We start from the raw sequence: 56,612 nt of genomic DNA, 5'->3' as shown, positions 1-56,612 counted from the left end.
GCGTCCACCCCGGCCGAGACCGAGCTCGCGGAGCTCGTCAAGGAGCGCGTCCAGGCGTCCGGTGTCGCGCCGATCGAGAAGCTGCGCATGGTATCCACCGGCACCGAGGCGACCATGACGGCGATCCGCCTCGCGCGCGGTGCCACCGGTCGCAGCCTCATCGTGAAGTTCGCCGGGCACTACCACGGCCACTCCGACGGCCTGCTCGCCGAGGCGGGATCCGGCGTCGCGACCCTCGCCCTGCCTGGGTCCGCCGGGGTCACCGCCGAGACGGCAGCCCAGACGATCGTCGTCCCCTACAACGACCGGGCGGCACTCCGCGAGGTCTTCGCCGAGCGTGGCCAGGACATCGCCGCGATCATCATGGAGGCGGCCTCCGCCAACATGGGCGTCGTCCCGCCGGCTCCCGGGTTCAACGCGAGCGTCGTGAAGCTCGCGCACGAGTACGGCGCGCTGGTCATCATCGACGAGGTGCTCACCGGGTTCCGCGTCTCCTCCGCCGGTTGGTGGGGGCTCGACAACCGCGGACTCGCCGCCGTCGCGCCGGGCACGGAGCCCGTCCCGGGCGCCGAGGCCTGGGAGGCAGGCAACCACGCCGTCGCGAACTCGACCGGCGCCATCAGCATCCCCGTCGGCGTGTACCAGCCCGACCTCTTCACCTTCGGCAAGGTCATCGGCGGTGGCATGCCCCTCGCCGCGCTGGGTGGGCGCGCCGAGCTCATGGACCTGCTCGCACCGACCGGCCCGGTCTACCAGGCCGGGACGCTCTCGGGGAACCCGGTGGCCCTCGCCGCCGGCATCGAGACGCTGCGCCTCGCCGACCAGGACGTCTACCGTCGGGTCGACGCGGCGGCCGCGATCGTGTCCGAGGCGACCTCGAGCGCGCTCACGGAGGCCGGGGTCGCGCACACCGTGCAACGCGCAGGGAACCTGTTCTCCTTCGCCTTCAGCGAGGCGGCACCGACCGATTACGCCGCGGTCCTGCGCCAGGACGCCTTCCGCTACCCGGCCTTCTTCCACCGCATGCTCGACGCGGGGGTGTCGCTCCCGCCGAGCGTGTACGAGGCCTGGTTCGTCTCCGCGGCGCACGACGACGAGGCGATCGGGCGCATCGTCGACGCCCTGCCCGCGGCGGCACGTGCGGCTGCGGCGGCCATCCGCTGAGTCGGACGGTCGCCCCGCCGCCGACGTCGGACGCTGCACAGGGCATGCGTTACCGCTTTGTGAACTTCCGGCAACGCGAACGTCGGTGGGGGTTGGCAGACTAGAGGCATGGCCTCCTTGCGTCTGCACCCCGACCGACTGGAGATCGAGCTGTCCGCGTACGACAAAGCGCTCTCGCTGCGTCGGAGCAACGTCGTCGTGCCACGGTCGAGCATCCGTTCCGCCACCATCACCGACGACCCGTGGATCTGGGTCCGGGGCATTCGTGCGCCCGGTACGGCGATCCCGTTGACGCTCGCCATCGGCCAGTGGAAGTTCCACGGCGGCATGGACTTCCTGGTCATCAAGGGCACCAAACCGTCGGTCGTCATCGATCTCGAAGACGCGGAGTACTCGCGGCTCATCATCACGACCCGTCGCAGCGCCGAGCTCATCGCGGCCCTCGACCTGCACTAGGACGAGCTGCCCGGCGCACGGCGGTCTCGGCCGGATCCGGACCGTCGGCGAGGACGCGGTGTCCGCGCATCCTGGCGCTGATCAGGGCCGTGCGCAATCATTTGCCTCGAACAGGGCACAAAACGACGTCTGACCGGTATTCTGGGCCCGCTCGAACCTCCGCAGATCCGCCTGTTCGAAAGGACCACAGCCATGTCGACTCCTCCTCCCGGTGAATACCCCGGCCAGCCGCCGCAGGCTCCCCAGGCGCCGCAGCCCCCGAAGGACCAGTACGGCGCGGCTCCCGCGTACTCCGGCGGCGCAGCTCCCTCCGGCGACGCGACCGCCGGCAAGACGCTCGGCATCGTCGGCCTGATCCTCGCGTTCCTCGCCCCGCCGATCGGCCTCATCCTCAGCATCGTCGCCCTGGTGCAGTCGAAGAACGCGGGAGTCAAGAACACGCTGGCGAAGGTCGGCCTCATCCTGTCGATCGTCTTCATCGTCATCGCGATCATCGCGACCATCGCGGGTATCGCGATCGGTGCTGCGGCGTTCAACGAGGCGTGCGCCTCCCTCGGGAGCGGTGTCCACACCGACGGCACGACCACCATCACCTGCCCGTAGCCCGGTGACATCCGGGCGATTGGGGAGTTGTCCCCATCGCCTGTCGGGTATCTAACCCACTACTGTTGGCTCGCGCCCGTGGCGCATCTACCATCCTCGAGAGGAACCATCATGACCAACGCACCCCAGTACAACGCCCCGCAGCAGCCGGGCGGCGCCCTGCCCGCCGACTACCCGGGCAAGACGCTCGGCCTCGTCGGCCTCATCCTCGCGATCGTCGTGCCGCTCGTCGGCCTGATCATCAGCCTCGTCGCGCAGAAGCAGTCGAAGGACGCCGGCTACCCGAACCAGCTCGCGAAGATCGGTGTCATCATCGGCATCATCCTCGTCGTGCTCGGCATCATCGGCGGCATCTTCTACGCCGTCGCGCTCGGCTCGGTCATGTCGACCGCCGGCTACTGAGTCTCAGCAGTCCCGTCGGCAGCGGCCGGTCGCCTTCGGGCACCGGCCGCTGTCGCGTTCCTGGAGCGCTGGGCGGTGTCCCTGTCTCAGGAGTCGGCGGGTGTGTCGCCCGGGTGGGCGCGCGCCGCGCCGCAACTCTCCTGAGTTCGGTAGTGCCGGTTCGGTAGTGTCCCTGTCTCAGGAGTCGGCCGGTGTGTCGCGGGGGTGGGCGTGCGCCGCGCCGCGGTCCTCCTGAGTTGGGGACGGCCGGGCCTGTTCCTTGGGTCCGATCAGGCGCGGACGTCGACGACGATCCGGCCGTGGACCGAGCCTGCGAGGACCCGCTCCGCCGCATCCGTCGCCTCGGTGAGGGAGACCGTCTCGGTCAGGGTGTCGAGCACGTCGAGGTCGAGCGCGGTGGTCACGCGCTCCCAGGCGGCCTGCCGCAGGGGGAGCGGTGCCTCGACGGAGTTCACGCCCGCGAGCGTGACCCCGCGCAGGATGAACGGCATGACCGACGTCGGGAGGTCGGACCCGCCGGCGAGCCCACAGGCGGCGACCGTCCCGCCGTACTCGACCTGCGACAAGACCGTCGCAAGCGTCTGGCCGCCGACGGAGTCGACGGCTCCCGCCCAGCGCTGGCTGCCGAGTGGGCGGCCGGCCTCGGCGAACTCGGCGCGGTCGACGATCGACGTCGCTCCGAGCCGCCGCAGGGCGTCACCCAGCTCGTCGACCCGCCCGGTCGAGGCGGTGACCTCGAAACCGGCGGCGGCCAGCAGTGCGATCGCGACGCTTCCGACCCCGCCGCCGGCTCCGGTGACGAGCACTGGGAGCCCGCCAACACGGACTGCACCGGAGGTCGCGCTGCCATGCTCGAGCGCGAGCACGGCGAGGGCCGCGGTGTACCCGGCGGTGCCGATCGCGGCGGCCTGTGCGCTCGAGACGTGGTCGGGGACGCGGACGAGCGCGTCGGACCGCACCTTCGCACGCTCGGACAGCCCGCCGTACCGGGTCTCGCTCAGGCCGTCGCCGAACAGGGCCACGCGGTCGCCGGCGCTCCAAGCGGGATCACTCGACGCCGCGACGACGCCCACGAGGTCGATGCCTGCGACCATCGGGAACGACCGCACCACGCTCGGCTTCCCGGTGAGGACGAGGGCGTCCTTGTAGTTGATGCTCGAGTACTCGACGTCGACGGTGACGGCGGCGTCGGGCAGCGAGGCGTCGGGGAGGTCGCGGAGGTCGACCGTCCGGGTGGGTTTGCCACCCTCGTGCTCGACCTGCTCGACGAGGTATGCGCGGCCCATGGTGCTCCTGTCTCCGGTGCGGTGACCGGTCGGTGGCTGTCCGTCGAGCCTACGCCTCGCCGGCGAGAGGCTGGCTGGCTTGAGCCAGCGCGCCCGCCGTGCCTAGGTGACGTCGCGGCGCCAGGTCGTGGCGTAGCCGATGAGCGCGACGACGACCCCGATGCCGAGGAGGACGAGTCCGCCCTGCCACCAGGTCAGCGCGTCCTGCTGAGCGGACATCATCGAGTAGAAGCTCGGTCCGACGAGCGCGTCCGTCGCAGCACCCGGCAGGAACCGGCCGATGGACGCGGTGACCTCGGAGAATGAGGAAGCCAGGCGCAGCAGCGGCTCGACGAACTGCGTGAAGGCCAGCACGACGATGATCGCGCCCACCTGGCTCGGCAGCACCGCCCCGAGACCGACGCCGATCGCACCCCACAGGGCCATCGCGAGTACCGCACGGCCGATGAGCGCCCAGGTGTCGGGGTCGGTCAGCATCGGATCGATGCCGCTGATGGCCAGGGCGCCGCCGCCGAGACCGACGGACGCGACCAGCGCGATCACGCCGTACAGCGCGCCGACCCCGGTCAGTGCCAGGACCTTGCCGACGAGGACGTGGCCGCGGTTCGGGTTGGCGAGGAACGTCGGCGTCAGGCTCTGATGCCGGAACTCGCCGGTCGTGGCGAGCGCACCGAGCAGGACGGGGAAGACGTACCCGATGCTCGTCGCGAAGCCGTAGATGAGACCGGGTTGGGTGAGCATCTCGCTCGTCGCCTGCGCCCCGGCCCCGCTGGACTCGGCCGCGCCCGGGATGTTGGCGAAGAGGAGCGCCGCCCCAGCCGCGGCGAACCCGACGTACACGAACAGGATGAGCGCGAGGCCCCACCACACGCGGGTGGTGAACACCTTGAGGAACTCGGAGCGGATGGCTGCCAGTAGTGAGGTCATGCGTGGTCCTCCCCACCGCTGACGAGCGCGAGGAACGAATCCTCGAGCCCTGATCGATGCCGCGACAACGCACTGAGCGGAATGCCGGCGGCGAGCGCGACCCGGCCGATGTCGATCGCCTCCACATCGTGCACGACGAGCCCCGCGCGGGCCTGGTCGAAGGTGTACCCCGCGGCGGTCAGCGCCGTGGCGAGCCGCTCGTGCTCCGGGGAGTTCACGACGACGCGCAGGGTGTCGGCGGCGTCGAGGCTCGCGAGCGTGCCCACGTGCGCAAGCCGTCCCTTAGCGATGATCACGACCTCGTCGACGGACTGCTGCACCTCGCTGAGCAGGTGCGAGCTGATGAGGACGGTCCGACCCTCGGCCGCGAGTGCGGTGAGGAAGCCGCGGATCCACTTGATCCCCTCGGGGTCGAGCCCGTTGATCGGTTCGTCGAGGACGAGCACACCGGGGTCGCCGAGGAGCGCGGTCGCGAGGCCGAGCCGTTGTCGCATGCCGAGTGAGTACCCGGCGACGCGTCGGTCGGCGACCTCGAGCAGCCCGACCTGCGCGAGCACGACGTCCACCCGGCTCGCCGGCAGACGCGCTGCCGAGGCGTGCACGCGCAGATGGTTGCGGGCGGTGCGGCCGGGGACGAAGCTCGCCGCCTCGAGAGCCGCTCCGACGGTCGCTGCTGGGACCGGCAGCTTGGCGTAGGGGACACCGCCGAAGGTCGCCCTCCCCGACGTCGGTTGCACGAGGCCGAGGAGCATGCGCAGGGTCGTCGTCTTCCCGGCGCCGTTCGGGCCGAGGAAGCCGGTGACCTTGCCCGGTTCCACGTGGAACGTCAAGTCGTCGACCGCCTGCACCGCCCCGAAGGATTTCGAGAGTCCATCGAACTCGATCGTCACGCCAGCGGTCATCCGGTGCCTCCCCAGGGGCGCGGCCGGATCCGCGCCTCGTCCTGCAACGCTATCGGGGCCGACACCGGTTGCGCATCGGCCGCTCGGGGGAGATCCCGGTGAAGGTGCCGGTGGCCCCGTCTCAGGAGATGCCCGGCGTGGCGTGGGCGCATCGGGGCGGCGCGCCGCACCTCTCCTGAGACAGGGACGGCGGAGCCGAGGAGGAGGTCGGCTGCTACAGCCCGAGCGAGTCGAGCGACGCGCGGACTGCAGCGGCCGAGTCGGCGAACTGCTGTTCCTCGCGGGGCGACATCGCGACCTCGACCACCGACCGCACGCCCGAGCGGTCGACGATGCTCGGCACCGACAGGGCGACCCCGCTGACGCCGTGGTACCCGTCGAGCACGGTGCTCACCGGCAGGATCGCGTGCTCGTCGCCGAGGATGGCCTCGACGATCCGTGCCCCGGAGAGCCCGATCGCGTAGTTCGTCGCGCCTTTGCCTTCGATGACGCGATAGGCGGCCGTCCGGACGTCGGTCGCGATCTCGTCGAGCTGCTGCTCCGTGAAGCGCGACCCGTCGGGCAACTCCCAGTCGAGGATCGGGACGGGGCCGATGGTCGCCTGCGACCACAGCGGCAGTTCGCTGTCGCCGTGCTCACCGACGATGAGTGCGTGCACCGCCGAGGTCGCGACACCCGCGCGCTCGGCGAGCAACCAGCGCAGCCGGGAGGTGTCGAGGACGGTGCCGGAGGAGAAGACGCGTTCGCGCGGCAGCCCCGTGATCTGCTGGGCGGCGACGGTGAGGACGTCGCACGGGTTCGTGACGAGCATGTAGACGGCGTCCGGTGCCTGCTCGACGAGTTTCGGGAGCAGCTGCTCGAGGATGCGGATGTTCGTGCCAGCGAGGTCGAGTCGGGTCTGGCCGGGTTCCTGCTTCGCGCCGGCCGTGATCACGACGACGTCCGCATCGGCGACGACCGAGATGTCGTCACCGCCCGTGATGCTGCTCGACCCGGTGAATTGCGTCCCATGGGCGAGGTCGAGGACCTCGGCCGAGGCCCGCTTGCCGTCGATGTCGTAGAGCGCCACCCGCCGGGCGCTGCCGCGGATGAGCGAGGCGTAGGCGAGGGATGAACCGACGCTCCCCGCCCCGATGATGGCCAGTTTCGACTTCGTGCGAGCACCCATGGCTCCATCTTGGCAGGGGCGGATGTGCGCGGTCAGGGCGCGGCACGACGGGTGTCGGGTTATCTCGATGTCGAGGTAGTCGCCCTTCGACAGGCTCAGGGACCGGACCGCCGCCCTTCGACACTTCGACAAGCTCAGTGGCCGGACCGCCGCACCCTCCGGTCACTGAGCCGCACCTATCGGTCACTGAGCTTGTCGAAGTGCCTCCGCCAACCACCGGTTCCGCGACTCGATGAGCCGTCGCAGGTGCCGGGTGAGCGCGACGTGTTCGGCCACCACCCCGAGCGGACCGAACGGCGCCGAGAACGTGACGTCGTCGAGCATGATGGTCCGCGCCGTCCCCATCGGGCGCTCGAGCGGTTCGAAGAGGTGGACGTGGCGGAACGTCCGGAACGGACCGGACACCTGTTCATCGGTGAACCGGTGGGGTTCCTGGAACGCGGTGATCCGACTCGTCATCGTCCACGGCACGCCGAAGTGCTTCGCCCGCCAGGTGACGGTCTCACCGAGGCCGATCAGCCCGGAGGTCACGCCGCCGACCGCCCGTTCACCGGTGTCCGCCATCGAGCCGAGGTGGGCGTCGATCGACCGCGAGAGGTCGAAGGCCTGCTGCATCGTCCCGGCGAGCTCGGTGCGGAGGCGGAAGTGGGCGGTCATGACGGTGGCGGCTCAGGCGGGCCGGCCGGTGCGAGCATCGGTGGAGACGTCGGCCCCGGTGTGCACGGCGCATCGCGGGCCGCCGTCCGGCCCGTCCGCGTGCGCCTCGCACACGACCAACTGCGTCTTGCAGGAGCGGTCCGCGCAGTTCTGCAGGTGCTTCGTCGACGCGTCGCAGACGACGCAGTGTCCGATGACGGCCGCATGATCACTGAACTCGAGCGAGCCCCGCTTGTCGAACACGTACAGGGATCCCTCCCACAGGCCGTCGTCGCCGAACTGCTCGCCGTACCGGACGATGCCGCCGTCGAGCTGGTACACCTCGCCGAAGCCGCGAGAGCGCATGAGTCCCGAGAGCACCTCGCAGCGGATGCCGCCCGTGCAGTAGGTGACGACCGGCTTGTCCTTCAGGTGGTCGTACTTGCCGCTGTCGAGTTCGGCGACGAAGTCCCGGGTGGTCGCGACGTCGGGCACGACCGCACCGGCGAACCGCCCGATCTCGGCCTCGAAGGCGTTCCGGCCGTCGAAGAACACGACGTCGTCGCCGCGCTCCGCGACGAGCTCGTGCAGTTCCGTCGGCTGCAGGTGCACCCCGCCGCCGGTGACGCCGTGCTCGTCCACCACGAGCTCACCGGGGGCGCCGAAGGACACGATCTCCTCGCGCACCTTCACGCTGAGCTTCGGGAAGTCGCTGCTCCGACGCCAGGGCGCGGGACGGTGCCTGGCCGTGCGCACGTGGTCGTCCTCGTCGAAGCCCGAGCCGTCGCTCCATTTCACGTCGAGGTCATGGAACGCGGGGTGCTCCTTCGTCTTCCGGACGTAGAGCTTGCAGGCGTCGAGCTCGCCGCCGACGGTGCCGTTGATGCCGTCCTTCGAGATGAGGATGCGACCACGGAGACCGAGTGACTCGCAGAGGTCGCGCTGCCACAGCCGGATCGCCTCCGGGTCCGCCAGGGGAGCGAACGCGTAGTACAGGAGGATCTTCGGGTCAGCCACCGCTCAATCGTACGTGGCGCCGACCGCGGATCGTCGGGCCGGTCCAGCGGACACGGACGTTCCGGCCCCTCGCTTGTCGAAGGGCCACAACCGCCGCCGTCGGCGCAGGCGCCAGGCCTAGGGTGGACGCAGACCTCGAAGGAGATGGCTATGCGCACTGCAGTGATCGTCGACGCGATCCGGACGCCGTCCGGCCGGGGCAAACCGGGCGGTGCGCTGAACGCCGTGCACCCGACGGACCTCCTCGCCGGCACGATCCGTGCGCTCGTGGAGCGGACCGGCATCGATCCCGCGGTCGTCGAGGACGTCTACGCCGGCTGCGTCACCCAGTCCGGCGAGCAGGGGCAGAACATCGCGCGGAACGCGGCGCTCGCCGCAGGCCTCCCGCAGGAGACGCCCGGCACCACCATCGACCGGCAGTGCGGCTCCAGCCAGCAGGCCACCACCTTCGCCGCGCAGAGCGTCATGTCGGCCGGCAACGACGTCGTCATCGCCTGCGGTGTCGAATCGATGAGTCGGGCGCCGATGGGCTCCAACGTGCAGGGGGCAGACCCCTTCGGCCCCGCCCTCCGAGCCCGCTTCCCCGAGGGCCTCGTCGGCCAGGGTGTCTCCGCCGAACTCATCGCCGCCCGCTGGAACCTCAGCCGCGAGGAGCTCGACGCCTTCGCCGCCCGCTCCCACGAGCGCGCCGCCGCGACCTGGGCGTCCGGCGGGTTCGACGGCGAGGTCGTCGCCGTCACCCTCCCCGACGGTTCCGTCGTCACGACCGACGAGACGGTCCGTGCCGGGACGACCCCCGAGGCGCTCGCCGGACTCCCCGCCGTCTTCCGCGACGAGCGGCTCGCGGCGCGCTTCCCCGAGATCGCCTGGCGGATCACCCCGGGGAACGCCTCACCGCTCACCGACGGCGCCTCCGCCGCGCTCATCATGAGCGAGGTCCGGGCGCTCGAGCTGGGGCTGACGCCGCGTGCGCGCTTCGTCTCCTTCGCCGCGGTCGGGAGCGACCCGATCGAGATGCTCACCGGCATCCTCCCCGCCACCCGCCGCATCCTGGAGCGCAGCGGGCTCGACATCGACGACATCGACGCGTTCGAGGTCAACGAGGCGTTCGCGTCCGTCCCGCTCGCGTGGCAACGCGAGTTCGGGGTGGACGACGACCGGCTCAATCCGCGGGGTGGGGCGATCGCCCTCGGGCACCCGCTCGGCGCCTCCGGGACGAAGCTCCTCGCCACCCTCCTCGGCCAGCTCGAGGCGACCGGCGGCCGCTACGGGCTGCAGACGATGTGCGAGGGCGGCGGTATGGCCAACGCGACGATCATCGAGCGCCTCTGATGGGCGCGCCCACCACGTGAAGGGAACCACGACATGGATGTGACCGGCAGTTCGGCGATCGTCACCGGCGGCGCCTCGGGACTCGGATTCGCGACCGCGACGCGGCTGGCCGGTGCCGGCGCGCGCGTCGTGCTCGTCGACCTCCCCGGTTCACCCGGGGCGGAGCGGGCCGAGGAGCTCGGCGGGTTCGCGACCTTCGTGCCCGCCGACGTCACCGACGGTGAGCAGGTGCAGGCGGCGGTCGAGGCGGCGGTGTCGCGTGGACCGCTGCGGGTCGTCGTGAACTGCGCCGGCATCGCACCACCGGCGAAGGTGCTCGGCCGCGACGGCCCGGCGGACCTCGGTGCCTTCGAACGCGTCCTGCGCGTCAACGTCCTCGGCACCTTCAACGTCATCCGGCTGACCGCCGACGCGATGCAGCACAACGATCCGGACGGTGATCCCGTCGACGGCGCAGGAGACCGCGGCGTCATCATCAACACCGCGTCCGTCGCCGCCTTCGACGGACAGATCGGCCAGCCCGCCTACGCCGCGTCCAAGGGCGCGGTGCACTCGATGACGCTGCCGATCGCCCGCGAGCTGGCGCGTTTCGGGATCCGGGTCGTGACGATCGCGCCCGGCATCATGGAGACACCCATGCTCGCCGGACTGCCCGAGGCGGCGCAGGAGTCGCTCGGGCACCAGGTGCCGTACCCGGCCCGCCTCGGCCGCCCCGACGAGTACGCCTCGCTCGCGCTGCACATCGTCGAGAACGGCTACCTCAACGGTGAGACGATCCGCCTCGACGGCGCGATCCGGATGGCGCCGAAATGACCGGCTCTCCGATGCCGACGAACCCATCCACCGACCAGGGAGCCACTCCGTGACCAGCGACGACACCATCCTCTTCGAGGTGAGCGACGGCCTCGCGCACCTCACGCTCAACCGGCCCGCGAGCCTCAACGCGATCGACGACCGTGCGGCCAGACGGTGGCGCGACCTCGCCCTCGAGATCGCGGAGCGCGACGACGTCCGGGCGGTCCTGTTCGACGCCAACGGTCCGGCGTTCTGCGCGGGTGGCGACGTCCTCGCGATGTCGCGGATGGGTGACGGCAGCGAGGGATCGACGGGCGCCTTCGTCACCGAGCTCGCCGACATCATCCACGAGGGCCACCGGACGCTGCAGTCGGTCGCGAAGCCGATCGTCGCCGCCGTCCAGGGGGCTGTCGCGGGCGGTGGGCTGGGGTTCATGCTCGTCGCCGACGTGATCATCGCGTCCGACCGGGCGAAGTTCGTCAGCAAGTACGCCGACATCGGCCTGACTCCGGACTGCGGCGTGAGCACCCTGCTGCCCGAGGCGGTCGGGATGCGTCGGGCGCTCGAGCTCACCCTCGGCCCGCGGATGCTGAGCGCCGAGGAGGCGCTCGACTGGGGGCTCGTGACCGAGGTGGTCCCCGCCGAGCAGCTCGACGCCCGCGCCCGCGAGGTGGCCGCGTTCTGGTTGGCCGGAGCCACGGCGGCGTTCGGTCAGGCGCGGCGGCTGCTGCGCGAGAGTGTCGGCCGTGGCTACCAGGACGCCCTCGACGACGAAGCCCGCACGATCGGCGCGGCGATCGAGACGCCCGAGTCGGTCGCGCGCGTCGCGGCGTTCGCCGCCGCGTCGGCGAAGCGCGCCGCCGCGTCGACCACCACCACCCCGAAGGAGCCCACCGCATGACCACCCTCGCCGGCAAGACCATCCTCATGTCGGGCGGCAGCCGCGGCATCGGCCTCGCGATCGCCCTGCGTGCGGCCCGCGACGGCGCGAACGTCGCGATCCTCGCCAAGACCGACACCCCCGATCCCCGCCTCGAGGGGACGATCCACACCGCAGCGGACGCGATCCGCGAGGCCGGTGGGCAGGCGCTCCCGATCCTCGGCGACGTCCGCAACGACGACGACATCACGCGGGCCGTGTTCGAGACGGCCGGTGAGTTCGGCGGCATCGACATCGTCGTCAACAACGCGAGCGTCATCAGCCTTGCGCGGACCCTCGACCTCGACGCGAAGCGGTACGACCTCATGCAGGACGTGAACGTGCGTGGGACGTTCATGCTGTCGCGGGCGGCCATCCCGATGCTGAAGGACGCGGAGAACCCGCACATCCTGTCGCTGTCACCGCCGCTCAACCTCGACCCGAAGTGGCTCGGCGCGCACACCGGCTACACACTCGCGAAGTACGGCATGTCGATGGTGACGCTCGGTCTCGCTGCCGAGTTCGGACGCGACGGCATCGCCGCGAACACGCTCTGGCCGAAGACGACGATCAAGACGGCGGCGGTCGGCAACATCCTCGGCGGCGAGGCCCTCCTGGCGAAGAGTCGCACCCCGGAGATCTACGCCGACGCGGCCTACGAGGTCCTGACGGCGTCGGCGCGTGAGCTCACGGGTCGGTCGCTCATCGTGGAGGACGTCCTCGCGGAGGCCGGGGTCACCGACCTCGCGAAGTACTCACCGGGCGTCGACGAGTCTGAGCTCTACCCCGACATCTTCCTGTAGCGGACGGCTCGCCCTGTCCGCTGACGGCAGAACGCGGGCTCCCCGAGCCTGGCCGAGCCGCGCCTACAGTGAGAGCACGCGGTCACGGAGCCCGCGCCCGCAGCCGGAAGGAGTCGCCATGTTGTACCGCGAAGCCCTCGGCGCGGCCCTGCGCACGCGTCGGCTGGCACAGGGGCGCACCCTGCAGGACGTGGCGACCGCCGCAGCCGTGTCGACGCCCTACCTGTCGGAGATCGAGCGCGGACGCAAGGACGCCTCCTCCGAGGTGGTCGTGACCATCGCCGACGCGCTCCGCACCCGCCTCGACGCGCTCATGTTCGACATCGCGGACCGCTTCGAGACCGCGGCGGCTCCGGTCGTCGTCGAGCTGCCCCTCGCCGAGGACGCGCTCGCCGACGCGACGATCACCCCGCTGCGCCCTGCGGCCGACCCGCAGCTGCTCGCCGCCTGACCCCGACCGTCGGCGATCGTCCGGACACGCTGGTTCGTCCCGTTCGCTGACGGCCAGCCGCTCGCTCGGCCCGCCGCTCGCTCCGTCAGCCGCGGGCGAGTGCCTCGAAGGTCTCGTGAAGGAGCGGCTCGGCCGTCTCCCACGTCGTGTCCGCGTCCCAGGCACCGAGGTCGGTGACCTCGGTGTGGCGGCCGGCCTGGTGCTTCGGCTCGGGATCGCCCGGGAGCCGCAGTCGCTGGGTGAACCCTCCGGTCGTCCGGTCGAAGTCGAGCACGTGGAAGGCGACGTTCCGGTTCCAGTCCTCGGACGGCCACGAGATGAAGTTCACGCGCACCCGCTCCGCGGACAGCGGCCCTTCGGCGACGTAACTGCCGGGGTGGTCCTCGCCCGGCGACAGGATGCGGTACGCACCGTTCGAGCAGTAGAGCAGCAGGGCCGGCACGAACGGCTTCTCCGCGAACAGTTCGGTGTAGTGGAGCGCCTCGGCTCGGACCACGTCGCCGAACAGGTGCAAGGTCTGTGGTGCCCCAGGGGTGTGCATCGGCACGGTCGTCTCCTTCGGTTCGTCAGCGGTCGGTATGCGTGTCACTCTGGCCGCGGCCGCCGTATGCGCGGTGTGCGCGGGCTGGGTGGATGCGGAGAACGAGGCTGGTATTCCACGGTGCCAGGAGAACAGCGCGACAGCAGGACCATTCCACGTGAAATGTCCTGTTCCCGGGCGGTTCTCCTGCTGCGGCGCCACGGACCCGCGGGCGTAGGCTGGAGGACGCGACGCCCCGCAGCACACTCGGACGGGCCGCACCCGAAAGGAACACCCGTGATCCAGCACCACTTGCGCGTCCACCGCAGTGACGAGAACCTCGCCCGCGAAGGACAGCTCGCCTGGCAGCTCGCCCGCGTCGCGACCGATCCGGTGGAGGTGACGCCCGAGGCCGTCGACATGATCATCAACCGGGTGATCGACAACGCCGCCGTCGCAGCCGCCTCGCTCACGCGCCGACCCGTCTCCTCGGCTCGCGCCCAGGCGCTCAGCCACCCCGTCAGCACCGGCGGCGACGGTGCCACGGTGTTCGGGCCCGACCTCGCCCGCCGCGTCTCCCCGGAATGGGCGGCCTGGGCCAACGGCGTCGCCGTGCGCGAGCTCGACTTCCACGACACCTTCCTCGCCGCCGAGTACTCGCACCCGGGCGACAACATCCCGCCCATCGTCGCGGTGGCGCAGCACGTCGGCTGCACGGGCGCCGACCTCGTCCGCGGGATCGCGACCGGCTACGAGATCCAGATCGACCTCGCGAAGGCGATCAGCCTGCACCGACACAAGATCGACCACGTCGCACACCTCGGCCCGAGCGCCGCGGCCGGCATCGGCACGATGCTCGGCCTCGATCAGGCCACCATCCACCAGGCGATCGGCCAGGCACTCCACACCACGACGGCCACCCGCCAGTCGCGCAAGGGCGAGATCTCCACCTGGAAGGCGCACGCTCCCGCGTTCGCCGGCAAGATGGCGGTCGAGGCCGTCGACCGGGCGATGCGCGGCGAGACCAGCCCGTCGCCGATCTACGAGGGCGAGGACGGCGTGGTCGCCTGGCTGCTCGACGGCCCCGACGCCTCGTACGACGTCCCGTTGCCCGGCGCCGGTGAGCCGAAGCTCGCAATCCTCGACTCCTTCACGAAGGAGCACTCGGCGGAGTACCAGGCGCAGGCGTGGATCGACCTCGCCCGCAAGCTGCACCACGAGCACCCGGAGCTTTTTGCCCTTCGACAGGCTCAGGGACCGCAGGTGGACCGCATCGTCCTCCACACCTCGCACCACACGCACTACGTCATCGGCTCCGGCGCGAACGACCCGCAGAAGTACGACCCGACGGCGTCGCGCGAGACGCTCGACCACTCCATCCCCTACATCGTCGCGGTGGCGCTGCAGGACGGCGCGTGGCACCACGTCGACTCCTATCGTCCCGAGCGCGCCACCCGCGCCGACACCGTCGAGCTGTGGCACCGGATCTCGACGGCGGAGGACGCTGAGTGGACGCGCCGCTACCACTCGCTGGACCCGGCGGAACAGGCGTTCGGCGGGCGCATCGAGATCACGCTCACGGACGGGTCGACCATCGTCGACGAGATCGCCGTCGCCGACGCCCACCCGCTCGGCGCCCGGCCGTTCGCGCGCGCCGACTACGTCCACAAGTTCCGCACGCTCGCCGCCGACGTCCTCGACCCGGAGGAGATCGAGCGTTTCCTCGCGCTCGCCGAACGTCTCCCGGAACTCGACGCCGACGAGGTCAAGCAGCTGAGCATCCAGGCCGCCTCCGGGGTCCTCGCCTCGGCACCCCACCCGAACGGCCTGTTCTGATGCCGGCCGACCTCCAGAAGGGACTGCGCTGATGCTGTACAGCGAGACCACGCCGGCCGAGAAGCGCCGGCTGTTCCGCGAGCGACTCGCCACCGGTGAGCTGCTGCGCTTCCCGGGCGCGTTCAACCCGCTCTCGGCGAGGCTCATCGAACAGAAGGGCTTCGACGGCGTCTACATCTCCGGCGCGGTGCTCTCCGCCGACCTCGGGCTGCCCGACATCGGACTGACGACCCTCACCGAGGTCGCCGGTCGCGCCAAGCAGATCGCCCGGATGACCGAGCTGCCCGCGATCGTCGACGCCGACACCGGCTTCGGGGAGCCGATGAACGTCGCACGCACCGTCCAGGAGATCGAGGACGCCGGGCTCGCCGGGCTCCACATCGAGGACCAGGTCAACCCGAAGCGCTGCGGCCACCTCGACGGCAAGCAGGTCGTCGACACCTCCACTGCGCTCGGCCGGATCCGTGCCGCCGTGGACGCCCGGCGAGACCCGAACCTGCTCATCATGGCGCGCACCGACATCGCCGCCGTCGACGGGCTCGACGCCGCGATCGACCGGGCCAAGCAGCTCGTCGACGCCGGAGCCGACGCGATCTTCCCCGAGGCGATGCGGTCCCTCGAGGAGTTCGCCGCCGTCCGCGACGCGGTCGACGTGCCGATCCTCGCCAACATGACGGAGTTCGGCAAGAGCGAGCTGTTCACGACTCAGCAGCTCGCCGATGTGGGCGTGAACCTCGTCATCTGGCCGGTGTCGCTCCTCCGCATCGCGATGGGCGCCGCGGGTCGCGCGCTCGACACGCTGAACGACGAGGGCGCGCTCACGAGCAAGCTCGGTGAGATGCAGCACCGTGCCGACCTCTACGAACTGATCGACTACGAGGGCTACAACCGCTTCGACACCTCGGTCTTCAACTTCACCATCGACCGGTAGGTGTCCCCGCGCCGGTGAACACCACCTGGGTCTCCGCTCCCCGAGCTTGTCGAGGGGCGAGCCGGGTGCCAAGCTCGACCGACGCGCGCAGGACGCGCGCAGGCAGTACGCAAAGGAGCAACGCATGACCGAAGCGACCAGCGACATCAAGAAGGGTCTCGCCGGCGTCGTCGTCGACGTGACGAGCGTCTCGAAGGTGAACCCGGAGACGAACTCCCTGCTCTACCGCGGGTATCCGGTCCAGGAGCTCGCCGAGCACTGCAGTTTCGAGCAGGTCGCGTACCTGCTCTGGAACGGTGAACTGCCCACGGACGCCGAACTCGCGGAGTTCACTGCGTTGGAGCGGGGCCAGCGCGCGCTCGACGACAACGTCAAGGCGGCCATCGACCTCCTCCCGACCGAGAGCCACCCGATGGACGCCCTCCGCACGGCCGTCAGTGTGATCGGCGCGAACGACCCGACCGCCGAGACCAACACCCCCGAGGCCAACGCGGTGAAGGCCGCGAGCCTGTACGCGAAGCTGCCCGCGATCGTCGCCTACGACCAGCGCCGCCGCCACGGCCTCGAGCTCGTCCCGCCGCGCGACGACCTCGGCTACAGCGCGAACTTCCTCTTCATGACCTTCGGAGAAGAGGCCGATCCGGTCGTCGTCGAGGCGTTCGACGTCTCGATGATCCTCTACGCGGAGCACTCCTTCAACGCGTCGACGTTCACCGCCCGGGTCATCACCTCGACCCTCAGCGACCTGTACTCGGCGGTCACCGGTGCGATCGGCGCGCTCAAGGGCGCCCTGCACGGTGGGGCGAACGAGGCCGTCATGCACGTCTTCGACGAGATCGGGACGGCTGACCAGGCCAGCGCCTGGCTCGACGCGGCGCTCGCCGAGAAGCGCAAGATCATGGGCTTCGGACACCGGGTCTACAAGAACGGCGACTCGCGCGTGCCGACGATGCTCAAGGCGCTCGAGCGGCTCGCCGAGCACTACGGCAAGCCCGAGATCCTCGAGCTGTACACGACGCTCGAAGCGGACATGGTCGCGCGGAAGAACATCAAGCCGAACCTGGACTACCCCTCGGGCCCGGCGTACAACCTGATCGGGTTCGACACGGTCACGTTCACGCCCCTGTTCGTCGCCGCTCGGATCGTCGGGTGGACGGCGCACATCGCCGAGCAGCTGGCGTCGAACGCGCTCATCCGTCCGCTGTCCGAGTACGTCGGGCCAGACGAGCGGCACGTGCCGACCGACTGAGGACGAGTTCTCCACAGATTCGGCGACAGCCCCCACGGCGATATTCCAGATGAGTAGCCTCGGTCCTCGTGACTGCTCTGATCCGTGCTCCGCGCTCCCTGCTCCTGCGATCCACGCTCTCGGCCCTGGCCGCTGCGACCATCCTGCTCACCGCGGTGGGAGTCCCGGTCCCGGCGTCCGCCGCTCCGCCCGTCGGGTCCATCGCGGACCAGCAGGAGCACGACGACGCACCCGGTGACGCGTTCGGCACCGGGGATGCCCCCGGTGCGTCGGACGCCGTGGCCCCCGCGGCCGGCTCGTCTCGCGTGATCGGCAAGCTCGTCCTGCAGAACCGTTCCAGCGGATCCTCGGCGTACGTCGGGCTCTCCTCGCCGGAGTCGGGTCGCAACGTCCAGCGGCTGTACTCGTCCTCGGTGGGCGGAGCAGCGTCGCTCGCGGGAACGTATTCCCTCCCTGCCGTCGGTGCGGCCGGGCCGATCACCGGCACGGGAACGTCCTCGACGCTCTGCCTGACGCCCGCCGGCGACGGCTCCCGCGCGCTCGTCGCAGCCCGGACGTGCACGGGGTCCCCGTCGCAGGACTTCGAGTGGCGGTACGTCTCGAACAAGTGGGTCGCCGGCTACGCGCTGTACCCGGTGTCGAGTCCGTACTCCTTAGGCGGGACGGACAACGACACCTTCGTCGAGCTCACGATGGACGCGCTCACCGATGTCGTCGTGGAGTCGCAGCTGGCCCCGATCGAGCCGTTCGAACTGCGGACCCCGGCGATCGGCGCCAAGGTGGACACGCCGACCCCCACGTTCAGCGGTATCGGGCAGCCCGGATCGTCCATCTCGATCCGCACCGACGCGCAGGCCCTGCTCGCGAGCACGAACGTCCCCCTGGACTCCACGTCCTGGTCGGTTCCGGCGATCCAGCTCGAGCCCGGCCGCTACACGGGAACCGCGACCCAGAGCGGGACCGGGTCGGATGCCCAGGTGCGTTTCGACTTCACGGTCCCGTCGCCGCTCGCGCCCGGCGCCTCGATCCCCACGCCGACGCTCGCCCCCGGTCAGTCCGTGGAGGTGGCGGCGACGTTCAACGCCGATGCCAGTGGTCAGCGTATCGACGTCTACCACCCGGTGTACACGCGGATCACTGCGGTCGACCACCCGGCCTTCACGCTCGACGCGTTGGGCATCGGGGGTGTCTTGCCGGTCGGCACGACCACGCTGAGGTTCACGCTGCGGGCGAACGACGACGCTCCTGTCGGCGAGGCCACGGGCGGCAAGGTCACCTACGGTTCCTCCCGCATCACGATCGCCGACTTCACGGCGAACATCGTCCGGGCACCGGACGAGCCGATCGCCCCTCTGGTGGTCGAGTCGCCGAGGCGCGGCGAGACGATCACTGAGACGACCCCAGTGTTCCGTGGGACCGGCGAGCCGGGGTCGCGCGTCGAGATCCGTGGCGCGTGGGGCGATGTCCTCGGGGTCGTCGATCAGGTCGACGCGAGCGGTGCTTGGTCGATCACCTGGAACAAGAGCCTCCTGCCGAGCCGGTATGCCGGAGGCACCGTGAAGCAGTTCGTGGACGGGGTGCCGACGCACACCTTCGTGTACGACTTCACGATCGTCCAGCCCCGACTCGTCGTCACCTCGCCGAGAGTCGGCGACACCCTCACCGGCACCAGGCCGGTGTTCACCGGTGCGGCGAACCCGGGGGCGCGGGTGCAGATCACGGGCGCGTGGGGCACCGACCTCGGCTCCGCGATCGCCGACCCACGGACCGGGGAGTGGACCATCACCTGGCCGCGTGACTATCTCCCGGCGCGGTACTTCGGCGGCACCGTGACCGAGACCGTCGCCGGCAAGGTCATCGCCTCGTCCGGGTACGACTTCACCCTCACCCAGTGAGCTGACCATCGAGCCGCCGGCCCGGCGTCACTGCACCGGGCCGGCGGCTCCTGCCTCCCCCTACAGCCTCCGAAGGAGCACCCATGCCCAAGCAACCCACCCTCCTCGCCGCCGCGGGCCTCGTCGTCATCGCCCTCGCCGGATGCACCGACGCGGATGCGACGTCGACGACGAGCGCGTCACCGACGGTCGCCGCCGAGTCCACCACCGGTTCCGAGTACACGATCCCCGACGTCACCGGTGAGTGCGTCGACGGCACGGCGACCATTGTCGACGACAGCTCGAACGTGACCGTCGACGGCGACTGCGAGAACGTCGTCGTGGAGGCCTCCAACAGCATCGTGACCGTGACGGGAGCCGTCGTGAACCTCTCGTTCAACAGCTCCATCACCCTCGTGAACGTCTCGACCGTCGACAACGTCACGTTCGTCGAGGGAGCCAACGGCAACAAGGTCGCGACCTCGTCGGCGCCGGTGGTCACCGACAGTGGGGAGGGCAACAGCGTCGCCGCTGACTGACCGTCGGCGATCCGGTCCAGGTGTGTCGGACGCCACACGTCGCCAGGCGTCCCAGGACCCGGGTGTTGTCGAGTCGGGACAACCATGGTGTACGACGCCGCGCCGGCGGGATACGGTCACATCCGTGCACCTCATCTTCCGCACCATCGCCATGTTCCTGCAGTCCCGCCGTCGAGCCCGCCGAGGCGAGCGCCTCGAGACCTGGGACGTCGGTCGGATCCGGTTGCGCGTGCTGCCGACCGACCTCGACGTCCTCGGCCACATGAACAACGGTGTCTACCTGTCGATCTTCGACCTCGGCCGGTTCGACCTCCTGATCCGGAACGGACTCTGGGATCGCTTCAAGCACCTGGGCTGGTACCCGGTGGTGTCGAGCGAGAGCATCACCTTCCGGAAGTCGCTGCAGCCCTGGCAGCGTTTCGCCGTCGAGACCCGGGTCACGGGCTATGACGACAAGGGTGTGTTCATCGAACACCGGGTGGTCGTGGGCGGGGAGATCTACACCCAGGCCCTCGTGCGAGGTCGGTTCCTCAAGCGCTCGGGCGGCGTGGTGGCGCTCTCGGAGCTCATCGAGCTCACCGGCCCGGCTCCAACCGACCTCCCTGCGTGGCAGGCGCAGTGGGCGAGGGATGTCGCCCTGCCGCCCACGAAGGCGTCGGCTCCGAGCGACTGGTGAACCGGAAGAGTCGGTCGACATACTGGATTAAGCAACTGGAATACTTGTAGGCTGACCGCGTTCGTTCGCGAACGCTCCGCCGGTGCGTCCGGACGGCCCTCCCTCGGGCCGTCTCGGGCGCACCCTTGCGAAAGGTCGCCCATCGCCCATGAAACTCCCCATCCCCATCGCCTTCGTGAGTCTGCTCGGCATGACGGTGAGTCTGCTCACCGGTCCGGCCGCCCGAGCCGCCGGGCCGGCGCTTGACACGACGCCGGCGGTGTCCTCGGTCGAGGGCAGGTTCGTCGGCCAGGCGTTCCCCTCCGGCTCGGACGCCTTCTTCGCGGTCGGTGGCTCGACGGACGTCCTGAACCCGGCCAGAGTGACGCTGCACGCCACGCTCGACCAGGCGCTCGCCGCATCCGGCCGCTGGACGTTCCCGTCGGTGGACGCGTCCGGTCCGGTCACGACCACGGTCGGAGGCGTCACGAGGTGCCTCCAGCCTGATCCCTCGCAGGCCTACCAGTACGTGTACCCGGCGGTCTGCACCGGCTCGACCGCGCAGCAATGGGGCTGGGAGGAGTTCGCGAACGACCGTGTCAGCGGATACGGCCTCGTCTCGAACGGCGGAGCAGGTGGCTTCCTCCGTCAGTTCGACGGCAGGCTGGCCGTGGGCGGCTTCGGCTCGGTCGTGGATGCCGACCGGGTCACCCCGGAGGGACTCGATCCCGTCCCTGTCGCCATCCCGGTCACCCTCGAAGCGCCGACGCCCGGTTCCGTCGTCCGGGAGCCACGTCCCGTGTTCAGCGGGCGAGGCACGCCTGATGCGGTCGTCGAGGTCCTCGATTCGTCCGGCGGACCACTCGCCACGGCGACCGTCACCGCAGCGGGCACCTGGTCTGCCCGTCCGACCCGCGATCTCGCGCCCGGAGCGCAGTCCGGCACGGTTCGTCAACGCTCTGACGACTCGACCGCGAACTGGTCGCTGACCTACCGCGTCGTCACAGCGGTGACGGTCCGAACGCCCGCACTCGATGCCACGGTGGACGATCCGCGTCCGGTGTTCTCCGGTCTCGGAGAACCGGGCGCGCGGGTGACCGTCCTCGAGGACGCGACGGGTGTGACACTGGTCGACGTCGAGGTGGATGACACCGGCGCCTGGAGTCAGCAGTCACTCCGGACGCTCGAGCCGCGCGCGTACACCGCGACCGCGACGCAGGTCTTCGGGGAACAGCGCACCACGGCACCGCTCCGGTTCACCTATCGGGAGCCCGCGCCCGAGCCGGGCCCGGTCGAGGACGTCACCCTGCTCTCGCCCGCCATCGGGGAGACCGTCGAGACCGCAGACCCGGTGTTCAGCGGTCGTGGAGAGCCGGGCGCGACCATCCGGGTGATCGGTGCCTGGGGTACGGAGATCGCTGCAGCCGAGGTCGGAGACGACCATCGTTGGGCGGCACCGATCAACAAGAGCCTGACCCCGGGTCGGTACAGCGGCGGCTCCGTGCGCCAGGAGATCGACGGTGTCGAGCAGTCCCGTGCGCCGTACGACTTCACCGTGGCAGCCCGCGCCGTCGTCGCTCCGCTCGTCGTGGAATCGCCCGCGAACGGTGGTGTCATCTCCTCGTCGGTGCCCGAGTTCAGCGGCACGGCACAGCCTGGCGCGAGGCTCGAGATCTGGAGCGCCTGGGGCGATCTCGTCGGCACCACCGAGGCCGTGGCTGCGAGTGGGCGTTGGACGATCACCTGGAACAAGTCGCTGCTCCCCGCCCGGTACGCCGGTGGCACCGTCCGACAGATCGTCGGCGGTGTCGAGACGCACCGCAGCGCGTACGACTTCACGGTCGCAGCGCCGCTCAGGGTGACGTCGCCGAGGATCGGCGACACCCTCACCGGTACGCGGCCCGTGTTCACCGGCACGGCGACACCGCTGGCCGACATCGAGATCATCGGAGCCTGGGGCACCCGACTCGGGACGACGAAGGCCGATTCCTCGGGCTCGTGGACCGTCGAATGGAGTCGGGACTACCTCCCGGGCCGCTACCAGGGCGGACGCGTCGAGCAACGCGTGAACGGAACGTTCATCGATCAGGCCGGGTATGACTTCCGCCTGGTGCGATAGCGGATCGGCGGCGGTCGGGGCGTCTTCGCGATCCTCGGCCGTCGTCGGCGTCGCCGGATGTCGGTGGTCACCACGTAGGGTGACCACCATGTCCGCCTCTGCATCGTTCGCCGCTCCATCGCTGTCGTCCGTCGAGGCCGCGCTGCAGCCGACCGGACCGGTGTCGCACGTGGCGGAGCCGATGCGGACGGTGTACCGCCCGAGCGGTCCACTCGACGTCCACAGCACCCTGCGCCTCATCGCCCGGGGAGGCGACGGCCCCTGTTACCGCCGCACGCCTGGCGGGGTCTGGCTGACGGCGCGCACCCCACAGGGCGGCGCGACCCTGTACGTCTCGACGGTCCGCGACGGCGAGGTCGAGGCGGCCGCCTGGGGTCCGGGAGCCGAGTGGATGATCGCCGGCGTGCCGGAGCTGCTCGGTCGGGACGATGACTGGTCGGAACTCGACGTGAGCCGGAGCCCGCTGCTCACCGAGGTGTCCCGGCGGAACCCGGGACTGCGGTTGAGCCGCAACCGGCTCGTGTTCGAGATGCTCGTGCCGTCGATCCTCGAGCAGAAGGTGACCGCCCTCGAAGCATGGCGTGCGTGGCGGTTGCTCGTGCGCCGACATGGCGATGCCGCCCCCGGACCCGCACCCGAGGGCATGGTCGTCGCGCCGTCCGCCGAGACCTGGCGGATGATCCCGAGCTGGGAGTGGCACACGGCGGGTGTCGGGCCGCAGCGCTCGGAGACGGTCGTGCGGTCCTCGAGACTCGCCTCCGCGATCGAACGGACGATCGACGAGCACCCCGACGACGCGTCGCGGCGCCTCCAGAGCTTGCCGGGCATCGGCGTGTGGACGGCCGCCGAGGTGACGCTCCGTGCACACGGCGACCCCGACGCCGTGAGCGTCGGCGACTACCACCTCGCGGCCTCGGTGGGGCAGGCGCTCACCGGCGCTCCCGTGGACGACGACGGCATGCTCGAGCTGCTCGCACCCTGGGCTGGTCACCGGCAGCGGGTGCTGCGGCTCATCGGCCGGAGCGGCATCCACAAGCCGCGTCGTGGCCCGAAGATCACCATCCAGGACCACCGCCACCACTGAGCGCGGCAGCGCCTACTGAGGCGTGCGGGTCAGGCGTCCAGGACGGCCATCGCGGCGTTGTGCCCACCGAGTCCGCTGACCGCGCCACCGCGTCGGGCCCCGGCGCCGCAGAGCAGGACGCGTGGGTGCGCCGTCGCGACGCCCCACCGCTCGGCCGCCGTCGTCCGTGGGGCGTCGTCCTCCAGGAACGGCCACGACAGCGGGCCGTGGAAGATGTTCCCGCCCGGCATCGCCAGGGAGCGCTCGAGGTCGAGCGTCGTCCGCGTCTCGATGCAGGGCCGCCCCTCGGCGTCGAGCAGCAGCAGGTCCTCGATGGGTTCCGCGATCACCGAGTCCAACGATCGAAGTACCGCGGCCTGCAGTGCGTCACGGAAGGCGTCGTGGCCGCCGGGGACCGCGTCCGCCGCGACCGCGAGCCGGTGCGGCACATGGAGCCCGAACACGGTGAGCGTCTGCGCCCCCGAGGCCTGCAGCTCCGGCGAGAGGATGCTGGGGTCGCTCAGCGTGTGGCAGTAGATCTCGCAGGGTAGCGGGTCGGGGATCCGGCCGGCCTCCGCCTCGAGGTAGGCGTGCTCCAGCTGCGCCCAGCCCTCGTTGATGTGGAAGGTGCCGCCGAACGCCGCCGACGGATCGACGGCCGGGTCGAGGAGCTCGGGGAGTCTCCGCAGCAACAGGTTCACCTTCACCTGGGCGCCCTCGGGATGCGGAACACCGTCCTCCGGCACTGGCGCCGTGCCGAGGATCGCGTCGGTACCACTCCACTGCGCCGGCGTCCCCCGCGCCGCCGACCACGCGGCGTACGCCGCCGCGACCGCCCGTTGCTCCGCCGCCGGGTCGAGGAGGCGCTCCAGCACCGCCGGAGCCGCACCCGACAGGATCCACTCGCCGCGGACGACGACCCCGGGGCGAGGCCGGAACCGGTCCAGCGTCGACATCGGCTCGGTCGCCTCGAGCTCCGCCTCCGCGGCGAGGTCCACGTAGGCGACGAGCCCGTGCTCCGGCTGGATGGAGGTCACCTCGGCGAGCGTCCGGATCTCGGCGCCGGCCTCCTCGGCCGCGCGGCGCAGCGCGTCCGTGACCGCGCCCATGCCGCCGACCGGGACGTCCCAGTCGCCCGTCCCGCCGCCGATCAGGTGGTAGAGGAAGCAGATGTTCTGCTGCAAGGTCGGGTCGTCGGCGCGGGCGAAGGTGCCGATGAGCGCATCCGTGAAGACGACACCGCGGACGAGGTCGGAACGCGCGGCGTCCTCGATGGCACGGCCGATCGGCTCATCGAACACCGCCGACCAGATCGACGCGACCTCCCCAGCCGGCACCCCGAGGTCCGCGGCGGCGGCGATCGCCGCGTCACGCGCATCGGAACGGCTGCGGAGCGGCTCGAGCACCGTCGGCCAGAGCACCGAGGCCAGGTGACCGATCCGACGGTGCAGTTCGGCGATGCCCGCGGCGTCCTCCGGATGCCCGATCGACGCGAACGACGCGACGGTGGCGTCGTCGTCACGGTTGTCGATCAGGAGACCCGTGCCGGGGTTCGCAGGGTCGGGCGTGTACGAGGAGAAGCGGCGCCGGACGAGCCGGACGTCGAGCCCGAGCTCGTCGATGATCTGCTGGGGCAGCAGGCTGACGAGGTACGAGTACCGGGACAGGCGTGCGTCCACGCCGGGGAACGGACGTTCCGAGACGGCTGCTCCACCCGTATGGTCGAGGCGTTCGAGGAGGAGGACGCGCTTGCCCGCGCGTGCGAGGTAGGCGGCGGCGGTGAGGCCGTTGTGACCGCCGCCGACGATGACGGCGTCGTACTGCTCGACGGAGTGCATGACCACACCCTATTCGCAGGCGCACTTCGACAGGCTCAGTGACCGGGGGTGGGGCTCAGCGATGTGGCGCACCGGTCCCTGAGCTTGTCGAAGGGCGGTGACCGACCGGGGTGCTCAGCCGCCGGGCGTGTACTCGCGAGCCTCAGCTGGGATCACCGGATCGGAGCATAGGCTGAGCAGCATGGCGAACGTTGCGAACGAGGGTCCCACCGAACCGGTCGGACTCGCGGATCGTGCGATCGCCCTCGCGTCGAAATGGGTCGACGAAGGGGCGGAAGCTCCGACCGATCCCGCCGCCGAGCGGCTCGCCGGCGTGCTGCGCGATCCCAATGGTCTCGAATTCACCGTCGGGTTCGTCGACGGCGTCATGCGCCCGGAGGACCCGCTCGTCGCCGGGAACGCCCTCGCCGCCCTCGCCGGTCGGACGCCGCGGTTCCTGCCCTGGTACGAGCAGGCCGCCGTCCGCACAGGCGGTCTGGTCGGTCCGGTGCTGCCCTGGGTCGTCGTCCCTGCCGCGCGCCGCGTCCTCCGGGGCATGGTCGGCCACCTCATCGTCGACAGCCGTCCTCGTGAGCTCGGCAACGCGATCGCGAAGCTGCGCGCCGACGGTTCACGGCTCAATCTGAACCTCCTCGGGGAGGCCGTCCTCGGCGAGGGCGAGGCGGCGAAACGGCTCGCCGGCACCCGTGAGCTCCTGCAGCGCCCCGACGTCGACTACGTGTCCATCAAGGTCTCGTCGATCGCCAGCCAGCTCTCCATGTGGTCGTTCGAGCAGGTCGTCGACCGCATCGTCCGACGCCTCGTGCCGCTCTACGAGGAGGGGCTCGCGACCGGCACCTTCATCAACCTCGACATGGAGGAGTACCGCGACCTCGACCTCACCATCGCGGTCTTCACCCGACTCCTCGACCAGCCGCAGCTGCTGCAATACCAGGCCGGCATCGTCATCCAGGCCTACCTGCCCGACGCCCTCGAGGCGATGATGCAGCTCACCGCCTGGTCGAAGCAGCGCGTGGCCGCCGGTGGCGCGTCCATCAAGGTGCGGCTCGTGAAAGGCGCGAACCTCGCGATGGAGCGGGTCGACGCGGCGATCCACGGCTGGCCGCTCGCGACGACCGGATCGAAGCGCGAGACCGACACCAACTACAAGCGCGTGCTCGACTGGGCGCTCACGCCGGCGCACACGGACGTCGTGCGGGTCGGGGTCGCCGGGCACAACCTCTTCGACATCGCCTACGCGTGGCTCCTCGCGGGCGACCGCGGTGTGCGTGAGCGTGTGGACTTCGAGATGCTGCTGGGGATGGCGACCGGTCAGGTCGAGGCCATCAAGCGGGATGTCGGGACGGTGCTGCTGTACACGCCCGTCGTGAACCCGAAGGAGTTCGACGTCGCGATCTCCTACCTCGTCCGCCGTCTGGAGGAGAACGCCAGCGAGGAGAACTTCATGTCGGCGGTGTTCGAGCTCGCCGAGAAGCCGACCCTGTTCGCGCGCGAGCGACGCCGGTTCCTCGCGTCGGTCGACGCCCTCGGAGAGACCGCCGGGCAGGTGCCGACTCCCAACCGGACGCAGGACCGCGCCGCGGAGGCCCCGGAGGCACCGCTGCCCGACAACGACGGGGACGACCGCTTCCGCGATCCCGCACAGGCACCGGACGCCGGACTCACGCAGCAGGTCCTCGGGCTGGAACGCGGATCGAGCGGCGGTGAGGACCGCTTCCACGCCGATCCGTCCTCGGCGTACGTCGAGACGGCGGTCTTCTCCCGTTCGGAGCGCGGTGGTGTCGTCGACGGCGCCCCGGGCTTCGAGAACGCCGCCGACACCGACCCCTCGCTCGCGGCGAACCGGGCGTGGGGAGCGTCGATCCTGGCGCGCGTCCCGCAGTCGACCCTCGGTGGCGCAGCGGTCGCGGCCGCGGCCATCGACGACCCACGCGTCCTCGAACGCACGATCACGATGGTCCACGCCGCCGGTGAGCGATGGGGAGCCCGCCCTGCCGCCGAACGGGCCGCCGTCCTGCACGCTGCAGCTCGGGTCCTCGCCTCCCGTCGGGCGGACCTCATCGAGGTCATGGCGAGCGAGACCGGCAAGACGATCGCCGAGGCCGATCCCGAGGTGAGCGAGGCCGTCGACTTCGCGCACTACTACGCGGCCAACGCGCCCCTGCTGGAGAGCGTGCACGGCGCGAGCTTCGTCCCCTCCGCGCTCACGGTCGTGACGCCGCCCTGGAACTTCCCCGTCGCCATCCCGGCCGGAGGCGTCCTCGCGGCGCTCGCCGCCGGCAGCGGCGTGATCATCAAGCCCGCTCCACAGGCGAAGCGGTGCGCAGCCGTGGTCGTCGAGGCACTGTGGGACGCCGGGGTGCCGCGCGACCTCCTCGTGCTCGCCGATGTGGCGGAGGGCGACCTCGGACGTCGGCTCGTGTCCCACCCGGCCGTCGACCGGGTGATCCTGACCGGCTCCTTCGAAACGGCGCAGCTGTTCCGTGGATGGCGTGCCGACCTGCCGCTGCTGGCGGAGACGAGCGGGAAGAATGCGATCATCGTCACGCCCAGTGCCGACCTCGACCTCGCCGTCGCCGACATCGTGAAGAGCGCCTTCGGGCACGCCGGGCAGAAGTGCTCGGCCGCGTCGCTCGTGATCCTCGTCGGCTCGGTGGCACGATCCGACCGCTTCCTCCGGCAGCTCGAGGACGCCGTCCGCTCGCTCCGGGTCGGCTGGCCGTCCGATGCGCGGACGCAGATGGGGCCGATCGTCGAGCCGGCGGGGGAGAAGCTCCTCGCCGGGTTCACCGAGCTGCGCCTCGGCGAGAAGTGGCTCGTCGAGCCGAAACTGCTCGACGACTCCTCGGTCAACTTCGGCCAGCCGAGCGAGCGCCTCTGGTCGCCGGGGGTCCGCACCGGTGTCCAGCCGGGCTCGCCCTTCCACGTGACCGAGTACTTCGGGCCGGTCCTCGGTGTCATGCAGGCCGCGAACCTCACCGAGGCGCTCGCCCTGCAGAACGCGACGCCGTACGGCCTGACCGCGGGCCTGCACACCCTCGACCCGGTCGATCTCGGGGAATGGCTCGACACCGTCGAGGCGGGCAACCTGTACGTCAACCGGGGCATCACCGGTGCGATCGTGCAGCGCCAGCCCTTCGGCGGGTGGAAGCGTTCGTCGGTCGGGACCGGCACGAAGGCCGGCGGCCCCAACTACCTGTTCGGGCTCGGCGAGTGGCGACCGGATCCGGGATCGGCGAGCCGCAGCCTGCACCTCCGCGGGCTCGACACCCGCATCGTGAAGCTCATCGAGGCGGCCCAGCCGTCGCTCACCTACGAAGCCTTCGACGTGCTACGACGGTCGGCGCTCAGTGACGCGATCGCGTGGGGGAACGAGTTCGGCGAGGTGAAAGACGTCTCGCAGCTCGGCGTGGAACGGAACCTCCTGCGCTACCGGCCGGTTCCGGTCGCGGTACGCGTCGCGTCGGGGGCCGACCTGGGCGATGCGCTGCGGGTCCTCATCGCCGCGGTGCGGTCGCGGTCGCGGTTCACCGTCAGCCTCGGCGGGCGGCTGCCGCGCGAGGTGCGCGACTGGTTGTCCGAGCTGAGCATCCCCGTCTCGCTGGAGACCGACGAGCAGTGGCTGACCCGGATGGCGGCCCGCGGGTCGATCGACACGGGAGAGCTGGGCCAGGAGCCGCCGGTCGCGACCCGGGTACGGATCGTCGGTCCGCGTCCCGAGACGGTCGCGGAAGCGGAACCCGGAACGGAGGCCTCCGAGCCTGAGCCGCTCGCGAAGCGACTCGCTGAGGCGCTCGGCGGCGATCCCGAGATCGCGATCTGGGGTGGGCCGGTCACCCAGGCCGGACGGGTGGAGCTGCTGCCGTTCCTCCGCGAACAGGCGATCTCGATCACCGCGCACCGGTTCGGCAATCCCGACCCCTGGTCCCAGAGCGTCATCTGAGCCCGGCGGGTCAGGCGCGGAGCGCGGCCTCCACGAGCGCCACGGCGTCCTCCGGCGAGACGCCGAGGTCTCGGATGCGGTCAGCGTAGGCCGCCGCTGCCAGTTGCGCCTGCCGGTCGATCGCGTCGCCGTGCGCTGACACGAACGTCCCCGCGCGTCCCCGGGTCTCGATGACCCCGTCGGTCTCGAGCAGCCGGTACGCCTTGGCGACGGTGTTCGGTGCGATCCCCAGCTCGTCGGCCAGCCCGCGCACCGTCGGGAGCTTCGCCCCGGTCGCCAGTCGTCCGTCGCGGACGGCCTCGATCACCTGCGTCCGCAGCTGCTCGAACACACTGGTCCCCGCCTGAATCGTCCACTCCATCCGCCCATCCTGCCCGCGAACGGTCACGAATGGCGACTTCAAACGAGCCGCACTGTGCGTTGGTGACAGTTCGCGGGCTGGGGGAGGGGTCAGTCGATGTGGCGGTGGATGAGGCGGGTGAGGACGATCGCACTGCGGGTGTGGTCGACGTTGGGGGCGATCCGCACCTTCTCCAGGGCGTCCTCGAGGGCTGGGATGTTCCTGGCCCGCATGTGCACGATGGCGTCGGCGCTCCCGGTGACGGTGCCGGCGTCGACGACCTCCGGGACGCCCGACAGGATCCGCAGCAGCTCGTTGGGGGACACGGTGCCGCGGCAGAAGAGTTCGACGTAGGCTTCTGTCTGCATGCCGTCGACCGTGGGGTCGACCTGGATCGTGAACGACTGGATGACCCCGTCGGCGACGAGGCGGTCGACGCGTCGCTTCACCGCTGAGGCCGACAAGCCCACGACCGTGCCGATGTCGCCGTAGCCGGCGCGTGAGTTCTGTCGGAGCAGGTCGATGATGCCGCGGTCGAGGTTGTCCATGGGACTCAGTGTAAGCGCAATCATTGCGCGAAAAGCTGCCACTTCGCAGCATTCCTGCGCCAAACTCCGTGAAAACGCTGCGAATCGCATGCAATGATGAACGTGGCGTGCCCCCGGGCCCCTGGACCTCGTCCGCCGACCCTCGCTCGTTTGGAGGCCGACGTGTCGTCGACGCTCAACCACCCCACCCCCACCACGCAGGACGCCACGACCGGCACCCGCGTCGCGAACCGCCGCCGGTACCTCATGTGTCGGCCGGACCGCTTCACCGTCAGCTACCGGATCAACCCCTGGATGAACCCGGACGACCCGACCGACACCTCGCTCGCGGTGTCGCAGTGGGAACAGCTGCACCAGGCCTACCTCGATCTCGGCCACCGGATCGAGCTCATCGATCCGCTCGACGGCCTGCCGGACATGGTGTTCGCGGCGAACGGCGGCTTCACGCTCGACGGTATCGCCTACGGGGCGAAGTTCACCTACGAGGAGCGCATCCCCGAGGGGCCGGCCTACATGGACTGGTTCGAGGCGAATGGCTTCCGCGTCGAGCGCCCCGAGTTCGTGAACGAGGGCGAGGGCGACATCATGCTCGTCGGCGACACCATCCTCGCCGGGACCGGCTTCCGCACCGATCCCCGCAGCCACGACGAGGTTCGTCGGATCTTCGACCGCGAGGTCGTGACCCTCAACCTCGTGAACCCGAGTTTCTACCACCTCGACACCGCGATCGCCGTGCTCGACCCGGTGGCTCCCGCCGACGGCTCACCCGCGAACATCGCCTACCTGCCGACCGCGTTCGACGAGGCGAGCAACCGCATCCTCGAGCAGCGCTACCCCGACGCGATCCACGTGAGCACCGAGGACGCAGCCGTCCTCGGCCTCAACTCGATCTCGAACGGTCGCGAGGTCGTCATCGCCGCGCGGGCCGTCGGGTTCGAGCGTCAGCTGCGCGAGCGCGGCTACACGCCGATCGGCGTCGACCTGTCCGAGCTGCTCCTCGGCGGCGGCGGCGTGAAGTGCTGCACGCTCGAGCTGCGCGGGTAGCCCTTCGACAAGCTCAGGGACCGGGTGTCCGCTCAGGGGCCGGACCGGAGCGGTGCGGTCTCAGGGACCCGAGCTCGGTGTCGAGGGGTTGCGGGTGCCAGTGGGGCGGCGTATACCTGCACTGACCGCTTGAACCTGAGGAAGGGCACCCATGGACGCCGGAGAACGACGTGACCACGAACGCGCCAACGCAGGGCGCTCCGGCACCCTGAGCGATGCGACGGGGTTCTGGGTCGTGATCGCCTTCGCCCTGTTCGCCGGTGGCATGTGGGCGTTCGGCGAGGCGTTCCGCACGGACGTCCTGCAGGCCGTCTGGTTCATGGGCGGCATCCTCATGATCGCGCTCGCCATCTTCATCCCGGCGCATTTCGCCAGCAACAACTGACCCCCAGCCGGACGTTCGCCGACCGTTTCCTGAGCGTCCGGCCGTCCAGTCGGAGGCCGCCGATACGGTCCTGTTCAGCGCGCTACGCTGGCTGAGCAGACACGAGGACGGCACATGGATTCCACGGTGGTCATCATTCCCACCTACAACGAACGCGAGAACCTGGAGAGGATCGTCGCGCGCGTCCGTGTCGCCGCTCCCTCCGTCCAGGTGCTCGTGGTCGACGACAACTCACCCGACGGCACCGGAGCGATCGCCGACCGGCTCGCCGCCGAGGACGACGCGGTGCACGTGTTGCACCGCACCGGCAAGGAAGGGCTCGGCGCCGCATACAAGGCCGGCTTCGCCTGGGCGCTCGGGCGCGGATTCGGCAACGTGGTCGAGATGGACGCCGACGGATCCCATGCCCCCGAGCAGTTGCCGGCGCTCCTCGCGGCCACCGCGGAGGCGGACGTCGTCCTCGGGTCACGCTGGGTCCCGGGCGGCACCGTCGTCAACTGGCCCAAGCATCGCGAGGCCATCTCACGGGTCGGCAGTGCCTACGCCCGGTTCGCGCTCAGGCTCCCCGCCCGCGACGTGACCGGCGGCTACCGCGTGTTCAGCGCTGACGCACTACGGCGGCTGCAGCTCGACGAGGTCCACAGCCACGGCTACGGCTTCCAGGTCGACATGCTCTGGCACGCGAACCGCGCCGGTCTGCGGATCGTCGAAGTGCCGATCACCTTCACCGAGCGGACGCTCGGGGCCTCCAAGATGACGAGCGGCATCGTCGTCGAAGCCATGCTCCGCGTCACCTGGTGGGGCGTCTGCGAACTGACGGACCGCATCATCGGGCGTCGTCCGGCAGCGTCACGGGCGGCCGCCGGCTCCTGAGTCGCGGTGGCGCCCGTCGGCGGACGCACCGTCAGCTGCGGCGCGGACCCGAGGAGATGACCGGAGCCGAGCCGATGAGGTCCTCGTCGTCGACCGCGTCGACGAGGAACGCGGCGACGTCGCAGCGAGGGATCCGGAGCGAGCTCGGCCAGCTTCCTGGCGGTGACGACACGACCGGACGTCGGGCGTCGCTGGCCGAGAGCACGGTCGGGTGCACGATGGTCCAGTCGAGCTCCGAGCGGCGGAGGAACGCGTCCGCCTGCTCGTGATCGGCGTAGACGGTGCCGAGTCGGAGGAAGTGCGTCGCCCACCGCAGGCCGGCGGGGACGCTCTGGACCGACTCGCCGGCACCGAGCGCGGAGAGGAGGACGATTCGACGGAGGCCGCGCGAGCGCATCGCATCCGTCACGACCCGGACGGCGTTCGAGATGAGGTCGGGAGGGCTGACCTGGCGCGCCCACGGCCAGTCGGACGAACCGATGTTGCTGAGGGCGATGATCACGGCCTGCGCGCCACGCATGGCCTCTTCGACGTCCTCGCTCCGCAGGGGAGACCCCTGGACGACCGTCAGGCGGTCGCCGGGGACGACGGCGGCGGGGTCTCGGACGAGCGCGGTGACCGAGTGGCCGCGGCGGAGAGCCTCGCTGATGATGAGTCGCCCGGTGCGGCCGCTCCCACCGATCACGAGGAGCTGTGCCACCGTCGCCTCCAGATCGTCGAACACCGGCCCGACGGCGCAAGTGCTGCGACCGTCGGGACGGTTCCATCGTTCCCGAAGGAGCGATAGAGGACATCGGGGACAACCCGTGGAGTGCGGCGGTGACCGCGTTCGGTCGGGAGGTCAGGCCTTCGCGGCCGCCGGCTTCCGGGCCGGAGCCTTCCGAGCGGTCGGTGCCGCGGGCTTCGCAGTGGCCGGCCGGCCGGCGCTCAGCGACGACTGCTCCGGCATCGGCTGCAGCGTCGTGAACCGCGACAGCTGGGTCACGTGGTGCGGCTGCAGCTCCTCGAGCGACGCGACACCCAGCAGCTTCATCGTGCGCACGATCTCGCCCGAGAGGATCTGGATCGCGCGGTCGACGCCCTCGCGCCCGCCGGCCATGAGTCCGTACAGGTACGCGCGGCCGATGAAGGTGAAGCGCGCACCGAGCGCGACGGACGCCACGATGTCGGCGCCGTTCATGATGCCGGTGTCGAGGTGCACCTCGGCGTCCTTGCCCACCTCGCGCACGACGCTCGGCAGGAGGTGGAACGGGATCGGCGCGCGGTCGAGCTGGCGGCCGCCGTGGTTGGAGAGCTGGACGGCGTCCGCACCGAGGTCGACGGCGAGCTTCGCATCGGCGACCGACTGGACGCCCTTGACGATGAGCTTGCCCTTCCACTGCTCGCGGATGTACTTGACCTCGTCAGGACCGACGGTCGGGTCGAACATGGTGTCGATGAGCGCCGCGACGGTTCCCGACCAGCGGTCGAGGCTCGCGAAGGCCAACGGCTCCGTGGTGAGGAAGTTGATCCACCATGCCGGGCGGGGGAGCGCGTCGACGATGGTCTTCGGGGTGAGCGACGGCGGGATCGTCATGCCGTTGCGGACGTCGCGCAGGCGGGCGCCGCCGACGGGGGTGTCGACCGTCACGACGAGGGTGTCGTAGCCGGCCGCTGCCGCGCGGTCGACGAGTGCCATCGACCGTTCGCGCTCACTCCACATGTAGAGCTGGAACCAGTTGCGGCCACCGGGCGCTGCCGCCTTGACGTCCTCGATCGAGGTCGTGCCCATGGTCGACAGGGTGAAGGGGATGCCCGCGGCCGCTGCGGCGGATGCTCCAGCGCGCTCGCCCTCGGTCTGCATCATGCGGGTGAAGCCGGTGGGAGCGATGCCGAAGGGGAACGCGACGCGCTCGCCGAGGACGTCCCAGCCGGTGTCGACGTTCGCGACGTTCTTCAGGACGGCCGGGTGGAACTCGATGTCCTGGAACGCCTGCCGTGCTCGGGCCAGCGAGATCTCGCCCTCGGCTGCGCCGTCGGTGTAGTCGAAGGGCGCCGTCGGCGTGACCTTCTTCGCGATCGCCCGAAGGTCGCTGATGGTGGTGGCGGCCGCCAGGCGTCGCTTCCGGGCGTTGAACTCCGGCTTCTTGAACTGCATGAGCGGCAGGAGGTCGTGGGGCTTGGGGATGCGGCGTTCAACCATGGTCTGTCTCTTCTTTCCGCGAACTGTCGCTTGAGGTGGGTGTCGAGGGGTGCGGACTGTCGTCTTCCGACAGTTCGCGAGCCTGGTAGTAGTTGGTGATGTGGGAGCGGACGGACTGGCGGGCCAGCTCGGCGTCGGCGCGGCGGATCGCCTCCACGATGCCCCGGTGCTCGGTGCGCAGGCGGTCGGCGGTGGCTGACCACGACGCCAGTTGTGGGACACCGGCCAGGACGTAGCGCTCGATGGAGTCGCGGAGGCCCGACATCGTGGCGACGAGGACCTGGTTGCCCTCCGCCTCGGCGAGCGACAGGTGGAACTGCGCGTCGAGGGCGAGGAACTCGGCCTCCGTGAGGGTGGGCTGGTCCATCGCATCGAGCAGGGACTCGGGGTGCGTGAGATCGGGGACGGCCGCTTCGGCGCGCGATGCGAGACTGTGGACGACCGCGGTCTCGATCACGAGCCTCGTGTCGACCACGTCCTGGACGGCGAAGCCCTGCGCGGCGACCTGGAGCCGCATGAGGGTGGCCATGCCACCAGACGGCGTGGCGACGATGATCGCGCCGGCGGTGGGGCCGGACCCCGTGTGGGTGCGGATGAGTCCCAGGACCTCGAGGACGCGGATCGCCTCGCGGACACTGGACCGACCGACACCGAGGTCGATCGCGAGCTGTCGTTCGCCGGGCAAGCGGTCGCCGGGGGTGAGGACACCGCTGAGGAGGTCCGACTCGATGCGGGCGAGCACGACCTCCCAGGCCCGGGGCTCCGCCGCTGCGGCGGCGGGCTGCGTCGCTGCGGCCGCTGCCGGCGCGGCCGTCGCTGGTGCGTTCATCGATCCTCCTTCGGCACTGCGGTGTGGTCAGACCACAAACCCTACCTCTTGAACCGATTCAACGCGAGCCCTCGCCGTAGATTTTTCTGCGAAGCGAAATCGACGGACGTCGACGCCCGTCTCAGGTGCGGAGGACGATGTTCTCCGGCTCCTCATCGGCCAACAGATGTTCGATCTGTCGACGCAGGAGACGCGCCATCCGCGGCAGCATGGCGCTCGTCGCGCCGCCGATGTGCGGGGAGACGAGCACGTTCGGCAGAGACCACAGCGGATGGTCGGCGGGCAGCGGTTCGGGGTCCGTCACGTCGAGCGCCAGTCGGATGCGACCGCTCGTCGCGTGCTCCACGAGTGCATCGGTGTCGGCGACCGGGCCGCGGGCCACGTTCACGACGAGGGCGTCGTCGGGCAATGCCGCCAGGAAGTCGTCTCCGATCAAGCCGCGGGTGCCGTCGGTGAGCGGCACGACGACGATGACGATCTCAGCGTGCGGCAGGAGTCCGGGCAGTTCGTCGATGCCGTGGATCGGCCCCCGCTCGTCCTTCCGCGCGCTCGACGCCACCCGCGTGACCTCGACCTCGAACGGGAGCAGCCGCTCCTCGATGGCCGCACCGACCCCGCCGTACCCGATGAGGAGCACGCGGCGGTCGGCGAGGCTCGGGCGCTGGCTCTGCAGCCACTCGCCCGTCCGTTCGGCGCGCACGAAGTCCGGGATGCCCCGCTGCGAGGCGAGGATGAGTCCCACCGTGAGCTCCGCCGTCGAGGCCTCGTGCACGGTCGCCGCGTTGGCGAGGGTGATGCCGGCCGGGAGGAGGTCCGCGAGGCCGTCGTAGCCGATCGACTGCACCTGGACGAGCTTCGGCGTCACCGCGGCGACGTTCGCGAGCGGCTTGTTCGAGCCGAGGTAGACGGGCACGACGAGGTCGATGTGCTCGACCGGCGGTTCGGTGCGCAGATCCCATTCGACGAACTCGACGCCCTCGGGGAGGGGGCCCTGCGACAGCACCTCCTCGCGCAGGTCGGCGGGCAGGCTGACGATGAGTGGAGAAGCGGTCATGCTGCGACGCTACCGGCTGACGGACGTGCAGCCGGCAGGCTTGCGCGGCTCGTAGCGAGTCGGCTCGAAGGAACGGACGACGAGGGCGCGCAGGGTCTCGAGGTCGCCGTCGATGATCCCCACCGCCCTGGCCTGGACGAGGACGTTCCCCAACGCCGTCGCTTCGACCGGGCCGGCGATGACGGGGATTCCCGCTCGGTCGGCCGTCAGCTGGCACAGGAGCGTGTTCTGCGATCCGCCGCCGACGACGTGGATCGCGCGCACCTGGACCCCGGACAGCTCGGAAGCCGCGTGGACCGCATCCGCGAACGCCTGCGCCAGGCTCTCGATGATGCACCGGACGAACTCGGCACGGGACTGCGGCACCGCACGCCCGTGCTCGGTGAGGAACTCGGCGATGCGCGCCGGGAGGTCACCGGGCGCGAGGAACCGGGGGTCGTTCGCATCGAACACCGAGACGGGTGCGTCGACCGCGGCGGCCTGGGCGATGAGCCCGGGCAGGTCGATCGTCTCGCCGCCACGCTCCCAGGTGCGCACCGATTCGCTCAGGAGCCAGAGTCCCATCACGTTGTGCAGGAAGCGGGTGCGTCCGTCGACGCCGCCCTCGTTCGTGAAGTTCGCCGCTCGACTCGCCTCGGTGAGGACCGGGCGTTCGAGCTCGACCCCGACGAGTCCCCAGGTGCCGCACGAGATGTAGGCGGCATCCGGGGTCGTCATCGGGACGGCGACGACCGCCGAGGCCGTGTCGTGTGAGCCGATGGCGGTGACGGGCGTCGACGAGGGCAGACCGACCTCGGCGGCGACCGCTTCGAGGAGCGTCCCGATGCGATCGCCCGCCTGGACGATGGGCGGGAGGACGGCCGCCGGGATGCCGAGTCGGGTGAGGAGTCCGGCGTCCCACCTGGTCGGTTCGCCGGCGCGGACGAGGCCGGTGGTCGACGCGTTGGTGGCCTCGGCGACGCGGGCACCGGTCAGCCAGTGCGCGATGAGGTCGGGCACCAGGAGTGCGGTGTCGGCGACGTCGAGCATGCCGGCGTCGCGCTCGGTTGCGAGCTGGTAGACGGTGTTGAATGGCAGGAACTGCAGGCCGTTCAAGCCGTAGAGGTCGGCGAAGGGGACCGTTCCGTGGACCGCCTCGACACCTGCCGCCGTCCGTTCGTCGCGGTAGTGGAACGGTGCGCCGAGGAGGCGCCCCTGCCGGAGGAGGCCGTAGTCGACCGCCCACGAGTCGATGCCGATGCTCGCGAGGTGTGGCTCCTGCTTCGCTGCGCCCGACAGCCCCGCGATGATCGAGCGGTACAGCTCGAGGATGTTCCAGTGCAGGCCGTCGGGCGTGCGGACGGGCGTGTTCGGGAACCGGGCGACCGGCACGAGGCGCAGCTCGCCGGGGCCGACGTGGCCGAGCATGACCCGCCCGCTCGTGGCCCCGAGGTCGACCGCCGCGACGGTGCCGCTCCGGCCTGCCGCACTCATCGCAGGAAGGCCGCGGCCACGCCCGCGTCGACGGGGATGTGCAGTCCGGTCGTGTGGCTGAAGTCGCTCGTGCAGATCGCGAAGACCGCGTTCGCGACGTTCTCGGGGACGACCTCGCGCTTGAGGATGGTGCGCTGCGCGTAGAACTTGCCGAGGTCCTGCTCGTCGATACCGTACGTCTTCGCGCGGTTCGCGCCCCAGCCCGAGGCGAAGATGCCGGAGCCGCGGACGACGCCGTCGGGGTTGATGCCGTTCACCTTCACACCGTACTCGCCGAGCTCTGCCGCGAGCAGGCGGACCTGGTGGGCCTGGTCGGCCTTCGTCGCGGAGTAGGCGATGTTGTTCGGGCCCGCGAACACGGAGTTCTTCGACGAGATGTAGACGATGTCGCCGCCCAGCTTCTGGTCGATGAGCACGCGTGCGGCGGCCTTCGAGACGAGGAACGAGCCCTTCGCCATGACGTTGTGCTGGAGGTCCCAGTCGGCCTCGGTGGTCTCGAGGAGCGACTTGGAGAGCGAGAGACCGGCGTTGTTGACGACGAGGTCGAGCCCACCGAAGGCGAGGACCGTCTCATCGATCGCGGCTTGGACGGCGGCTTCGTTCGAGACGTCGGCGGCGATCCCGATGGCGACGTCCGTCGAGCCGAGCTCGGCCGCTGCGGCCTGTGCCTTCTCGAGCGAGAGGTCGGCGATCGCGACGACCGCGCCCTCCGCGACGAGACGCGTGGCGATGGCCTTGCCGATGCCGGATGCGGCACCGGTGACGAGCGCGACGCGGGTCGCGAGTGGCTTCGGCGCAGGCTGACGCTGCAGCTTCGCCTCCTCGAGGGCCCAGTACTCGATCGCGAACTTCTCCGCCTCGTCGATCGGAGCATAGGTGGAGAGGCCCTCCGCGCCGCGCATCACGTTGATGGCGTTGACGTAGAACTCGCCGGCGACGCGGGCGGTCTGCTTGTCCTTGCCGAAGCTGAACATGCCGACGCCGGGGACGAGGACGATGAGCGGGTCGGCGCCGCGGATCGCCGGGCTGTCGGCCGTGGCGTGGCGGTCGTAGTAGGCCTGGTAGTCCTCGCGATAGGCCTCGTGCAGGGTGCCGAGGCGCTCGATGACCTCCTCGACGCTCGCCGTGGCGGGCAGGTCGACCGTGAGCGGCTTCACCTTCGTGCGGAGGAAGTGGTCGGGGCAGCTCGTGCCGAGCGCGGTGAGGCGCGGGTGCTCCGCCGAGGCCAGGAAGTCGAGGACCTCGGGGCTGTCGGTGAAGTGGCCGACGACGGGGCGGTCGGCGGAGGCGAGCCCGCGGATGGTGGGGGCGAGCGCTGCCGCCTTCGCACGACGCTCGGCCTCGGGCAGGGCTGCGTAGCCGTCGAGCGCCGGACCGAAGGGCTCGGGGCGGGAGTTCGCCTCGATGTAGGCGGCCGCGGTGTCGATGATCCACAGCGAGTTCGCCTCGGCCTCCTCGGAGGTGTCTCCCCAGGCGGTGATGCCGTGCCCGCCGAGGATGGTGCCGATCGCCTGCGGGTTGTCGGCCTTGATGGCAGCGATGTCGAGGCCGAGCTGGAAGCCGGGGCGACGCCACGGGACCCACACGACCTTGTCGCCGAAGATCTTCGCGGTGAGTTCGGGGCCGTCGGCGGCGGTCGCGATGGCGATGCCGGAGTCGGGGTGCAGGTGGTCGACGTGGGCCGCGTCGACGAGGCCGTGCATGGCGGTGTCGATCGACGGGGCCGCGCCACCCTTGCCGTGCAGGGTGTAGTCGAAGGCGGCGACCATCTCGTCCTCGCGGTCGAGGCCGGGGTAGACGTCCTGCAGGGCGCGCATGCGGTCGAGGCGGAGGACCGCGAGACCCTCGGGCTTCAGCGTGCCGAGGTCGCCGCCGGAGCCCTTGACCCAGAGGAGCTCGACCGGCTCGCCCGTCACGGGGTCGATCTCGGTGCCCTTGGCCGAGGTGTTGCCGCCGGCGTAGTTGGTGTTCTTCGGGTCGCTCCCGAGGCGGTTGCTGCGGGCGATGAGCTCGGCAGCGGTTGGGTTCACGGACATTCGCACTCCTTCGTCGGGGCACGTCCGTGCCCGGTGTTCAATCGTGTTAAGTATGACAAGAAGTCACAGATGTCGCAATGGCGGATGTCCCGATCTCAGGAGAACCTCGGCGCGTTGCGGTCGGCGCGGAGCGACGCGCGCGGTGACTCCTGAGAACGGGACGTGCGGGGCCGAGAGCTCAGAGGAGTTCGACGGCGTCGCGGTAGGCGTCGAGCGCAGGGTCGGCGGGGTCGAGTTCCGTGACGAGGAGGTCGATGTCCGCCAGGGCGAAGCCGACCGCCATCGCGCGCTGCCCCAGCTTCGAGGACGCGGCGACGAGGATCGTCTCGTCGGAGGCGCGGGCGAACGCCTGCTTCACCTGCGCTTCTTCGAGGGTGACCTCCGAGCTGCCGACGGTCGGGTCGATGGCGGCGGCCGACAGGAAGAAGCGCCGGTAGAGCACCGACGACGCCGCTTGGCAGGCGATGGGGCCGATGAAGCTGTCGGTCCGCGACTCGGCTTGGCCGCCGACGAGGATCGCGGTGACCTCGCGGTTCGCGCCGGCGAGGATGAAGTTCGGGTAGGAGTTGGTCGCCACCGTGAGGGTCGACTCGCCGAGCAGTCGACTGATGCCGCCGGCCGTGCTGGAGGCGTCGATCGCGATCGCGCCGTCCGTCGGGATGAGCGACCGGAGCTTCTCGACGATGGCGCCCTTCTCGCGGACACCCGTCGCGGACCGCTCGGTGAAGGTCCTCGGTCGCAGGGTCGGGATCGCCCCGCCCCGGACGCGCCGTACCAGGCCGAGCTGCTCGAGGTCGGCGAGGTCGCGTCGCACGGTCATCGAGGACACGTCGAGCTCCGTAGCCGCGTCGTCGAGGCGGATGCTGCCGTCACGTTCGAGGATCGCCGTCAGTCGGGTCCGTCGTTCCTCGGCGCCGAGCGTGCCGGTCGTGGCCATGCCGCCCCCTGTCCATCGGTGTCGGACGTGTCCGTTCGTGTCCGTCTCAACAGGATGTCACAGCGGGGGAGGATGCCGAGCGGTTCCCAACTCAGGAGCACCCCGGCGCGGCGCCGACATGCCGCGGCGTGGCGTGCGCGGCGCGCCGCGAGCGTCCTGAGTTACGGACCGCCGTGCATCACGAGCGCACGGGTGATTCAGGAGGCGGCGTCGATGAGCGTCTCGGCGGCGCGACGAGCGTGCAACGCGGCCTCGGGGGAGCCGGTGATGGCGGCGGTGGTCTGGGCGCCCTCGGCGAGGATCGCGAGCTGGGGGGCGAGCGATGCCGGAGCGCCGGCGTCGGCGACGAGGCCGGCGACGTAGTCCTGGAAGGACGCCTTGTGTTCGCGGGTGATGGTGGCGACCGCCGGCGAGACGCCCCCGAGCTCCCCGAAGGCGTTGATGAACCCGCAGCCGCGGAACGAGTCGTCACTGAACCAGCCGGCCAGGTAGTCGTAGATCGCGAGGAGTCGGTCGCGGGGTGTCTCGGCGTCGTCCACGAGCGCGCTGACGCCGGTGGTCCAGAGCTCGTGTCGGCGCTCCATGACCGCGAGGACGATGTCCTCCTTGCTCGGGAACTCCGAGTACAGGCGCTTCAACGACACGCCGGCCGCCGAGCGCAGTTCGTCCATGCCGACGGACTGGATGCCCTTCGCGTAGTACAGGCGGTCGGCGGCGTCGACGATGATGTCGCGCACGGAGGCCGGTGTCGCGGGTGCGGCCGCCGGGCTTGGCGACGCGATCGTCATCGTCTGTTCGCTGGTCATTCCATCAGTGTACTTGCATTGAGAACGATCGTTCCCTATGCTGATGGACACCGAAGAGAACGATCGTTCTCAATTCGGGGCGTGGAACCGGGCGACGAGTCCGGACGCCGAAGACGAAAGGAATCGAACCATGTCGTTCATCACCGTCGGAACCGAGAACAGCACCTCCGTGGAGCTCTACGTCGAGGATCACGGCAGCGGCCAGCCCGTCGTCCTCATCCACGGCTACCCCCTCGACGGCTCGTCGTGGGAGAAGCAGACCGCGGCGCTCCTCGACGCCGGCTACCGCGTCATCACCTACGACCGCCGCGGCTTCGGCAAGTCCTCCAAGCCCACCGAGGGCTACGACTACGACACCTTCGCCGCCGACCTCAAGGCCGTCGTCGACGGGCTCGACCTCCACGACGCGGTCCTCGTCGGCTTCTCGATGGGCACCGGCGAGGTTGGCCGCTACCTCGGCACCTACGGCTCGGAGCGCGTCGCGAAGGCCGTCTTCCTCGGATCGCTCGAGCCCTACCTGCTCCAAACCGACGACAACCCGACGGGTGTCCCGCAGGACGTGTTCGACGGGCTCCTCGCCGCCGTCACCGACGACCGCTACGCGTTCTTCACGAGCTTCTTCGAGAACTTCTTCAACACGGACGAGAACCTCGGCTCGCGCCTGAGCGAGGAGGCGCTGCGGGCCAACACGCAGCTCGCCTACAACGCGTCGCCGTACGCCTCGGTCGCTGCGCAGCCGACCTGGCTGACCGACTTCCGGGCCGACGTCGCGAAGATCGACGTCCCGTCGCTCATCGTGCACGGCACCGGCGACCGCGTCCTGCCGATCGACTCCACCGGTCGCGTGTTCGCCAAGGCGCTGCCCTCCGCCGAGTACGTCGAGATCGAGGGCGCGCCGCACGGCATGCTCTGGACCCACTACCGCGAGGTCAACGAGCAGCTGCTCGCCTTCCTCGCGAAGTAGTCGGCACTTCGACGGGCTCAGTGACTGATATCCGGTCCCTGAGCCTGTCGAAGAGTGGGTGTGCTCGTGTGCACTTCGACAAGCTCAGTGACCGGGGCTGGCTCAGTGGCTGCTACCCCGGTCCCTGAGCCTGTCGAAGGGCGGGTGTGCTCGTGTGCACTTCGACAAGCTCAGTGACCGGAGCTGGCTCAGTGACCGGAGCTGGCTCAGTGGCCGGGGCTGGCTCAGTGACCGGAGCTGGCTCAGTGACCGATATCCGGTCCCTGAGCCTGTCGAGGGGCTCGGCCTTCTCGCTTACGCGCCCCAGCTCGCCTGGGTCCCGCCGACGCGCTCCTCGGCGATCTGCTGCTGGTAGCCCGAGGCCAGGTAGGCGCCGAACGGGTCGGCCGGCAGGCCGCGGCTCTCGCGCCAGGCGGCGAGCGGTCCGCGGACGTCGGTGTAGAACGCGTCCATGAGGATGCCGTTCGCGCCGAGGACGTCACCGGCCTCCTGCGCCGCGGTCAGTGCGTCGCGGTCGACGAGCAGTGCGCGCGCGGTCATCTCCTGCACGTTCAGCACCGAGCGGATCTGACCGGGGATCTTGTCCTCCACGTTGTGGCACTGGTCGAGCATGAACGCGACCGGCGAGTCGTCGTCGAGGCCGCCGCCGCGGACGACCTCGTAGAGGATCCGGAACAGCTGGAACGGGTCGGCTGCACCCACGATGAGGTCGTCGTCGGCGTAGAAGCGCGAGTTGAAGTCGAACGAGCCGAGCTTCCCGAGGCGCAGGAGCTGGGCGACGATGAACTCGATGTTCGTGCCAGGCGCGTGGTGGCCGGTGTCGAGGCAGACGAGGGCCTGGTCGCCGAGCTGGGCCACCTGGGCGTAGGACGTTCCCCAGTCGGGGACGTCGGTGTGATAGAACGCCGGCTCGAAGAACTTGTACTCGAGCACGAGTCGCTGCTCCTCGCCGAGGCGGGCGTAGATCTGCTGGAGCGAGTCGGCCAGGCGGTCCTGCCGTCCGCGGATGTCCTGCTGGCCCGGGTAGTTGCTGCCGTCGGCGAGCCAGATCTTGAGGTCCTGCGAGCCGGTCGCGTGCATGACGTCGATGCAGGCGAAGTGGTGGTCGATCGCCTTCTGACGGATCACCGGGTTGCTGTGGGTCAGGCTGCCGAACTTGTAGTCCTCATCCTGGAAGGTGTTCGAGTTGATCGTGCCGAGCGCGACGCCGTGGTCCTCGGCGTAGCGACGGAGTGCGCTGAAGTCGTCCACGAGGTCCCACGGGATGTGGAGTGCGACCTTCGGCGCGAGGGCCGTGAACTCGTGCACCTTGGCGGCGTCGGCGATCTTCTCCTCCGGCGTCCGCGGGGTGCCGGGCGTCGTGAACACCTTGAAGCGGGTGCCGGAGTTGCCGAACGCCCAGGAGGGGAGTTCGATGGCCTGCTTCTCGAGCAGCGGGGTGATGGTGTCGAAACTGGTCATGGTCACTTCTCTGTGCGGGTTCCGGTGGTCTGGGGCGCGTCACGGCGCTGCTTGCAGCATACGTGAATCGTTTCAACGTCGCTACTCGTGGAGGGCCGCGAGCTGGTCCTCGAGGTGGAACACCTCGGTGAGCTGGAGGAAGCCCTGGTCCGGCGGGAGGTCGAGGTCGACGAAGAACTCACCCATCTCGGCCTGCCAGCGCGCGTTGACCTCGGTCTCGGCCATGCCGGCCTGGGCTGCCTCGAGCGATTCCGTCTCGAAGTACCCGATGAGGAGGCCGTCGTCGCGGACGAAGAGCGAGTAGTTGTGCCAGCCCGTGTCGGCGAGGGCCTGCAGCATGTCCGGCCAGACGGCGGCATGGCGTTCGCGGTACTCCGCAAGGCGTTCGGGTTTGACCTGGAGCTGGAAGCACACGCGGTGCAGGGGTCGGGCACTCGTCATCGAGGCGTACCTTTCGGTTCGGGAAATCTGAATCGATTCACCACTGCTATTCAGGCTAGCCGAGACGGCGCTGGCGGGTCAATCTCCGCCTCTCCTGTGTCTCCGGCGGTCTCGGCGGGATGGTCCCTGCTAGCGTGGTGAGGACGAATTCGGGGGACGATATGAGATTCACGCTGCTGCCAGTTCCATTCATCGCGGCAGGCCTCCTGCTAACCGGTTGCACTCAGGCGGAGCCCTCGCCCTCGCCGTCTGTATCGCCTTCTGCGTCCACGTCCACGTCGCCGTCGCCGTCGCCGTCTGCGGCTGCGAGTGACGAGCCCGTCGAGCCTGCGGTGTCGCCTCCTCCGGTCGACCAGTCGACGGCGCTGACGGCCCAGACCGCCTACGAGATCTGCACGCGGACCGTCGCAGACACCTATGCGACGGCCCAGGGCGGAACCCCGGACCAGTTTGTGTACCGTTCCATCGAAGACTCCACGGTGATCGCTCGTGACGACGGACTGTACTTCGTCCTCGTCGACTTCACGAATCTCGTGACGACTCCTGACCTGGCGGAGTCAGGCACGGCTAACTGCTACCTTGGCGGCACCGTCGAGCAGCCGTACTTCGCGAGCTTCGGAGCGATCTACCGGCCGTACGCCGACCAGCTCGATCCGTACAACCCCGAACCAGGCGGCCGCGCCTGACTCGCGTTCGGAAGCTGAGCGGGGTCTCATTCCAGCTCTCAGGTTGTGAGAGCGGGGAGCGGTACCGCCGTCAGATGCCCCTGGACACCCTGGAGCGAACTCCCTAGCGTGGGTCGCATGGCTGCCGATGACGCGCCACCCGATGCACCCACGATCGACGGTTCCGACGGTTCGGAGGAGACGACCGTCGCCTCGGAGAGCCCGCGCTGGCGTCGCGACGTCGCGGTGTTCCTGTCCGGACAGACGGTCTCGCTGTTCGGCTCGATGCTCGTGCAGTACGCGATCATGTGGCACCTGACGCTCGAGACGAAGTCCGGAGTCGTGCTCGCGTTCGCCGCCGTCGCGGGGTTCCTGCCGCAGGCGATCGTGTCGATCTTCGGCGGGGTGTGGGCCGACCGCATGAACCGCAAACTGCTCATCATCGCGGCCGACGGCTCGATCGCCATCACGACGCTCGCGCTCGCGATCTTCCTCATCAACGGCGCCGCCGACCTCTGGCTCATCTTCCTCACGCTCGCGATCCGCTCGGTCGGCGCGGGCATCCAGATGCCGGCGGTCTCCGCGCTCGTCCCGCAGATCACGCCGACCGACAAGCTCATGCGGGTCAACGGCATCAACGGATCCATCCAGTCGGCCATGATGCTCGTCGCCCCGGCTGCGGCCGGCGCGCTGTACGCAAGTGCGTCGCTCGTCGCGATCTTCTTCGTCGACGTCGTCACGGCCGCCATCGGGATCGGGCTGCTGCTGCTCGTACCGGTGCGGACGCTCGTGCGGTCGGGCGAGCGCCCCGGCTACTTCGCCGACCTCACCGAGGGCGTGCGCTACGTCTGGCGCCACGGCTTCGTGCGCTGGCTGCTCATCCTCTTCGCGATCGTGTTCCTGCTGGTCGTCGCGCCGTCCTACCTCACGCCGCTCATGATCGCCCGCACCTTCGGCGACGAGGTCTGGATGCTCACCGTGAACGAACTCGCCTTCAGCGTCGGCATGGTCGGCGGCGGAGCGATCATCGCGATCTGGGGCGGCACCAAGAACCGCGTGCTCCTCATCGTCGGGTCCTCGGTGGTGTTCGGGGCGCTGTCCATCGGGCTCGGACTCTCGACCAACCTCTGGGTCTTCTTCGGCTTCATGTTCCTGCTCGGGATCGCTGTGCCGTTCTTCTCGACGACGTCGATGACCCTGCTGCAGGAGCGCGTCCAACCGGAGCGGCAGGGTCGCGTGTTCGGCTTCGTCGGCATCGTCATGGCGGTGTCGATGCCCCTCGGGATGATCGTGTTCGGACCGCTCGCCGACGTCGTGTCCGTCGAACTGCTCCTCGTCGTCGCCGGTGTGCTCACCTTCGTGGTGCTCGCCGTCGCCGTGCTCGTACCGTCCGGGCGACGGGCGATGGCCGAGGTGACGAAGCAGCCATGATCCGCTCCGGTCGTCCGATCAGGGGAGCTGCGCCGAGTAGCCCTCGCGGTAGGTGGGGTAACGGTAGGTGAATCCGGTGTCGCGGAGGGCGGCTGCCATGATGCGCTTGCCGCGGTGCGGTTCTTCCGGGGTGCGACCGGCGTCGTCGAGCGTCGGGGGAGCGACGCCGAGTCGATCGGCGAGGAAGTCGGCGACCGTCGACAGCAGGACCGGCTCCTCGTCGATGCCCGCCACGACCGGCGGGAGTGATGCCGCCGACAGGTCGAGCAGGTGCACGATCACGCTCGCGGCGTCGTCACGGTGGATGCGATTGGTCCAGCCGGAGGGTCGGGTGACACGGCCGTCGCGGACCTGGTCGACGAACATCGTGGACGTCGGACCGTAGAGGCCGCCGAAGCGGATGGCGCTCGCCTCGGGCACGGCGGTGAGGACGGCCTCCTCAGCGGCGAGCAGGGCGCGTGCGGTGCCGGAGGTCGGGACGGCCGGCGTGGTGTCGTCGATCGTCTCCCCGCCGTCCTCGCCCCACACCGCGGTCGACGACACGAACAGGATGCGAGGCGGGGTGCCGGGGAGTGCGGCGACCGCGCTCACGAGATGTCCGACGCCGTCGCGGTAGAGGGCGTCATAGGCCTCGACCGAGCGCGCCCGCGGCGCAAGGGCCACCACGATCGCCGTCGTGTCCGCAGGAAGGTCGGGGGCGGAGGTCGTGAGGTCGCGGAGCTGGAGGGTGAAGCGCCCCTCGACGAGCTCGGGGACCGGGGTCGACTCGGGGGCCGGGTTCGACTCGGGTGCCGTGCGCTTCACGCCGACGACGTCCTCGCCACGGGCCAGGAGTCTCCCGGCGACGTCCGAGCCGAGCTGTCCGAGTCCCACGATCACGACGGTCATCGCTCCACCGTACCCGGCGCGAGGGGTGAGAATGGTGGGATGAGTGCTGCGGGGGAGTTCATCGACGCGGCGCTCCAATACGAGGGGGACGGCTACCGGGCAGCGGACGTCGCCGAGCGGCTCGGCGACGGGGTCCGGTCCTACGGTTCATCCGTCGGGGCCGTGCGCGGGACCGTGCGCGACGCCCTCCGGAAGTTCCGCGGACTGGAGCACGACGAGCTGGCAGCCCTCGCCTCGGAGCTGTGGGCCGTGCCGGTCTTCGAGCGTCGGCTCGCCGCGATCGTCCTCCTGCAGTCGAGCGTCGCGGTACTCAGGCACACCGACCTGACGAGGATCGAAGGCTTCGTCCGCGCCGGTCGGGTTCCCCAGCTCGCCGACCCGCTGGCCACCGACGTCATCGGACCGCTCCTGGAACGCCTCGACGGGACGGCCCGAGCCAAGGCCGAGACCGTCCTCGACCGGTGGATGCAGGACGAGCCCTGGTTGCGACGGGCGGCACTACTCGCCCCGATCCGCGAGCTCGGTGCGGGTGGTGGCGATGTCGATCGTGCCACCCGTCGGCTCGCCGTCGCCCTGGATGGGTTGCAGCGGCCGGCGCCGATCGCCGTCGTCGAGCCCGCTGTGGAGCGTCTTCGCGCCGTGCTCTGATCCGTCCGGTCGCGACTGCCCTTCGACAGGCTCAGGGACCGGGTTGGGCTCAAAGACCGGGTTCGGCTCAGGGACCGACGGCGCCTCACACCTGGCGGAAGTCGATCCCCAGCAGGCTCGCCGCAGCCCGGTAGTCCGCCGCGCGGTGTCCGAGCGACAGCGACCAGTGGTGCCCGATACCGGTCGCGCTCCACTCGTCCACCCAGACACCCGGGTCACGCCCGAAGTCGACACGGCTCGTCGTGTTGCCGATCGCGAGCAGCGGGCCGGGGACGACCTCGCCCTCCGACGCGACGAAGGCGAGCGAGCCGTCGCGGTCCTGCCCCAACCCGAGCAGCGTGACCGGCCCGTGCCGCACGTCGAACTCGACGCTCACACCCCAGCCGCGCTTGCCGTGATAGACCCCGAGGCCGCGCAGCAGCGGGTCGCGGGAGCTGACGGCGAGGTGCGCCGGACCGTCGTGCCCCATCTCGACGACCTCGTCCTCGAAGTCCAGCGCCTGGATCTCGCAGAACGACCCACCGGCGCCGACGACCTGGGTCGCGAGCTGTGCGACCGTGGTCCGCAGCTCGTACTCGCCGGTCGTGGGGATGCCGCGAGCGGTGAGGAGGGACGCGCCGAGGATCATGCCGGCGCCGAGTCGCTCGTGCTGTTCGCCGTCGCGACCGCGGTGGTAGTAGGCGAGACTGTCGAGCGCGAACTCGTCGACGAGCCGGTCGAGGCCGACCGACACCTTCGCTCCCCACGCGAAGTCGTCCTCGACCACCGTGTCGTCGAGGGTGAAGATCTCCCTGGCCAGGGCCATGCGGTCGGCGACCTCGGCGTCGGTGACCTCGTCGACGAGGACGCGGAGGTCGTCGAACTCCAGGACCTCGACGTGTGAGCCGAAGGTGGTCGGCAGCAGCGTGAGGTCGGTGGAGACGTCGAGCATGCCGGGGTAGACGTGCCCCATGAGGCCGTGGCGGGCGTGACGGAGGGCTGCGCGGACGTGCGCCGCCCGGATCCACTGCGAGATCCGATCCCACGCCGACTCCTGACGCAGCCAGCCCGACACCGAGCGGAACGGGATGCCCGCCCGACGGAAGACGTTGCCGACCTCGGGTACCGGGCACTGCCCGCAGTAGGCGAGCCAGGCACCGGTGTCGAAACTCGCGTGGTCCATCCGCTCGGTCGGCTGCAGGTCGATGACGAGGACCGGGGTGTTCGCGCGCTGGGCGATCGGCAGGACCATCGAGGAGGTGAGGTAGGTGGTGAGGAACAGGACGATGAGGTCGCAGTCGCCCTGTCGGAGCTGTTCCGCCGCGGCGTCGCCCGCCTGCGCGTCCGAGATGAAGCCGACGTCGACGACCTCGGCGTCCATCTGCCGGAAGCGTTCCGAGACGTACCGGGCCGACGCCTGGAGCTGGGGGAGCAACTCCGGGAACTGCGGCCAGTAGGTGCCGAGGCCGCCGGCGACGAGGCCGATGCGGGGCTTCCGCCGTGCCTTCGGGGTGAGGAGCGGGTGGACGGCTGCTGCAGTGTGGGTCATCGTCGATCCTTGGTGGGTGCGGGTACGGGAGTATTTAATCGATTAAATACTGGTGACGACTGTACCCGGGCGTCACCGCCGCGTCCAGCCTCGCCGCTGCTCAGGCCGGCAGGGGAGCGGACTCGCGGACGACGAGATGCGGCTCGAGCGTCCGGGTGACGTGCTCGTGCGCAGCGCGGTCGGCGCCCAGCTCGGCCAGGAGGATCTCGACGGCCACGCGCCCGAGTTCGTCCTTCGGCTGCTCGACCGTGGTGAGCGGCACCCGCCCGTCGGCCGCGAGCGCGAGATCGCCGTAACCGACCACGGACACCTCGTCGGGCACCGCCAGACCACCGTCGTTCAGCCCCCTGATGACGCCGAGCGCGAGCTGGTCGTTCGTGCAGAACACGCCGGTCGGACGCGGTGTCTCTGCCGCGATCCGACGGCCCGCGATGCGCCCCGAGTCGACGGTCATCTCGTCCACGGTGACCTCGCGGAGGTCGTCGGGGTCGAGACCGGCCGCGATGAACGCGTTCCGGGCACCCTCGCGTCGGTCGGCGCACTGCGGGATCGCCAGGTCGCCGTTCACGAGCACGATCGACCCGTCGGGCGCCGGGGTGGGACTGGCGAGCAGGTGGGTGACCGCCAGCTCCCCGCCGTGCACGTCGTCGATCGCGACGGAGCAGCCGGTGCCCTCGGGGGCGGTGCGGTCCATGAGCACGAGGCGGCTACCCACCCGTCGCAGCTGGGCCAGTCGGGAGGCGTCGGCCGTCAGCGGAGCGACGAGCGCACCGGCCGCCCGGTGCTCCGCGAGCATCTCGAAGTGCCGGAGTTCGAGGTCTGGATCGTCGTGGCTCACGCAGAGCGCGACCGTGTAGCCGTGTTCGGCTGCGGCCTCGGTGACCCCGCGGGCGATCGCCGAGTAGAACGGGTTCGCGATGTCGGGGATGACGAGACCGATGAGGCGGTTGGTGCCCTGCCGCAGGGTGGCGGCGGCACGGTTGGGGACGAAGTCGAGTTCCTCGATCGCGGCGAGGACGCGCTCGCGGGTGGCGGGGGCGACGATCTCGGGGCGGTTGAGGGTGTTGGAGACGGTCGCGTTCGAGACGCCGGCGAGTCTGGCGACGGCGGCGAACCCGATGTCGTGCTTCGCCATGCTGCCCTCCGATTCCACTCCGAGCGTACCCGGCGCGACCCTCGTCCCGTTCTCAGGACTCCTTCGGTGTGGTGGGGCGATCTCCGCCCGACACGCCGCGGAAGTCCTGAGAACGGGACGGAGGCGACCGCTACGGGAGGGTGTGGCCCGCGGCGGTGAAGAGGCGGTACCACTCCTCGCGCGACAGCGTCACGTTGGAACCTGCGGCCGCTTCCTGGACGCGCGACGGCTTGGTGGTGCCGAGCACGACCTGGATGTTCGCGGGGTGACGGGTGATCCACGCGGTCGCGATGCCGGAGGGCGTCACGCCGTGTGCGGCTGCGAGCTCGTCGAGGACGTCGTTCAGCTCCGCGTAGTGCTCGCGGTCGCCGATGAAGACGCCCGTGAAGAAGCCGGCCTGGAACGGCGACCATGCCTGCAGGGTCATGCCGGTCAGGCGGCTGTAGTCGAGCATCCCGTTGTCGCGGTCGATCGACTGGTCGAGGCCGGCCATGTTCGCGGCGACGCCCGACGCGATGATCGGGGCGTGGGTGATGCTCAGCTGCACCTGGTTGACGATGAGCGGCTGCTCGACGGAGCCCTTCAGCAGCTCGACCTGCGCCGGCGTGTGGTTCGAGACGCCGAAGTTCCGGACCTTGCCCGCGGCCTGCAGGGTGTCGAACGCCGACGCGACCTCTTCCGGCTCGACGAGGCTGTCGGGACGGTGCAGGAGCAGGAGGTCGAGGTAGTCCGTCTTGAGGGCGGCGAGCGACTCGTCGACGGTGCGGAGGATGTGGTCCTCCGAGAAGTCGAAGAAGCCCTTGCGGATGCCGACCTTCGACTGGATGAGCACCTGCTCGCGCTCGGCGGCGGTGAGGGTGACGGCGTCGCCGAAGCGACGCTCGCACCCGTGACGCTCCGAGCCGTAGATGTCGGCGTGGTCGAACACGGTGACGCCGGCGTCTCGTGCGGTGTGGAAGAGGGTGCGGATGGCCTCGTCGTCGAGGGCCTCGATCCGCATGAGGCCGAGGACGATGCTGGACGCGGTCAGGTCGGTCTGGGGCAGGGGGATGGTCTTCATCCGACCATCCTGGCCGAACCCGCCGGTGGTCTGCCTAGGATTGACGACATGTTCGTGTTGTCGTTGCTGCTCATCGTCCTCACGATCATCGCGCTCATCGACGTGGTGGGGCAGCCCGAGCCCGTCGTGCGCAACCTGCCCAAGATCGTGTGGGTGCTGCTCATCGTCTTCATCCCGCTCATCGGCGTCGCCCTGTGGTTCCTGCTCGGCAAGGACTGGTCGACGAGCCGGATCAAGCTCCCCGAACGCCGGGGCCGGAAGCAGTCGCGGACGTCCGGCTCGTGGGGTTCGGGTCGAGGGTCCTCGTCGACCGCGACGTCCTCGCCGTCGCAGCCCGACCGCGCCGTCAGCAGCACGGAGGAGCAGCTCGCCGCCCTCGAGCGCGAGATTCAGGCCGCCGAGGACGCCGAGCGTATCCGCAAGCTCGAGCTGGAGATGAAGCGCAACGATCCCGACGCCGACGACAAACTGCCCTGACTCAGGAGTCCGTCGGCGCGTCGACCGGGTGTGGTCGCGGCACGCCGAGGAGTTCCTGAGACAGGGCAGTCGGGTGTGACTGGGTGACTCCTAGAAGTCGTACTTGTCGATGTTCGACGCGTCGAAGGTGGTCGGTGGGCCGACGATGACGGTGCCGTCGGCGCCGACCTCGCGCTCACCGAGGTCGCCGGCCTCGAAGGTGTCGCCCTCCTTGCCGGTGATCGTGCCCTCCGCCAGTGCCTTGCCGGCGAACGCTGCGACGTAGCCGAGCTGAGCCGGGTCCCACAGCGCGAACGCGGTGACGGTGCCGTCCTTCACGAACGGACGCATCTCGTTCGGGAGGCCGAGGCCGGTCAGTGCGACCTTGCCCTTGTACTCCGAGGTGGAGAGGTAGCGGGCGGTCGCGGCGATGCCGACCGTCGTGGGCGAGATGATGCCCTTGAGGTTCGGGTGCGCCTGGAGCAGACCCTGGGCCTCCTGGAACGACTTCGTGTCGTCGTCGTCACCGTAGACCTTGGCGACGAGCTTGATGTCCTTGTAGTCCGGGTTGGAGGCGAGCTCCTCCTCCATGTACTTGATCCACTCGTTCTGGTTCGTCGCGTTGGCCGTGGCCGAGAGGATCGCGATCTCGCCCGAGCCGCCGATCTGCTCCGAGATGAGCTTCGTCTGGATCAGGGCGACGTCCTTGGCGACGACCTGGGAGATGAAGACGTCGCGGCAGTCCTTGCTGGTGTCGGAGTCGAACGCGACGATCTTCGCGCCGCCGTCACGGGCCTCCTTGAGGGCGGGGCAGACGGCGTCGGGGTCGTTCGCCGCGATGACGATGACGTTCGTGCCGGCCTGGGTCTCGGCGTTGATGAACGACACCTGGCTGGACGCGCTCGCCTCGAGCGGGCCGACGACCTCGGTGGCGCTGAAGCCGGCCGCCTTCGCGCCGTCCTTGCCGCCGCCGAGCACGACGTCCGTGTACGGGTTGTTGAGCTGCTTGGGGATGAAGGTGATGCTCTCCGCGGCACCGCCGCCACCACCTGATCCCGCGGAGTCGCCGGTGGCGCACCCCGTCGCGATGAGTGCGAGGGAGGCTGCTGCGGCGATGAGGGCCGCTGCGCGACGGGCCGAACGGCCTGCTGCGCGGTTTCGAATCGACTGCATTGTCTGTTCCTTTCTGGATACGCCTGGTGCTGTGGCGTGGGGTGCCCCGAGGGCTGCGCCGATCGGGAGATCAGTGCTGGGGCAGGCTGCGTCGGATCCGTCGGTGGTGGTTCCACTGCTTGACGGATTCGAAGATACTGGGGCCGACCACCGAGGCGATCAGCAGGGTCCCGGTCACGATGATGAGGACGACATCGGAGACGCGGCCGAGTCGGAGCGCGTAGTTGATGGTGCCGATGAGCAGCACACCCGCGACGACACCCGGGATGGACCCCTTGCCGCCGAAGATCGAGACGCCGCCGAGGAGCACGGCCGCGATGACGGCGAGTTCGAGCCCGGAGGCGTTGTCGCTGCGGGCGCTCGAGTAGCGGAGCGTCCAGAACACCCCCGCGAGGGCGGAGACACCGCCGGTCGCGACGTAGAGCCAGAACTTCGAGCGGGCGACCTTGATGCCGACGAAGCTCGCGGCCTCCGTGCTGTACCCGAGCGCGTACAGCCCGCGGCCGAAGGGGGTCAGGTGCAGGACGACCCCGAAGGCGAGCACGACGACGAGGACCCCGATCATGACCACGGGGATGCCGGTCGAGCCGATCTTCGACGTGAAGAACGCGGTGAGCTCGGGCGGGAAGTTGGCGACCGCGTTGTCGCCGATGACGACGAGCGCGAGGCCGCGGAACAGCGCGAGCGTGCCGATCGTCACCGCGAGCGACGGGAGTCCGACCACCGCGATGAGTAAGCCGTTGAACGCGCCGGCGACGACTCCGACGAGCAGCCCGATGAGGAGGACGACCCCGATGTCCATCCCGCCGCCGGCCCACAGCACACCGATGACGGCGCTGGTGAGGCCCGCGGTGCTTGCGACGGACAGGTCGATCTCGCCCGTGATGATGACGAGCGTCATCGGCATCGCGATGAGGAGGATCGGTATGACGTCGAGGAGGAGGAAGCCCACGGTGACGGGGGAGGCGAACCGCGGGATGAGCAGGCAGGCGCCGATGACGACGACGAGCAGCGCGTAGATCATGATCGCGTCGCGACCGAGGAGGATGCGCGAGGCACCGGTGCGGCCCTTCGGTTCGGCCACGAGCACGCCGGTGGTGTCGGTGCCGAGCGGGCCGGAGCCCTTGCTGAACGGAGCCTTCGGGGCTGCCGGGGTCTTCAGATCAGACATCGCGTGCCTCGCTCATTCGCAGTTTCTTGGCCGTACGGAGGCTGGCGACGCGGTCGATGATGATCGCGGCCAGGATGAGGATGCCCACGATCGCCTGTTGCCAGAACTTGTCGACGCGCAGGGCGGTGAGGGCGCTCGTGATGGTGGTGAGGAGGATCGCGCCGATCGCGGCCCCGGCGACCGAGCCGCTGCCGCCGAAGATCGCGACACCACCGACCACGGCCGCCGCGACGACGTCGAGCTCCATACCGGACCCGGTGGTCGCGCCGACCGAGTTGAAGCGCGAGGCGTAGAGCACACCGGCGAGTCCGGCGAGCAGGCCGTTCGCCAGGAAGGCGAGGAAGACGCGGCGGCCGACCGGGATGCCGAACAGCTTCGCGGCGTCGGGGTCCGACCCGATCGCGTAGAGGTCGCGGCCGGATCGGGCGCCGGCCATGTAGACGGCGACGACGACCACGACGAGGATCGCGATGAGGGTGATGACCGGGAAGCCGAGGACGGTGTCGACGGACAGGTTCCCGAACGCGTCGGGTCGGTCGTCCGCGAAGTACTGCGTGCCACCGGCCCACGCGTTGTTCAGGCCTCGGTAGATGTAGAGCGTGCCCAGGGTGATGACGAGGGCGGGGACCTTCGCGATCGTGACGAGCGCACCGTTGATCGCGCCGAGCACCGCACCGAGCAGCATCGCGATGGCGAACACCGCGATGATCGGCAGCTGGGGCATCGTCGCGAACATCGTGCCGGTCGCGAAGGCCACGAGCCCCAGGATCGAGCCGACGGACAGGTCGACGTTGCGGGTGATGATGACGAGCGCCTGACCGACGGCGAGGATGATCATGATCGTCGCGTTGAGGAGGAGGTCCTTCACCCCCTGTGCCGACAGGAACAGCGGGTTCGCGAGGTAGGTCACGAGCACGAGCACGACGAGGGCGACGGTGACCGGGAGCTCCCGGAGTCGCACGATCGACGCGATCGGGTTCGTCGTGCGCTCGGTCGCGACGGTGACGGGGCCGCCGCCTCCCGGCTTGGTGGTGGTGTCGGTCATCGTGCGCCTTCCAGGGAACCGGTGGCCGCGTGCATCACGGTCTCCGGGGTCGCTTCTTCGCGGGTGAGCTCGGCGGTGATCCGGCCCTCGTGCATGACGAGGACGCGGTCGGCCATGCCGAGGACCTCGGGCAGTTCGGAGGAGATCATGAGGATCGCGATGCCGCGGCCGGCGAGTTCGGAGATGAGGCGGTGCACCTCGCTCTTCGTGCCGACGTCGATGCCGCGGGTGGGCTCGTCGACGATGAGGAAGGTCGGCTCGGTGGCGAGCCACTTCGCGAGGACGACCTTCTGCTGGTTGCCGCCGGAGAGGGTGGAGACCGCGTACTCCTGGGAGCCGGTCTTCACCTGGAGGCGGGCCGACCACTCCTCGGCTGCCTCGCGTTCGCGGCGGCCGGAGATGATCCCGAACCGCGCGAGCCGGTGGCGGAGGGTGAGGGTCGCGTTGCGGGCGACTGACAGGTCCATCACAAGCCCCTGCTTGCGACGGTCCTCCGGGACGAAGCCCATGCCGGCGTCGACCGCGGCCTGCGGGTCGCCGGCCTTCACCGGCTTGCCGTCGAGCGTGACGCGTCCGGTGTCGTAGGGGTCGATGCCGAAGACGGCGCGGGC

General features: G+C 70.1%; 54 protein-coding genes (2 of these 54 only partly in view). 26 read left to right on the top strand and 28 right to left on the bottom strand.

The genetic code is table 11. The annotated features are described in order from the left end of the window. The 4 genes from GV015_RS01910 to GV015_RS01895 all read left to right on the top strand — a co-directional run. A protein-coding gene (locus GV015_RS01910) for a glutamate-1-semialdehyde 2,1-aminomutase (RefSeq protein ID WP_159876219.1) crosses the window boundary here: on the top strand, positions 1–1,164 show its 3' portion. It extends 252 nt beyond the left edge of the window; 1,164 of the gene's 1,416 nt are visible here — the last part of the coding sequence; its start codon lies off the left edge, out of view; it ends in the stop codon at positions 1,162–1,164. Positions 1,165–1,272: 108 nt separating this feature from the next. Continuing rightward, positions 1,273–1,620: a hypothetical protein gene (locus GV015_RS01905; RefSeq protein WP_064294907.1), complete on the top strand. Its 348-nt coding sequence runs from the start codon at positions 1,273–1,275 to the stop codon at positions 1,618–1,620. A 192-nt stretch (positions 1,621–1,812) separates the two neighbouring features. Continuing rightward, a complete protein-coding gene (locus GV015_RS01900; protein WP_138945552.1) occupies positions 1,813–2,223 on the top strand; it encodes a DUF4190 domain-containing protein in 411 nt (136 codons plus the stop codon). A gap of 111 nt (positions 2,224–2,334) precedes the next feature. Then, the gene (locus GV015_RS01895; protein WP_064294905.1) at positions 2,335–2,625 is read left to right on the top strand and encodes a hypothetical protein; all 291 of its coding nucleotides are present in this window, start codon (positions 2,335–2,337) and stop codon (positions 2,623–2,625) included. 269 nt (positions 2,626–2,894) lie between these two features. Here GV015_RS01895 and GV015_RS01890 read toward each other — a convergent pair whose 3' ends face one another. The 6 genes from GV015_RS01890 to GV015_RS01865 all read right to left on the bottom strand — a co-directional run bounded on the left by GV015_RS01890 (position 2,895) and on the right by GV015_RS01865 (position 8,561). Continuing rightward, complete coding sequence (locus tag GV015_RS01890; RefSeq protein WP_159876217.1) at positions 2,895–3,911, bottom strand: MDR family oxidoreductase; 1,017 nt, start codon at positions 3,909–3,911, stop codon at positions 2,895–2,897. A 102-nt stretch (positions 3,912–4,013) separates the two neighbouring features. Then, a complete protein-coding gene (locus tag GV015_RS01885; RefSeq protein ID WP_079706366.1) occupies positions 4,014–4,838 on the bottom strand; it encodes an ABC transporter permease subunit in 825 nt (274 codons plus the stop codon). Next, positions 4,835–5,740 carry an ATP-binding cassette domain-containing protein gene (locus tag GV015_RS01880; RefSeq protein WP_086475196.1) on the bottom strand — a complete coding sequence of 302 codons (906 nt, stop codon included), beginning with the start codon at positions 5,738–5,740 and terminating at the stop codon, positions 4,835–4,837. Before GV015_RS01880 ends, GV015_RS01885 begins: the two co-directional genes overlap by 4 nt. A 214-nt stretch (positions 5,741–5,954) precedes the next feature. Next, entirely contained in the window at positions 5,955–6,908 is a 954-nt protein-coding gene (locus GV015_RS01875) for an L-lactate dehydrogenase (protein WP_085514293.1), read from the bottom strand. A gap of 183 nt (positions 6,909–7,091) precedes the next feature. After that, positions 7,092–7,565: an SRPBCC family protein gene (locus GV015_RS01870; RefSeq protein ID WP_079706369.1), complete on the bottom strand. Its 474-nt coding sequence runs from the start codon at positions 7,563–7,565 to the stop codon at positions 7,092–7,094. Positions 7,566–7,577: 12 nt separating this feature from the next. Further along, complete coding sequence (locus GV015_RS01865) at positions 7,578–8,561, bottom strand: rhodanese-related sulfurtransferase (protein ID WP_159876215.1); 984 nt, start codon at positions 8,559–8,561, stop codon at positions 7,578–7,580. A gap of 150 nt (positions 8,562–8,711) precedes the next feature. Between GV015_RS01865 and GV015_RS01860 the strand changes: the two genes are divergently transcribed. The 5 genes from GV015_RS01860 (at position 8,712) to GV015_RS01840 (ending at position 12,861) form a co-directional block, all read left to right on the top strand. Beyond that, positions 8,712–9,893 (top strand): thiolase family protein, encoded by a 1,182-nt coding sequence (locus GV015_RS01860; RefSeq protein ID WP_159876213.1) that lies wholly within the window; start codon positions 8,712–8,714, stop codon positions 9,891–9,893. Positions 9,894–9,926: 33 nt separating this feature from the next. Beyond that, entirely contained in the window at positions 9,927–10,706 is a 780-nt protein-coding gene (locus tag GV015_RS01855) for a 3-hydroxyacyl-CoA dehydrogenase (protein WP_159876211.1), read from the top strand. A 49-nt stretch (positions 10,707–10,755) separates the two neighbouring features. After that, positions 10,756–11,589: an enoyl-CoA hydratase/isomerase family protein gene (locus GV015_RS01850; protein ID WP_124767640.1), complete on the top strand. Its 834-nt coding sequence runs from the start codon at positions 10,756–10,758 to the stop codon at positions 11,587–11,589. After that, positions 11,586–12,410 (top strand): NAD(P)-dependent oxidoreductase, encoded by an 825-nt coding sequence (locus tag GV015_RS01845; RefSeq protein ID WP_064294896.1) that lies wholly within the window; start codon positions 11,586–11,588, stop codon positions 12,408–12,410. The genes GV015_RS01850 and GV015_RS01845 overlap by 4 nt, the downstream gene beginning before the upstream one ends. 118 nt (positions 12,411–12,528) lie before the next feature. After that, positions 12,529–12,861, top strand: coding sequence for a helix-turn-helix domain-containing protein (locus GV015_RS01840; RefSeq protein ID WP_159876209.1), 333 nt, complete (start codon positions 12,529–12,531; stop codon positions 12,859–12,861). An 85-nt stretch (positions 12,862–12,946) separates the two neighbouring features. Here the strand turns inward: GV015_RS01840 and GV015_RS01835 are convergent, their stop codons facing one another. Further along, positions 12,947–13,408 (bottom strand): hypothetical protein, encoded by a 462-nt coding sequence (locus tag GV015_RS01835; RefSeq protein ID WP_159876207.1) that lies wholly within the window; start codon positions 13,406–13,408, stop codon positions 12,947–12,949. A 270-nt stretch (positions 13,409–13,678) separates the two neighbouring features. On the opposite strand from GV015_RS01835, the gene GV015_RS01830 reads away from it, so the two are divergent. The 8 genes from GV015_RS01830 to GV015_RS01795 all read left to right on the top strand — a co-directional run bounded on the left by GV015_RS01830 (position 13,679) and on the right by GV015_RS01795 (position 23,668). Further along, complete coding sequence (locus GV015_RS01830; protein WP_236555287.1) at positions 13,679–15,217, top strand: MmgE/PrpD family protein; 1,539 nt, start codon at positions 13,679–13,681, stop codon at positions 15,215–15,217. A gap of 31 nt (positions 15,218–15,248) precedes the next feature. Then, positions 15,249–16,148, top strand: a complete 900-nt coding sequence (gene prpB / locus GV015_RS01825) for a methylisocitrate lyase (RefSeq protein ID WP_159876203.1) — start codon at positions 15,249–15,251, stop codon at positions 16,146–16,148. 124 nt (positions 16,149–16,272) lie between these two features. After that, positions 16,273–17,397: a bifunctional 2-methylcitrate synthase/citrate synthase gene (locus GV015_RS01820; RefSeq protein WP_159876201.1), complete on the top strand. Its 1,125-nt coding sequence runs from the start codon at positions 16,273–16,275 to the stop codon at positions 17,395–17,397. A gap of 68 nt (positions 17,398–17,465) precedes the next feature. Then, positions 17,466–19,292, top strand: coding sequence for a hypothetical protein (locus tag GV015_RS01815; RefSeq protein ID WP_159876199.1), 1,827 nt, complete (start codon positions 17,466–17,468; stop codon positions 19,290–19,292). An 83-nt stretch (positions 19,293–19,375) separates the two neighbouring features. Beyond that, positions 19,376–19,810, top strand: a complete 435-nt coding sequence (locus tag GV015_RS01810) for a hypothetical protein (protein WP_159876197.1) — start codon at positions 19,376–19,378, stop codon at positions 19,808–19,810. 124 nt (positions 19,811–19,934) lie between these two features. Continuing rightward, positions 19,935–20,486 (top strand): thioesterase family protein, encoded by a 552-nt coding sequence (locus GV015_RS01805; protein ID WP_236555286.1) that lies wholly within the window; start codon positions 19,935–19,937, stop codon positions 20,484–20,486. A gap of 148 nt (positions 20,487–20,634) precedes the next feature. Next, positions 20,635–22,584, top strand: coding sequence for a hypothetical protein (locus GV015_RS01800; RefSeq protein ID WP_159876195.1), 1,950 nt, complete (start codon positions 20,635–20,637; stop codon positions 22,582–22,584). 88 nt (positions 22,585–22,672) lie between these two features. Further along, positions 22,673–23,668: a DNA-3-methyladenine glycosylase gene (locus tag GV015_RS01795; RefSeq protein WP_236555284.1), complete on the top strand. Its 996-nt coding sequence runs from the start codon at positions 22,673–22,675 to the stop codon at positions 23,666–23,668. A gap of 29 nt (positions 23,669–23,697) precedes the next feature. Here the strand turns inward: GV015_RS01795 and GV015_RS01790 are convergent, their stop codons facing one another. Continuing rightward, positions 23,698–25,485 (bottom strand): NAD(P)/FAD-dependent oxidoreductase, encoded by a 1,788-nt coding sequence (locus tag GV015_RS01790; RefSeq protein WP_159876193.1) that lies wholly within the window; start codon positions 25,483–25,485, stop codon positions 23,698–23,700. A gap of 181 nt (positions 25,486–25,666) precedes the next feature. On the opposite strand from GV015_RS01790, the gene GV015_RS01785 reads away from it, so the two are divergent. Next, positions 25,667–29,428, top strand: coding sequence for a bifunctional proline dehydrogenase/L-glutamate gamma-semialdehyde dehydrogenase (locus tag GV015_RS01785; protein ID WP_159876191.1), 3,762 nt, complete (start codon positions 25,667–25,669; stop codon positions 29,426–29,428). A 10-nt stretch (positions 29,429–29,438) separates the two neighbouring features. Here GV015_RS01785 and GV015_RS01780 read toward each other — a convergent pair whose 3' ends face one another. Both GV015_RS01780 and GV015_RS01775 read right to left on the bottom strand, forming a co-directional pair. Next, positions 29,439–29,789 (bottom strand): GntR family transcriptional regulator, encoded by a 351-nt coding sequence (locus GV015_RS01780; protein WP_079003587.1) that lies wholly within the window; start codon positions 29,787–29,789, stop codon positions 29,439–29,441. A gap of 89 nt (positions 29,790–29,878) precedes the next feature. Further along, positions 29,879–30,316, bottom strand: coding sequence for an Lrp/AsnC family transcriptional regulator (locus GV015_RS01775; protein WP_079706386.1), 438 nt, complete (start codon positions 30,314–30,316; stop codon positions 29,879–29,881). A gap of 162 nt (positions 30,317–30,478) precedes the next feature. On the opposite strand from GV015_RS01775, the gene ddaH reads away from it, so the two are divergent. From ddaH to GV015_RS01760, 3 genes are all read left to right on the top strand, one after another. Then, a complete protein-coding gene (gene ddaH / locus GV015_RS01770) occupies positions 30,479–31,360 on the top strand; it encodes a dimethylargininase (RefSeq protein WP_371416527.1) in 882 nt (293 codons plus the stop codon). 151 nt (positions 31,361–31,511) lie between these two features. Beyond that, entirely contained in the window at positions 31,512–31,745 is a 234-nt protein-coding gene (locus GV015_RS01765) for a hypothetical protein (protein WP_079706387.1), read from the top strand. 114 nt (positions 31,746–31,859) lie between these two features. Continuing rightward, on the top strand, positions 31,860–32,618 hold the full coding sequence (locus GV015_RS01760) for a polyprenol monophosphomannose synthase (RefSeq protein ID WP_159876187.1): 759 nt from the start codon (positions 31,860–31,862) through the stop codon (positions 32,616–32,618). Positions 32,619–32,649: 31 nt separating this feature from the next. Here GV015_RS01760 and GV015_RS01755 read toward each other — a convergent pair whose 3' ends face one another. The 8 genes from GV015_RS01755 to GV015_RS01720 all read right to left on the bottom strand — a co-directional run bounded on the left by GV015_RS01755 (position 32,650) and on the right by GV015_RS01720 (position 41,917). Beyond that, positions 32,650–33,318: an NAD(P)-dependent oxidoreductase gene (locus GV015_RS01755; RefSeq protein WP_159876185.1), complete on the bottom strand. Its 669-nt coding sequence runs from the start codon at positions 33,316–33,318 to the stop codon at positions 32,650–32,652. 141 nt (positions 33,319–33,459) lie between these two features. Further along, positions 33,460–34,800 carry an alpha-hydroxy acid oxidase gene (locus tag GV015_RS01750; RefSeq protein WP_159876183.1) on the bottom strand — a complete coding sequence of 447 codons (1,341 nt, stop codon included), beginning with the start codon at positions 34,798–34,800 and terminating at the stop codon, positions 33,460–33,462. Next, positions 34,793–35,629, bottom strand: coding sequence for a FadR/GntR family transcriptional regulator (locus GV015_RS01745; RefSeq protein WP_159876181.1), 837 nt, complete (start codon positions 35,627–35,629; stop codon positions 34,793–34,795). The genes GV015_RS01750 and GV015_RS01745 overlap by 8 nt, the downstream gene beginning before the upstream one ends. A gap of 121 nt (positions 35,630–35,750) precedes the next feature. Next, positions 35,751–36,683, bottom strand: a complete 933-nt coding sequence (locus GV015_RS01740) for a 2-hydroxyacid dehydrogenase (protein WP_159876179.1) — start codon at positions 36,681–36,683, stop codon at positions 35,751–35,753. A 9-nt stretch (positions 36,684–36,692) separates the two neighbouring features. Then, on the bottom strand, positions 36,693–38,156 hold the full coding sequence (locus tag GV015_RS01735) for a rhamnulokinase family protein (RefSeq protein WP_159876177.1): 1,464 nt from the start codon (positions 38,154–38,156) through the stop codon (positions 36,693–36,695). Further along, complete coding sequence (locus GV015_RS01730; RefSeq protein WP_159876175.1) at positions 38,153–40,192, bottom strand: bifunctional aldolase/short-chain dehydrogenase; 2,040 nt, start codon at positions 40,190–40,192, stop codon at positions 38,153–38,155. The genes GV015_RS01735 and GV015_RS01730 overlap by 4 nt, the downstream gene beginning before the upstream one ends. A 178-nt stretch (positions 40,193–40,370) precedes the next feature. Continuing rightward, positions 40,371–41,129 (bottom strand): DeoR/GlpR family DNA-binding transcription regulator, encoded by a 759-nt coding sequence (locus tag GV015_RS01725; RefSeq protein WP_079706395.1) that lies wholly within the window; start codon positions 41,127–41,129, stop codon positions 40,371–40,373. 197 nt (positions 41,130–41,326) lie between these two features. After that, entirely contained in the window at positions 41,327–41,917 is a 591-nt protein-coding gene (locus GV015_RS01720) for a TetR/AcrR family transcriptional regulator (RefSeq protein WP_159880001.1), read from the bottom strand. A 148-nt stretch (positions 41,918–42,065) separates the two neighbouring features. On the opposite strand from GV015_RS01720, the gene GV015_RS01715 reads away from it, so the two are divergent. Continuing rightward, positions 42,066–42,899: an alpha/beta fold hydrolase gene (locus tag GV015_RS01715; protein WP_064294873.1), complete on the top strand. Its 834-nt coding sequence runs from the start codon at positions 42,066–42,068 to the stop codon at positions 42,897–42,899. 294 nt (positions 42,900–43,193) lie between these two features. Here the strand turns inward: GV015_RS01715 and rhaI are convergent, their stop codons facing one another. Continuing rightward, positions 43,194–44,360 carry an L-rhamnose isomerase gene (rhaI, locus tag GV015_RS01710; RefSeq protein WP_201299329.1) on the bottom strand — a complete coding sequence of 389 codons (1,167 nt, stop codon included), beginning with the start codon at positions 44,358–44,360 and terminating at the stop codon, positions 43,194–43,196. A gap of 81 nt (positions 44,361–44,441) precedes the next feature. Then, positions 44,442–44,801, bottom strand: a complete 360-nt coding sequence (locus tag GV015_RS01705) for an L-rhamnose mutarotase (protein WP_201299328.1) — start codon at positions 44,799–44,801, stop codon at positions 44,442–44,444. A gap of 332 nt (positions 44,802–45,133) precedes the next feature. Between GV015_RS01705 and GV015_RS01700 the strand changes: the two genes are divergently transcribed. Together GV015_RS01700 and GV015_RS01695 are read left to right on the top strand one after the other, a co-directional pair. Continuing rightward, positions 45,134–45,487, top strand: coding sequence for a hypothetical protein (locus GV015_RS01700; RefSeq protein WP_201299327.1), 354 nt, complete (start codon positions 45,134–45,136; stop codon positions 45,485–45,487). Between the two features lie 117 nt (positions 45,488–45,604). Beyond that, positions 45,605–46,897 (top strand): MFS transporter, encoded by a 1,293-nt coding sequence (locus GV015_RS01695; RefSeq protein ID WP_159876171.1) that lies wholly within the window; start codon positions 45,605–45,607, stop codon positions 46,895–46,897. 18 nt (positions 46,898–46,915) lie between these two features. On the opposite strand, the gene GV015_RS01690 is transcribed toward GV015_RS01695, so the two are convergent. After that, positions 46,916–47,785 (bottom strand): NAD-dependent epimerase/dehydratase family protein, encoded by an 870-nt coding sequence (locus GV015_RS01690; protein WP_159876169.1) that lies wholly within the window; start codon positions 47,783–47,785, stop codon positions 46,916–46,918. Between the two features lie 39 nt (positions 47,786–47,824). Between GV015_RS01690 and GV015_RS01685 the strand changes: the two genes are divergently transcribed. Then, positions 47,825–48,433, top strand: a complete 609-nt coding sequence (locus tag GV015_RS01685) for a DNA alkylation repair protein (RefSeq protein ID WP_159876167.1) — start codon at positions 47,825–47,827, stop codon at positions 48,431–48,433. 85 nt (positions 48,434–48,518) lie between these two features. Here GV015_RS01685 and GV015_RS01680 read toward each other — a convergent pair whose 3' ends face one another. The 3 genes from GV015_RS01680 to GV015_RS01670 all read right to left on the bottom strand — a co-directional run bounded on the left by GV015_RS01680 (position 48,519) and on the right by GV015_RS01670 (position 52,156). Beyond that, positions 48,519–49,961, bottom strand: a complete 1,443-nt coding sequence (locus tag GV015_RS01680) for an L-fucose/L-arabinose isomerase family protein (RefSeq protein WP_159876165.1) — start codon at positions 49,959–49,961, stop codon at positions 48,519–48,521. Positions 49,962–50,061: 100 nt separating this feature from the next. Then, on the bottom strand, positions 50,062–51,096 hold the full coding sequence (locus GV015_RS01675) for a LacI family DNA-binding transcriptional regulator (RefSeq protein WP_159876163.1): 1,035 nt from the start codon (positions 51,094–51,096) through the stop codon (positions 50,062–50,064). A gap of 130 nt (positions 51,097–51,226) precedes the next feature. Continuing rightward, on the bottom strand, positions 51,227–52,156 hold the full coding sequence (locus tag GV015_RS01670) for an aldo/keto reductase family oxidoreductase (RefSeq protein ID WP_159876161.1): 930 nt from the start codon (positions 52,154–52,156) through the stop codon (positions 51,227–51,229). Positions 52,157–52,204: 48 nt separating this feature from the next. On the opposite strand from GV015_RS01670, the gene GV015_RS01665 reads away from it, so the two are divergent. Beyond that, on the top strand, positions 52,205–52,633 hold the full coding sequence (locus tag GV015_RS01665; protein ID WP_159876159.1) for a PLD nuclease N-terminal domain-containing protein: 429 nt from the start codon (positions 52,205–52,207) through the stop codon (positions 52,631–52,633). A 90-nt stretch (positions 52,634–52,723) separates the two neighbouring features. Here the strand turns inward: GV015_RS01665 and rhaS are convergent, their stop codons facing one another. The 4 genes from rhaS to GV015_RS01645 all read right to left on the bottom strand — a co-directional run. Then, a complete protein-coding gene (rhaS, locus tag GV015_RS01660; protein WP_085514253.1) occupies positions 52,724–53,785 on the bottom strand; it encodes a rhamnose ABC transporter substrate-binding protein in 1,062 nt (353 codons plus the stop codon). A gap of 70 nt (positions 53,786–53,855) precedes the next feature. Continuing rightward, positions 53,856–54,956 carry an ABC transporter permease gene (locus tag GV015_RS01655; RefSeq protein WP_159876157.1) on the bottom strand — a complete coding sequence of 367 codons (1,101 nt, stop codon included), beginning with the start codon at positions 54,954–54,956 and terminating at the stop codon, positions 53,856–53,858. Beyond that, positions 54,949–56,001: an ABC transporter permease gene (locus GV015_RS01650; protein WP_079706409.1), complete on the bottom strand. Its 1,053-nt coding sequence runs from the start codon at positions 55,999–56,001 to the stop codon at positions 54,949–54,951. Before GV015_RS01650 ends, GV015_RS01655 begins: the two co-directional genes overlap by 8 nt. After that, positions 55,998–56,612, bottom strand: the 3' portion of a protein-coding gene (locus GV015_RS01645; protein WP_159876155.1) for a sugar ABC transporter ATP-binding protein. Its footprint extends 939 nt past the window's final position; only the last 615 of its 1,554 coding nucleotides appear in the window; the start codon falls outside the window, past its right edge — the gene reads right to left on this strand; it ends in the stop codon at positions 55,998–56,000. The genes GV015_RS01650 and GV015_RS01645 overlap by 4 nt, the downstream gene beginning before the upstream one ends.

It is taken from the genome of Plantibacter sp. T3 (genome assembly GCF_902506515.1).
GTDB classification, from domain to species: domain Bacteria; phylum Actinomycetota; class Actinomycetes; order Actinomycetales; family Microbacteriaceae; genus Plantibacter; species Plantibacter auratus.
This window is presented reverse-complemented; position numbering and strand designations above follow the sequence as displayed.

Coding starts and splice junctions, on each gene's coding strand:
- GV015_RS01670 (WP_159876161.1), bottom strand. CDS start 52,156: ATGAAGACCATCCCCCTGCCCCAGACCGACCTGACCGCGTCCAGCATC.
- rhaS (WP_085514253.1), bottom strand. CDS start 53,785: ATGCAGTCGATTCGAAACCGCGCAGCAGGCCGTTCGGCCCGTCGCGCA.
- GV015_RS01895 (WP_064294905.1), top strand. CDS start 2,335: ATGACCAACGCACCCCAGTACAACGCCCCGCAGCAGCCGGGCGGCGCC.
- GV015_RS01860 (WP_159876213.1), top strand. CDS start 8,712: ATGCGCACTGCAGTGATCGTCGACGCGATCCGGACGCCGTCCGGCCGG.
- GV015_RS01785 (WP_159876191.1), top strand. CDS start 25,667: ATGGCGAACGTTGCGAACGAGGGTCCCACCGAACCGGTCGGACTCGCG.
- GV015_RS01655 (WP_159876157.1), bottom strand. CDS start 54,956: ATGTCTGATCTGAAGACCCCGGCAGCCCCGAAGGCTCCGTTCAGCAAG.
- GV015_RS01680 (WP_159876165.1), bottom strand. CDS start 49,961: ATGACCCACACTGCAGCAGCCGTCCACCCGCTCCTCACCCCGAAGGCA.
- GV015_RS01765 (WP_079706387.1), top strand. CDS start 31,512: ATGGACGCCGGAGAACGACGTGACCACGAACGCGCCAACGCAGGGCGC.
- GV015_RS01665 (WP_159876159.1), top strand. CDS start 52,205: ATGTTCGTGTTGTCGTTGCTGCTCATCGTCCTCACGATCATCGCGCTC.
- GV015_RS01780 (WP_079003587.1), bottom strand. CDS start 29,789: ATGGAGTGGACGATTCAGGCGGGGACCAGTGTGTTCGAGCAGCTGCGG.
- GV015_RS01760 (WP_159876187.1), top strand. CDS start 31,860: ATGGATTCCACGGTGGTCATCATTCCCACCTACAACGAACGCGAGAAC.
- GV015_RS01740 (WP_159876179.1), bottom strand. CDS start 36,683: ATGACCGCTTCTCCACTCATCGTCAGCCTGCCCGCCGACCTGCGCGAG.
- GV015_RS01870 (WP_079706369.1), bottom strand. CDS start 7,565: ATGACCGCCCACTTCCGCCTCCGCACCGAGCTCGCCGGGACGATGCAG.
- GV015_RS01880 (WP_086475196.1), bottom strand. CDS start 5,740: ATGACCGCTGGCGTGACGATCGAGTTCGATGGACTCTCGAAATCCTTC.
- GV015_RS01725 (WP_079706395.1), bottom strand. CDS start 41,129: ATGGCCACGACCGGCACGCTCGGCGCCGAGGAACGACGGACCCGACTG.
- GV015_RS01775 (WP_079706386.1), bottom strand. CDS start 30,316: ATGGACAACCTCGACCGCGGCATCATCGACCTGCTCCGACAGAACTCA.
- GV015_RS01845 (WP_064294896.1), top strand. CDS start 11,586: ATGACCACCCTCGCCGGCAAGACCATCCTCATGTCGGGCGGCAGCCGC.
- GV015_RS01790 (WP_159876193.1), bottom strand. CDS start 25,485: ATGCACTCCGTCGAGCAGTACGACGCCGTCATCGTCGGCGGCGGTCAC.
- GV015_RS01810 (WP_159876197.1), top strand. CDS start 19,376: ATGCCCAAGCAACCCACCCTCCTCGCCGCCGCGGGCCTCGTCGTCATC.
- GV015_RS01720 (WP_159880001.1), bottom strand. CDS start 41,917: ATGACGATCGCGTCGCCAAGCCCGGCGGCCGCACCCGCGACACCGGCC.
- GV015_RS01745 (WP_159876181.1), bottom strand. CDS start 35,629: ATGAACGCACCAGCGACGGCCGCGCCGGCAGCGGCCGCAGCGACGCAG.
- GV015_RS01730 (WP_159876175.1), bottom strand. CDS start 40,192: ATGTCCGTGAACCCAACCGCTGCCGAGCTCATCGCCCGCAGCAACCGC.
- GV015_RS01795 (WP_236555284.1), top strand. CDS start 22,673: ATGTCCGCCTCTGCATCGTTCGCCGCTCCATCGCTGTCGTCCGTCGAG.
- GV015_RS01750 (WP_159876183.1), bottom strand. CDS start 34,800: ATGGTTGAACGCCGCATCCCCAAGCCCCACGACCTCCTGCCGCTCATG.
- GV015_RS01675 (WP_159876163.1), bottom strand. CDS start 51,096: ATGGCGAAGCACGACATCGGGTTCGCCGCCGTCGCCAGACTCGCCGGC.
- GV015_RS01890 (WP_159876217.1), bottom strand. CDS start 3,911: ATGGGCCGCGCATACCTCGTCGAGCAGGTCGAGCACGAGGGTGGCAAA.
- GV015_RS01690 (WP_159876169.1), bottom strand. CDS start 47,785: ATGACCGTCGTGATCGTGGGACTCGGACAGCTCGGCTCGGACGTCGCC.
- prpB (WP_159876203.1), top strand. CDS start 15,249: ATGCTGTACAGCGAGACCACGCCGGCCGAGAAGCGCCGGCTGTTCCGC.
- GV015_RS01840 (WP_159876209.1), top strand. CDS start 12,529: ATGTTGTACCGCGAAGCCCTCGGCGCGGCCCTGCGCACGCGTCGGCTG.
- GV015_RS01900 (WP_138945552.1), top strand. CDS start 1,813: ATGTCGACTCCTCCTCCCGGTGAATACCCCGGCCAGCCGCCGCAGGCT.
- rhaI (WP_201299329.1), bottom strand. CDS start 44,360: ATGACCAGTTTCGACACCATCACCCCGCTGCTCGAGAAGCAGGCCATC.
- GV015_RS01695 (WP_159876171.1), top strand. CDS start 45,605: ATGGCTGCCGATGACGCGCCACCCGATGCACCCACGATCGACGGTTCC.
- GV015_RS01875 (WP_085514293.1), bottom strand. CDS start 6,908: ATGGGTGCTCGCACGAAGTCGAAACTGGCCATCATCGGGGCGGGGAGC.
- GV015_RS01705 (WP_201299328.1), bottom strand. CDS start 44,801: ATGACGAGTGCCCGACCCCTGCACCGCGTGTGCTTCCAGCTCCAGGTC.
- GV015_RS01885 (WP_079706366.1), bottom strand. CDS start 4,838: ATGACCTCACTACTGGCAGCCATCCGCTCCGAGTTCCTCAAGGTGTTC.
- GV015_RS01905 (WP_064294907.1), top strand. CDS start 1,273: ATGGCCTCCTTGCGTCTGCACCCCGACCGACTGGAGATCGAGCTGTCC.
- GV015_RS01715 (WP_064294873.1), top strand. CDS start 42,066: ATGTCGTTCATCACCGTCGGAACCGAGAACAGCACCTCCGTGGAGCTC.
- GV015_RS01735 (WP_159876177.1), bottom strand. CDS start 38,156: ATGAGTGCGGCAGGCCGGAGCGGCACCGTCGCGGCGGTCGACCTCGGG.
- GV015_RS01820 (WP_159876201.1), top strand. CDS start 16,273: ATGACCGAAGCGACCAGCGACATCAAGAAGGGTCTCGCCGGCGTCGTC.
- GV015_RS01650 (WP_079706409.1), bottom strand. CDS start 56,001: ATGACCGACACCACCACCAAGCCGGGAGGCGGCGGCCCCGTCACCGTC.
- GV015_RS01685 (WP_159876167.1), top strand. CDS start 47,825: ATGAGTGCTGCGGGGGAGTTCATCGACGCGGCGCTCCAATACGAGGGG.
- GV015_RS01855 (WP_159876211.1), top strand. CDS start 9,927: ATGGATGTGACCGGCAGTTCGGCGATCGTCACCGGCGGCGCCTCGGGA.
- GV015_RS01800 (WP_159876195.1), top strand. CDS start 20,635: ATGAAACTCCCCATCCCCATCGCCTTCGTGAGTCTGCTCGGCATGACG.